A 57,671-nucleotide genomic window follows, 5' to 3' on the forward strand; every position below is an offset into this window, starting at 1 on the left:
GCCTCCGGTGACGTCTCCCCCGTCCATGTCCACACCAGCGTCGCCTCCCAGCCCCGCCCTTGCTCCTTCCCGCTTGGCCGAACCGGTGCGCACGGTTCCGTCGATCGATGCCTCGGGATCCTGTCGCAAGCCGGATTATCCGCCGATTTCCCGTCGCTTGGAGGAAACCGGAACGGTGATTCTGGAATTTCTGATCGATGTCGACGGCACGGTGACCGACAGCCGGATCGCCGGGAGCAGCGGTCATTCCCGTCTGGATGAGGCGGCCCGGCAAGCCCTGACGCTTTGCGCCTTCAAGCCCGGTACCCTGGACGGCCGGCCGGAAAAATCCTGGGCAAGGCTTCGTTATACCTGGTCGCTCAATTGAAAGGCCCGGCTTCAAAATCTTCCGAATAGACCTGTCCCAGGAGCGATATCGATGTCACGGTTTCCCTTTTTTCCGGCCCTTCGCCTGGTATCGACGCTCGCCCTGATAATGGCGGTGGTATCGGCTGTTCCCATCGCCACGGCCGCCGACCCGGTTTCGTTCGTCGCCGGCCCGGCGGCGACCGCGATGGCGACGAATCCTTACGGCTTCGACGCCCTATGGGCGCAAGGCGACATGGTCGCCCGTGGGACGTTGATCATTCTTGCCGTGATGTCGATGTCGACCTGGTACGTCCTGATTCTGAAGCTGGCCGAGCAACGGCGCCTCCAGGCCCGCGCCAGGGCGGCGAACCGGACGTTCTGGACGGCCCGGTCATTGTCGGAGGGGGTAAAGAGCCTGTCTCCCGATAGTCCGTTTCTCTTTTTGGCGTCCAGCGGCCTTGATGCGGTGGAGCGGCGGGACGGATCCCTGTTCGAAAAAGTCGATTCCGCCACCAGGATCGGGATGGCCGTTCAGCGCGCGGTCGAGCAGATCACGGGGGGGCTGCAGAGCGGCTTGGCCGTTCTCGCCACCGTTGGCTCGACGGCCCCCTTCATCGGGTTGTTCGGCACGGTCTGGGGCATCTATCACGCCTTGACCGCCATCGGCATCGCCGGTCAGGCGTCGATCGACAAGGTGGCCGGACCGGTCGGCGAGGCGCTGATCATGACGGCCATCGGTCTGGTGGTCGCCGTGCCAGCGGTTCTCGGCTACAACTGGCTGGTCCGGCGCAACAGGTCTTGCATCGAGGCGGTGCGCAACTTCAGCGCGGATCTCCAGGCGGTTCTCATGGCGGAGGGCAATGCCGCCTCTCTCCCGGCCCGGCGCGCCATGCCCTCGGTCAGGGTCGGGTGAGCGTCATGGCGATGCCGGGCGGTGCCGCGGGGGACGAGGATGATCTGACCGTGACGATCAACACCACGCCGCTGGTCGACGTCATGCTGGTGCTGTTGATCATCTTTCTGATCGCCATTCCCGTCGCCATCCGCAATGTGCCGGTGGCTCTGCCCGAGGAACGGACGGCTCCCACCCAAACCAGGCCCGAGAACATCACGCTTTCGGTCGATCGCCAGGGTGACGTCTTCTGGGGCGAGGCGAGGGTCGAGACCCTCGATGCGCTGATCGCAAGGCTCCGGGGCGAGGCGCTGAGGGAACCCCAGCCGGACATCCTGATCCGGGGCGACCGGGAGGCGCGCTTCGAAATGATCGGGCGTGTCCTGGCGGCCTGCCGGCAGGCCGGCCTCGCCAATGTCGGGTTCATCACCGAACCTCCCGGCGGCGGAAAATGAGGCGGGGAGGGGGCGGCTCATGGCAATGACTTACCGACGGGGCGATGACTCGGGCGAAGCCGAGCCGATGATCGAAATCAACACCACGCCGTTGATCGACGTCATGCTGGTTTTGCTGGTCATGCTGATCATCACCATTCCCATTCAGACTCACGCCGTAAAGCTCGACATGAGTGCGGCCCCGTCCTCCATCTCGCCGCCGCCACCACCGCCGATCTCCATCGAGATCGGGGCCGACGGGACTATCACCTGGGACGGCCGGGCGGTGGGCGACGGCCGGGACCTGGAGGAGCGCATGAAGACTGTCGTGGCGGATCTCCTCTCGCAGCCCGAGTTGCGCATCCGCCCGGACGGGCGGGCCGCCTTCAAGCATGTCATCGCCGTTCTGGCGGCGGCGCAACGGCGGGGTGTCCGCAACATCGGGATCGTCACCGCCGGGCAATTCAGCGCTCCGCCGTGACGGAACCTCTTGCATCCATCGGCATATCCATCTGAAAATCATGGAAGTTCGATGTCTTGCCGGGAGGTTCCTGCCGATGCCCATGAAACGCGCCGTTCTTGCCATGGGCGTCATATTGGCCTTCCTTTCGGTGGGGAGTTCCTCCTACGCCGGCGGAGAGGTCGTGCTTCGGCGGGGCAATGCCGCCGAGCCCGAATCCCTCGATCCGGCCCGTTCCGACACGGTAAACGCCGGTCGCATCCAGGATGATCTGTTCGAAGGCTTGGTCGTCCTCGACCCCGAGGACAGACCCTTGCCGGGGGCCGCCGAAAGCTGGACCGTATCGGCGGATGGCCTGACCTACAGCTTCACGCTGCGCGCCGGCCTCAGCTGGTCGGACGGATCGCCCCTGACGGCGGAGGATTTCGTCTACAGCTTCCGCCGCGTGGTCGACCCGGCCACCGCCTCCTCCTACGCCTATATCTTTTTCGCCTTCCAGAACGCCGAGGAAATCGTCCAGGGCAAGATCAAGGACCCATCCAGGCTGGGGGTCGAGGCGGTTGATCCGCGCACCTTGCGCATCCATCTGAAGCGGCCGACGCCTTATCTGCTGGCCGAACTGGCCCACGCCAAATTCATGCCGGTGAAAAAGGCCAATGTGGAGAAATTCGGCGCCGCCTTCACCCAGCCCGGCAATCTGGTTTCGAACGGCGCCTTCATCCTGGAGGAGTGGACCCCGCAGGCGCGCGTCGTGCTGGCGAAGAACCCGAAATATTGGGATGCGGCCAACGTCCATATCGACAAGGTGATCTTCTATCCGATCACCTCGCCGAACGAGGAACTCAACCGTTATCGCGCCGGCGAACTGGACATCACCTATGCGGTGCCCAACGCCCAGGCCGAATCGCTGCGCAAGACGGCGGGAGAGGAGTTTCGCAGCAATGTGCAGTTCGAGAGCAGTTATCTGGGCTTCAATCTGACCAAGCCGCCGTTTGCCGGCAATCCGAAACTCCGCCAGGCCCTGTCGATGACCATCGACCGCGAGATGCTGGCCGAGAAGCTCTTGAAGGTTGGCTCCATTCCCGCCTATGGCATCGTGCCGCCGGTCGGCGATCCCGCCTACAAGGCGCAGAGGGTGTCCTGGGCGTCGTTGTCGCAGGCCGAGCGCGTCGCCAAGGCCAAGATCCTTTACGCCGAGGCCGGCTACGGGCCGGATCATCCTCTCTCCGTCGAATTGCGACTGACGACCAGCGAGGACGCGCGCAAGGTCGCCATCGCCATCGCTTCGATGTGGCAGACCGCGCTCGGCGTCAAGACGTCGCTGGTCACCGAGGAATTCAAGATGCTGGTGGCGCATCGCCACGAAAAGCAGGTTACCCAGGTGTTTGCCGACGCCTGGGTCGGCGATTATCCCGACGCCACCACCTTCCTCGATCTTTTCACCACCGGTTCCGGCGAGAACGATCCCGGCTATGCCAATCCGAAATTCGACGCCCTGATCGCCGAGGCGGGCAAGACGCTCGACACGGCGCGCCGCGCCGAACTGCTTCAGCAGGCCGAGACGCTTCTGCTGGAGGACGCCGCCATCGCCCCCACCTTCAATCACGTCGAGCTTTTCCTGGCCAAGCCCTATGTGAAGAACTACCGTCCCAATCCGTGCGGATACACCTATTCCAAGGCCGTGACGATCCTGCCGCACTGATGGGCGATAACCGCTGATGCTGTCGATCCTGCTCAAACGCTTCTTCGGGGCCATTCCGACGTTGTTCGTCATCATCACGCTGACTTTTCTGATGATGCGGCTGACGCCGGGGGGACCCTTCGACACCGGCCGGGTCGTCTCGCCAGAGGTGCAGGCCAACCTGATGCGGGCCTATCATCTCGACGAGCCGCTGTTCAGCCAGTATCTGCGTTATCTGGGCGATCTGGCGCGTGGCGATTTCGGGCCGTCTTTCACCAGCAAGGATTTCAGCGTCACCCAGCTGATCCGCCAGGGTTTCCCGGTTTCCCTGCAACTGGGTCTGTCGGCCATGGCCATGGCCCTGGTCGTCGGATTGGGCCTGGGCACCTTCGGCGCCTTGCATCGCAACCGGCCGTCCGATCACGCCGTCATCGTTTTCGCCATGGTCGGCATCATCGTGCCCAGCTTCGTCATGGCGCCCATCCTTACCCTGGTCTTCGGCGTCACCCTGCATTGGCTGCCGGCCGGCGGCTGGGGGGACGGCCATCAACTGTCCTATAAGATCCTGCCGGTGGTGGCTCTCGCCCTGCCGCGCATCTCCTCGATCGCGCGGCTGTCGCGCAGCAGCATGATCGAGGCGCTGGAGCAGCCCTTCATCCGGACCGCCTACGCCAAGGGGTTGCCCCGCCGCCTGGTGCTGTTCCGCCACGCCATGCGGGCGGCCATCCTGCCGGTGGTCTCCTATCTGGGGCCAGCGACGGCGGGGATCATCACCGGTTCCATCGTCGTCGAGCAGGTTTTCTCGATCCCCGGCATTGGTCGCTATTTCGTCGATGCCGCGCTCAACCGCGACTACACCCTGGTCGCCGGCGTGGTGGTCTTCTACGGCTGCATCATCGTGTTGTTCAATCTGATCGTCGATATCCTCTACGGGGTCCTCGATCCCAGGGTTTCCCGGCGATGACGGCCGACAGCGGCTGGCGGCGCCTGCTCCGCAACCCGATGGCGATGGCCGGTCTGACCGTCCTCGGCCTGATCCTGCTGCTGGCGCTGTTCGGACCCTTTTTGGCGGCCCACGAGATCGATGAGGTGTTCTGGGACCGGATCGGCGCGCCGCCCGATTTCGCCGCCGGTTTCTATTTCGGGACCGACGCCAACGGGCGCGACCTGTTCGCCCGCACCCTGGCTGGCGCCCGCGTCTCGCTGCTGGTGGGAACGGCGGCTTCGCTGATCAGTCTGGTGATCGGGGTCACTTACGGCGCCATCGCCGGTTATCTGGGTGGACGGATCGACGCGGTGATGATGCGCATCGTCGATATCCTTTATTCGCTGCCTTTCGTTTTTTTCGTCATTCTGCTCACCGTCTATGTCGGGCGCAGCCTGTCGACCATCTTCATCACCATCGGAGCGGTGATCTGGCTCGACATGGCGCGGATCGTCCGCGGCCAGACGCTGAGCTTGAAGCAACGGGAATTCATCGAGGCGGCGCGCGCTTTCGGCGCCACCGACCGGCGGATCATCCTGCGCCACATCATCCCCAACCTGTGGGGGCCGGTCATCATCAGCATGCTGCTGGTCATCCCCGACGCCATCCTGACCGAATCCTTCCTGTCCTTCCTGGGCCTGGGCGTGCAGGAGCCGAACACCAGCTGGGGCGTCCTGATCGGAGACGGCGCGCAGAATATGATGGAGACCCCCTGGATGCTGCTGTTTCCCGGCGCCTTCCTGGCATTGACCCTGCTGGCGTTCAATTTTCTCGGCGACGGCCTGCGTGACGCAATGGATCCGAAGGAATGATCGATGGAGGCTGAACCGCGCCAGGATCGGATAGTGCTGAACGTCTCCAACCTGACCACCCGTTTCCTGACCCCCCGGGGCACGGTGACGGCGGTCGACGGCGTTTCCTTTTCGCTGGCGGCCGGCGAGACCTTGGGGATCGTCGGCGAATCCGGCTGCGGAAAGAGCCAAACCCTGTTTTCCATCATGGGGCTGCTGCCCTCCAACGCGCGGGTCGGGGGATCGATCGGCTTCGAGGGGCAGGAGCTGATCGGGTTGCCGCCGGGCGAAATGAACCGGCTGCGCGGCATCCGGCTGGCCCTGGTCTTCCAGGATCCGATGACGGCGCTCAACCCCTATCTGACCGTCGAGCGCCAGCTTTGCGAGGTTCTGGAATATCACAAGGGGCTATCCCGGGCGGACGCGCGGGCCGAGGCTCTGGAGGCGCTCCGGCGGGTCCATATGCCCGAGCCCGAGCGCCAATTGCGCCGCTACCCGCATGAACTGTCGGGGGGCATGCGCCAGCGGGTGGTCATCGCCATGGCGATGATCGGAAAGCCAGCCCTGCTGCTGGCCGACGAGCCGACGACGGCGCTCGACGTCACCATTCAGGCCGAAATTCTCGACCTCCTGGCCGAGCAGAGCGATAGCGGCACCGCCATCGTCCTGGTCACCCACGATCTGGGCGTGGTGGCGCGGCTGTGCGACCGCGTCGCCGTGATGTATGCCGGCCGGGTGGTCGAGCAGGGCCCGACCCGCGCCGTCTTCCACGCACCGCGGCATCCCTATACGCAAGGGCTGCTGGCCGCCCTGCCGCGCCTCGACGATTTGGCCTCGGCCGGCCGGAAACCGATCGAGGGGCAGCCTCCCGATCTGCTCGCCCTGCCGCCGGGCTGCGCCTTTTCTCCCCGTTGTCCCCTGGCCGACGGTCCGTGTCGGGAAATGTCGCCTGAACTGCTGTCTCGCGACGGCGGCTGCGCCGTCGCCTGCCATCATGCGGACGGGCGGGGAGGCGTATCGTGACGACGCCCGATGACCTTCTCCGGGTGGAGGGACTGTCGGTCGATTTCCCGGTATCGGGCGGTCTGTGGGGGCGGAAACGCGCGGTCCATGCCGTAAGGGATGTCAGTTTCACCTTATCGGCGGGTGAGACGCTGGGCGTGGTGGGCGAATCGGGGTGCGGCAAGTCGACGCTGGGGCGCGCCGTGCTCAATCTGATCCGTCCGACCGCCGGGCGCATCTGGTGGAATGGCAGCGAACCGGCGGCGGAAAGCCTGGAGAGACAGCGTCTCTTGCGCCGTGAAATGACGGTCATTTTTCAGGATCCGTTGGCGTCTCTGGACCCTCGGATGACCATCGGCGCCCAGGTCGGCGAGCCGCTCGACATTTTCGAGCCCGCCCTGCCCGAAGATGAGAAACGCCGTCGCGTGGCCGCGGTTCTGGAACGCGTCGGACTGTCGGCCGACGCCGTCGGGCGGTATCCCCATCAATTCTCCGGTGGCCAGTGCCAACGCGTCGGCATCGCCCGCGCCCTGATTTCCAATCCCCGGATGATCGTCTGCGACGAAGCGGTTTCGGCCCTCGACGTGTCGATCCAGGCGCAAATTGTCGCCCTTCTGGGCGATCTTTCCCGCGAGATGGGGGTCGCCCTGCTGTTCATCTCCCACAATCTGGCGGTGGTCCGGCAAATCAGCGACCGCGTCATGGTGCTCTATCTGGGCAAGGTGATGGAGATCGCCGGACGCGACAGCCTCTACGGGGCGCCCCGTCATCCTTACACCAGGGCGCTGCTTTCCGCCGTTCCCGTACCCGATCCGGATGTCGAGAGGAACCGCCGGCGGTTTCACCTGATCGGGGATCTGCCGTCCCCCCTCGATCCGCCGAAGGGTTGCGTCTTCCATACCCGCTGCCCCCATGCCGTGGATCGCTGCCGGACCGAGGTGCCGGACCTGTCCGGCCTCGAAGGCCGGCACCATGTCGCCTGCCATCTGTGGCGGGAACTGGAGTTCTCTCCCTCTCCGGCATGACAAGCCCCCTCCGCTTTGCTACCTTCGCAAACCGGAGGGGGCCCTCCAAGGAGACGACGACATGGCGTCATTCATGATCAAGGTTGCCGGCGAAGGTTTGGTCGCGCCCGCCCATCGGCTGGCCGATTCCGGGCCGACGACGGGCTATGCCATCATCTATGAGGTGCAGAACGTGCCCGAAGGCGTGCCCGTCGAAGCGGTGGTGCAGGCGTTCAAGGGGTTTCAGGCGCCGAAGGATCGCTACGAGGTCGATTACGGCGAACTGACGGCCGTCGGCTGAGGCGGGCGGCGCCGGTCCGGAGAGACGGGAAAACAGATGCAGGCGAACGACGCCGACCGTCTCTTTGCGACCGCCATCGAGCGGCATCAGGCGGGCGACCCGGCCGGGGCGATCCCCTTCTATCAGCAAGTCGTCCAGCTTTGTCCGGAGGCGGTGGCGCCGCTGGTCAATCTGGGGTTCGCCTGGCAGGGGCTCGGCCGGAGCGATCTGGCGATCGCCGCCTGCGATCGGGCGCTTCTGCTGGAACCTGATAACGCCGCGGCCTGGTCCGGCCGCGGCGGCGCCTGCATGGAGCTCGGTCGTCCGGACGCCGCGATCGCCTCCTTCGTCCGGGCCATCCTCGCCGATTTCTCCAGCACCGAGGCCTTGAACAATCTCGGTCGCGCGCTGGCGGTGCAGGGCAGGGCGGAGGAGGCGACCCGCATTCTGCGCCGGGCCGTCGTTCTGGGTCCCGACAATCCCCAACCCTACAACAACCTGGGCGCCGTGCTGATCGGGGCCGGCGCCGTCGCCGAGGGGCTCGTCGCCTGCGCCAGAACCCTGACCCTGGATCCCGTCAATCCGGAAGGGGAGAACAATCTGGGCAACGCCCTGATGGAGCTGGACCGGCCCGAGGAGGCGATGGCCGCGTTCGGCCGTGCCCTGGCTTTGCATCCCGCCTTCCCCGAGGCCTGCACCAATCTGAGCGGCGCCTTGATCGATGCCGGGCGCTGTCCGGCAGCCGCTCTCGTCTGTGCCCGCGCCATCGCTCTCTCGCCCGATGACGCCAGGTCCTACAACAATCTGGGCAACGCCCTGTACGGGACCGGCGCGCTCGACGCGGCGGCGCGGGCTTTCGGCCGGGCGCTCCGTCTGGCGCCCGATGACGCCGAAATCCATTACAACGCCTCCGCCGTTCTTTTGAAGCAGGGACGCCTGCGGGAAGGCTGGGTGGAATTCGAATGGCGCAAACGCACCGAGCGCAGCGCTTTCCGCAAAATGCCGCTGCCCGGACCGGAATGGGACGGCGGGCCGCTTGCCGGACGGACCTTGCTGCTTTATGCCGAGCAGGGTTTGGGCGATGTTCTGCAGTTCGCCCGGTATGCCCCCCTGATTGCCGCGCGGGCCGGGGGGGGCGTTTTGCTCAGGGTCTATCCCTCCCTGGTCCGGCTGATGTCCGGTCTTCCCGGCCTTGCCGGCGTGATCTCCACGGACGATCCCCTGCCGCCCTATGACTGCCATCTTCCGCTGATGAGTCCGCCCTACCGCATGGGCACGGTGTTGGACGACATTCCCGCCCCTAATTCCTATCTCGGGGCGGATTCGCGGGCGACGGAGCGCTGGCGGGAAAGACTGGATGCCCAACCCGGCTTGAAGGTGGGCATCGCCTGGGCGGGCGATCCCAGGGAGCACCAGCGGGGGGCCCATCTGATGGACCGGAGACGGAGTTTGCCGCTGTCCGCTTTTGACGAGGTCGTCCGCATCCCCGGCATCCGCTGGGTCAGTTTGCAGAAAGGGGCGGCGGCGGCCCAGGTCAAGGCGGCGCCCTTCGGCTCGGCGTTGTTCGACCCGATGGACGAGATCTCCGATTTCGCCGATACCGCCGCCCTGATCGCCGCGCTCGATCTGGTGATCTCCGTCGATACCTCGGTTGCCCATCTGGCCGGCGCGCTGGGCAGGCCGGTCTGGATCCTGTCGCGGTTCGACGGCTGCTGGCGATGGCTGGAAAGCCGATGCGACTCCCCCTGGTACCCTTCGGCCCGCCTTTATCGGCAGCCGGCCTGGGGGGACTGGCCGTCCGTGCTCGCAACCGTGGCCTCCGACCTGGAGCGGTTGGCCGCACGGTCTTCGCTGGGAATAACCCTGCCGGGGAATAAATATTCAGATGACGCTCTGCGCTGAAGTCTTGGCCTCTTCGGTCGAAAACTGGCGCCTCCCCAAGCGACGGAACATCAACCCGCGCCGAGGCAAGTTCAACGCGGGTTGATATTATTTATCCATTGATTGCCTTGTTTTCCCCTGTGTCATACCAATGTATTCGCGGAAAGAGGTTCGGCTCGGGCTTGTGGGCGGGGGCCGGGTAACCATCAAGATGTTCCCAGGGCAGTCGAAGGGAACCAGCAGAAAAAGCGATGCGGATGGCCCTCGTCAAGGAAGAGAAAGGCGGGGTACGCCTTCAGGCAAGATATCGCAGAATGGGGCGTTTCGACGATTTGAGCGATTTTGGTTGAACGAACTCCCGAAAATGGAGATTGTTCACTTATCTTGAAACCCAAGATTTCTTATTTTTTCATTTGCTTAGTTAATGGTTGTTCAGATTTCGTGTGGGTGTGTTGTCATCGTGGGGTGGGGGCGTGGTGCAGGCGGGGATTGGGCGTAAAAAGCTGCGGTTGCGGCAAGTACTTTTGTCGGGGACGTCTCTGGCCGTAATCGGTACGGCTCTGATTGTCGTCGATCAGGCCGGGGCGGCCGATATAACCATCAGCAGTTCCATCACCACTGGCACCCTGTGGAGCGCGACGGCTTCTCCCGGGAGCAATCTTACCGTCACCTCCTCCGGCACCATCAACACCACCGACGCTTATGGCGTGACGATTACCGGGACCGCCGGTTCGCAGTTGGGCACGCTGTTGAACAATGGTCTGATCGCCGACCCGGCGGCAAACGGCCGAGCCATCTTTATCCAGGCCGGCAGCGTGGCGGCCGTCGTCAACCACGGCACCATCAGCGCCGGCACCTACGCTATTTGGAATGCCGGATCCATCGGGACGATGACCAACAGCGGCCTGATTTCCGGGCGGAGCGTCAACCAGGCGACGATCGGCGTCCTCTCCAATTCCGGCACTTTGACCTACAGCAGCTTCACCTACGACAACGAATCGCAAATAGGCACGCTGATCAACAGCGGGCTGATCTACGGCGATCGCGCCGTCTACAGCCAGGGCACCATCGGTACCCTCGTCAACACCAACATAGGGACCATCTCGGGCACCATCCACGCGATCACCATTACCGGTGTCGGCGGCATCAATTCGATCGCCAATTCCGGACAGATCATCGGCAACATCCTCAATTCCGGCACGATCGCCCTCGCCATTGCCGGTGGCGCCCCCGGCACCGTCGGCACGCTGACCGGTACGCTGGGCAGCATCGGCACCATCACCAGCGCGCAGGCCGGCCTGCTGTTCACCTCGGGCAACGAATATCTGAACGATTCGATCAACGTCGGCACCAACACGGTCAGCAACATCGGCGCTTCGCTGACGGTGGGCAACACGCTGAGCATCACCGGCACCTTGGCCCAAACCGCCGGCACCCTGTCGCTCAACCCCGGCGCGGGGCAGCTCGTGGTCAACAGGCCCGTTCTTCTTACCGGCGGCACCGTCGTCTCCAACGAGGTCGCCACCAGCAATTACATCGCCGGAAACTATACTTTGGTGTCCGGCGCCGCCGGATCCAGCTACTCCGGCGTCACCCTCATCGACAACTCCATCACCGGCCTGTCGGCGGTCACCAGCGTCAGCGGCAACAACATCGTCACCACCGCCAACAACGACTATATCGGCGGCACCCTGGCCAGCCTCGGCAATACGGGCAGCATCGGCGGAGCCACCTACGGCGTCTATGTCGCGGCGACGGGATCCCTGGGCACGTTGACCAACAGCGGCACCATCGGCGGCTCCTCCGAGGCGATCTTCAATTCGGGGACCATCGGCTCCCTGGTCAACAGCGGCGTCATCGCCGGAAAGATCGAGAACGCCACCGCCCTCGACCTGACCATCAGCGGCGGGAACGGCGCCACCATCGGCACGCTGACCGGCTCCACGCTGACCAACCAGGGCAGCATCGTCAATACGCTGTCCAACCTGGTGTTCGCCAGCGGGAACCTGCGGCTCAACGACAATATCAATGCCACCGGCCACACGGTGGTCAACAGCGGCGCCTCGCTCGCGCTCGATTCCATCGTCAGCATCACCGGGGCTTACAGCCAGACGGGGGGTACCCTGCTCATCTCCCCCACCCTGGGCGGTCTGGTGGCCAGCGGCGCCGCCAACCTCTCCGGCGGCACGGTGTTGTCCACCTTCTCGAACACCGGCAACTATCTGCAGGGGACCTATACCCTGGTCAGCGGCTCCAGCCTGAATTTGAGCGGCGCCACCGTATCGATCAACAGCATCGCGGGCTTGTACGACAGCAGCAGCATCGTCGGCAACAGGCTGCTGCTGTCGCTGACCAACGACTATATCGGGGGCACGCTGACGACGCTGAGCAACGCCGCCACCATCACCGGCGCCAGCACCGGTCTTTATGTCGCCACCACTGGCCGCATCGGCACGCTGACCAACAGTGGCACCCTGGGCGGCGGGCAGTTCGGCATCAACAACCGCGGCACCATCGGCACGCTGGTGAATTCCGGCCGGATCACCAACAGTAGTTTCACCGCCCTGTGGAATCAGGGCAGCATCGGCCAACTGGCCAATAGCGGCACCATCGTCAATAGCAGTTGGGCCATTCTGAACAGCGGCACCATCGCCACGCTGACCAACAGCGGCATCATCAGCGGGGCCGGCAACGCCATTCAGAACAATGGCGTCATCACCCTGGTCAACAACAGCGGCACCATGTCCGGCGGCAGCAACGCCATTGCCGGCACCATCGCCACCATCGTCAACAGCGGTCTGATCCTCGGCAACATCAACAAGAATGGCGGCGGCAGCATCTCCACCATCATCGGCGGCAGCGCCGGCACCGTCGGCACCTTCACCGGCTTCAGCGGCGGCAGCCAGGGCACCATCGGGGCCAGCGGCAATCTGGTGTTCGCCTCCGGCGCCTTGTTGCTGAACGACACCATTACCGCCGTGGGCATTGCCGCCAGCAGCCTGACCGTCAGCAATACCGGTGCCGATATCACCCTGTCCAACCCGGTGAGCATCATCGGCAATTACAGCCAAAGCGCCGGCACGTTGTCATTGGGCAGTACCGGCGAACTGGTGGTCAGCCAGGCGGTCAGCATCACCGGCGGAACCGTCGCCGTCCCGTTGTCGGCGACCGGCAATTATTTGGCGGGCTCCACCGGCCGCACGCTGGTGTCCGGCGGGATCGGGTCCCGCTATGGCGGCGCTTTCGTCAGTTCCGGCGTCACCGGCCTTGATCTCGGCGGCGTCGCGACGGGGACCAATCTGCTTCTGAGCTACGCCAACGACTATGTCGGCGGCACGCTGGCGTCACTGAACAACACGGGATCGATCAGCGGGAGCAATTACGGCCTCTATGTGGCCGCGACCGGTGTCCTCGGCACGCTGACCAACAGCGGCACCTTGTCGGGCAACCTTTATGCCGTCGACGCTGTGGGCAGCCTCGGCACCATCGCCAATAGCGGATTGATCGCGGGCAACATCTCTTCCAGCGGCGATCTGATCATCGTCGGTGGGACGGGCAGTACCGTCGGCACCCTGACCGGTGCCGCCGGCGGTCTCGGCACCATAACGGCGACCGGCCTCGCCTTCACCTCGGGCGCCCTGCTGTTGAACGACAATATCACGGTCGGCTCCGGGACCGTGGTCAACAGCGGCGCCTCGGTCCAGCTCAACACCATCGTCAGCATCAGCGGCAATTACGGTCAATCCGCCGGTACGCTGACGGTGCTCAATGCCGGCGAACTGGTGGTCAGCGGCGCGCTCGACATCGGCGGCGGGACGGTGGTTTTGGACCCCTCCAGCGAAATCCTGGTCGGCGGCCTGATCACCATCACCGCCAGCACGGTGGTGGCGGCGCTGTCCAGCACCGGCAATTATCTGGCCAACGGCGCCGGCCAGACCTTGATCAGCGGCGGAGTGGGGTCGTCGTACTCGGGGATCACCCTTTCTTCGAGCATGACCGGCCTCGCGGTGCAAAGCACCAACACCGGCAACAGCCTGGTGGTTCGTTATCTGAACGACTATGTCGGCGGCTCGCTGGCCAGCCTTTCCAATACCGGGTCGATCACGGGAAGCAGCTATGGCGTCTATGTGGCGTCTTCCGGCAGTATCGGGACTCTCACCAACAGCGGCACCATTTCCGGCACCACCTTCGCCATCGAAAATCTGGGCAACATCGGTCTTATCGCCGATAGCGGGCTGATCGCCGGAGACATCCATTCGTCCGGCGCCCTGACCATTGCGGGGGGAACGGGCGGTTCCGTCGGCACTCTGAGCGGAACCTCGGGTAACCGCGGCACCATCAACGCCTCCGGGGTGACCTTCGTCCCCGGAAATCTGCTGCTCGACGACGATATCATCGCCAACGGCGGCAGCGGGCTGGTCACCAACAGCGGCAGCGTGCAGGTCAACCGGCCGGTGAGCATTTCCGGCAACTATGTGCAGACCTCGTCCGGCAGGCTGGTGGTGGGGGTGGCCTCGACCAGCAGTTACGGACAGTTGACGGTTTCCGGCTCGGCCAGCCTGTCGGGGGCGGTGACCATCGTCGCCATCAGCGCGGGGACGATCAGCAAGGGCGATACCTTCAGTATCGTTTCGGCGGGAACGCTGTCGGCCAGCAATCTGGCGGTCGGCGTTTCCGGCGAGGGCAATAGTTACAGCATCGTCGGCAACGAACTGGTGGTCACCGTGGGGGCGACCACCGTTACCTCGTCGTCGGCCTGGACGGACAAGGCGGCGGCGGCGGGGGGCGGCGCGACTCCGGTCGGCCCTGTTCTCGATAGGCTGTCCACGATGACCGCCTTTCAACCACTGCTGACCAGCCTGGCGGCGTTGCCCGTCGCCTCCCAGGGTCATGCCTTGAAGCAGTTGGGGGTGGCGCAGATCGTGCCGCAGGTCGGCGCGACCGCCGTTCTGACGTCGCCCACCACCGCGGTGATCGAACAGCATCAGCTCTTGCTGTCGGACAGCGGGGCCGAGGCCGGCCGGGCGGCGGGTTCGGATGGCGGGCAGAAGGCCTTGTGGGGTCAGGTGCTGGGCGGCACGGCGACGCGGGACGGCGGCTATGCGTCGACGTCCTACGGAGTGCTGCTGGGCGGCGATCTGACGCTGGGCGAAAACGGGACGGGCGGTCTGGCGGCGAGTTGGCTGCGCAGCAATGCCAAGGGCAAGGGTGATGGATCGGGCAACCGGACGACGGCGGACAGCTATCAACTGGCGGCCTACGGCGCGTGGCGGCCGCAAGGGGGGGCGGCGTTCCTGACCGGGCTGGCGGCTGTCGGCCAGAACCAGTTCGACCAGAAGCGTGCCATCGATTTCCTGGGCCAGACGGCGAAAGCCTCCTACGACGGCCAGCACTATCAGGCGAAGCTGGGGGCGGGCTACGACGTCGCCTTGCGGAACGTTCCCTTGGTCGGCCTGGCCACGGCGACGCCCTTGGCCAGCCTGCAATATGTGCGGAGCGAACTCTCGGGCTACAGCGAAAGCGGTGCCGGCGTGGCCGATCTGACGGTGAAGTCGAAGGGATTCGACTCGGTGGAAAGCGAGTTCGGCGGCCGCCTGGCGACCCGTTTTACTCTGCCCTGGGTGATGCTGGCCACCGACATCCAGGCCGGCTGGGTTCATTCCTATACCAACAGCCCGGTGGCGGTCTCGGCGACGATGGGCGGGGTTTCCTTCGTCACGCGGAGCGATCGTCCGGCGGCGGACGGCGCCCGCATCGTGTTGGGGGCGAGCCTGGAGAAGACGGACGATCTGTCGATCCGCGTCGAATATGACGGCGACTACCGCGAGGATTACCGCAGCCACACCGGGCTCTTGCGGATCCGTCAGGCCTTCTGATCTCCGAGCGGGGTGAGTGGGGTGGGACCATCACCCCGTCCCTCTTACAGGTGCCCGAAACCGTGGATCGACGGCGGCGGCCCATTGCATTATCTTGCGCCCTCGTGACCCTTTTCGATTCAGACACCATCCGCGCCTCCTTTTCACGACCGGCCGTCATCCTGTCGATCGTGCTGCATATTCTGCTGGTCTATGTCCTGCTGAACGAGGAGTTGCTGTGGGCCAAGCTCCGGCTTGCGGCCGAGTTGCCGCAGATGGAGGTGGAACTGGTCCCCGAACCGCCGAAGCCCCAGCCGCCCAAACCACCGCCAGCCCCGAAGCCCGAGGAAGCCAAGCCGGAACCGCCGAAGCCACAGGCCGCTGAACCGCCGCCGAAGCCGGCGCCCGAGCCCCCCCCTCAGCCCGCACCGCAGCGGGCGGCGCCCCTGACGCCTCCGCAGTTGGTTCCCGGACGCCTGGCGGAACGTTCCTCCATTCCACATCCCGCCTCCCGCAATGGGGCGGGGGGAACCGAGCATGCCCCGGTCATGTCCACCGGGCCGGGGATCACCCTGGTGCCGAAAGAACAGGCCAAGGAGGGCAAACACGGCTCGATCGGTCCGGAAGGCCCCGAACTGACGCAAAGCGAACAAGACGTCGTCCTTGCACAGATCCTGAAATATTGGCATGTCGACTTCCATTCCCCGGAAGCCCACGGCCTGGTGTTGCAGGGAACTTTCTATATCCAGGCAGACGGCACCCTGATGTCGCCGGTCAACAAGAACGATCCCTGGGATCCGGGTGCGGTGGTCGAGGGCTATCGTAACCTGGGTCCGCCCGGCACGTCCTATCGCCGGGACGCGATCGACGGCTTTCTGCTGGCTCTGCGTCTGTGTCAGCCCCTGCAACTGCCCTCCGGAAAGGGTCCCTGGCCCCGGAGGATCGTCATCCGTTTCGCCTTCGATTCTTTATGAGCCGTCGATTTGACCTGCCGCCTCGCCGATCGGGTGGACAGGGCCGCGCGGCTTGCGGATCGAATCGATGAAGGCCTGCATCTCGCGGCTGGGCGGCGGCGTGGCGAGGCTGACCGAGAGGGTGACGAGGAAGGCCGCCGGAATGCCGAAAAGGCCCGCCGCGATGGTTCTGACACCCAGAACGGGCGAGATCCATCCGGCCTGCACCGCCAGGATATAAGCCAGGCAGACGCTCCAGCCCGCCGCCATGCCGGCGACGGCGCCCCGGGCCGTGGCGCGTTTCCACCAGATGCCCAGGACCAGGGCCGGAAACAGTCCCGAGGCGGCCAGGGAAAAAGCCCAGCCGACAACGGTGACGATGCCTGCCGGGCGCGTGCTGGCCATCCAGGCGGCGAGGATCGCCGCCACGATCATGCCCAGGCGGCAAACGCTCAGACGGCGGCGCGGACTGGAATCCGGGGCCAGCAGGCGATGATAGATGTCGTGCGACAACGCCTTGCCGATCGACAGCAGCAGTCCATCGGCTGAAGACATGGCGGCGGCCAATCCCCCGGCGGCCACCACCGCGCCGACGACGAAAGGCAGTCCGGCGATTTCCGGAATGGCGAGGACCAGGGCGTCGGGATCGATGTGGATCTGCGTCAGCTCCGGGGAGCCCGCGGCGGCGCCGGCGGAGATCAGTCCGACGCGGCTCCATTCGGCCAGCCAGGCGGCATCGCCGGCCAGTCTGCCGTCGGCGAGCCGCTGGAGGATCTCCAGCTTGGCGAAGGCCGCATAGGCCGGGGCCGCGCTATAGAGCAGGAAGATGAACAGCAGGCTCCAGGCGACGCTGATCCGCGCCTCGCGGACCGAGGGTGTCCTGAAGAAACGGGCCAGTACATGGGGCAGCGACGCGGTGCCCAGCATCAGGCAGATCGTCACGCCGAAGAAGTTGATCCCGTCGACGATGCCGGTAGGGCTCAAGATTTCGGACGGAGCGCCGAGTTGCGTGGTCAGTCCGGCGACGCGCTGCAAGGCCTGGCCATACATGATTTGCGGGAAGGGCACGCCGGTGGCCCTTACCGACAGGATGACGACGGGCAGCAGATAGGCGGCGATAACCACCAGATACTGGGCGACCTGGGTCCAGATCAGCGTTCGCATGCCGCCTTGCATCGAGCAAAGAAGAATGCCGGCCAGACCGACGAACACCGCCGCCCGGAAGTCCAGTCCCAGGAAACGGGCGGCGATGATGCCGGTACCGTAAAGCTGGGCCACCACGTAAAGGAAGGAGGCCGACATCAGAACCAGGGTGCCGACCATCCGGGCGGGGGTGCCGCCGTAGCGGGCGCTCAGGAAATCGGGGACGGTGAACTGACCGAACTTTCGCAAGTAAGGCGCCAGCAGGACGGCGACCAGGACATAGCCGCCGCTCCAGCCCAAAAGGAAGGCCAAGCCGTCGTAACCGGCCGCATAGATGGCGCCGGCCAGCCCGATGAAGGAGGCGGCGCTCATCCAGTCGGCCGCCGTCGCCATGCCGGTGTAGAGGGCCGGAACGGATTGGCCGGCCCCGTAATGGTCGGCGTTCCGGGCGCTTCGTCCGAGCGTGCCCATCGACGCGTAGAAGGCCACCGTCAGAAGCACGAAGGCGATGCCGATGGTCCGGTCGGACACTCCGGCGAGGCTCAACAGCGCCAGGACCGCCGCGCACAACAGGCAGCCGCCCGTATAGATGACGAAGACGCGCCCCATGTTCTGCGTGAAGTCGCCCTTCAGCATGAGGGGCCTCAATCCTCAGCCATGTGGAAATCTTCGTCGATGCGGTTCTGCCGTCCGGCATACCAGAAGATCAGGACGACGAAGCCGATCAGCACGCCCTGCGCGCTCAGCAGATAGCCCAGGGGAAAGCCGAAAAGCACCAGATCGTTCAGAATCGGTGCGAAAAGCGGAACGCCGAACCCCAGGCAGGCCCAGAGCAGCAACACGAGACGCATCAACTGCGACGTTTTGTCCCAATATCGCCGGCTGATGTCCGGCCCTTCGGAATCGTTGGCCACGCACCCTCCCGGTCCCATTGCGGGCGATTGTGCTTTTCCCCAGTCTGCGGTTGAAAAGCGAAAAATACAACCACCGGTATTGGGGCTGCGGGACAACGAATCCAGGTGAACAGACGGTTGCCGCCGCCAATTTCACTGGCCACCTCGCTCCAAAGAGACGTCATACCCGCGTTCGTCACACGGCGGTCCAACACGGATTTTGCCCTCAATATATGGGAAAATTCATACACTTTTGTTCAATTATAAATCGTCATGCCCGGACTTGATCCGGGCATCCACGTGCCCGCTTCAAATGATGTCGGCCGATCCATGCAATCATGGATTGCCGGATCAAGTCCGGCAATGACGGTTTTTGGTTGCAGTCACCCCTCAAATGCGGGCGACGCCCAAACTGTGCCGGACAGCCGTGGGTCAAGCCCGGCAATGACGATTTTGGATTGTGACCACCACTCAAGCACGGCCATGACGCCAATGTCGACAAGATCGAAACCTGAGTTCGGAACACCGACCGCCTGTGGCACTTCGATCCCATCTGTGCTCATCTGCGTTCATCGGTGCTGATCTGTGTTCCCTTTGATCGATTCCTGCGGGCTCTCGCGGAGCCAATCGGGCCGCTTCCGAAGGTCCGGTTCGGACCGGGGCCTTGTCCACAGGAGCGCCGATAAACACAGATGAACTCAGATAGGAGCAAATAATCACGGCAACGAGATGATTACCCTTCGCTCTCCCAAACTCCGCCGCCATGGGCGCGATAGAGCAGGCGGCGGCGGTCTTCGGCGGATTCCGTGGCGGCCAGGGCGAAGATTTCCTCGTGGCGGGGCGACAGGGCGCAGGCCGGATCGGTGTTTTCCGCCTCGCCGGTCAGGGCGAAGGCCTGGCAGCGGCAGCCGCCCCGGTCGATCTCGCGGTATTCGCAGTTCCGGCAGGGAGCGCGCATCCAATCGACGCCCCGGTAGCGGTTGAGCGCCGGAGAATGCCGCCAGATCCAGGCGAGCGGGTGGTCCCGGACGGAGTCGAACGAGAGCCCGGTGATGCTTGCCGCCGCATGGCAGGGCAGCACCTTGCCGTCCGGGGAGATATTGAAGAAGCGTTGCCCCCAGCCCCCCATGCATTGCTTCGGGCGCCGGGCGTAGTAGTCCGGGATGACGTAGTCGATGACGAGGATACCCTTGAGGCGCCGAATCGCCTCCTCGACGATTTCGGTGGCCCGTTCAAGCTGGTCGAGGGTGGGGATCAGCGCGGCGCGGTTTTTCAGCGCCCAGCCGTAATATTGGACATGCGCCACCTCAAGGCGCCCGGCGCCCAGGTCCACGGCGAGATCGATCATCTCCGGCAGTTGGTCGAGATTTTGGCGATGCATGACGGCGTTCACGGTGAGCGGCAAGTCCGCCTCGCGGATCTGCCGGGCAGCCTCCAGTTTCCGTAAGTGTGCTCCCGGCATGCCGGCGATGCGGTCGGCCTCCTCCTCCTCCCGGCTGCCCTGAAAGCTGATCTGGACATGGTTGAGCCCCGCCTCGGCGAGGGCCGCGACCTTGGTGGCATCCAGCAGAACGGCCGAGGTGATGAGGTTGGTATAGAGACCCGCCTGGCCGGCGTGGCGCACCAGCTCGACCAGATCCTTGCGGATGAGCGGTTCGCCACCGGAGAAATGCAATTGCAGGACGCCGATTTCCGGAAGCTCGTCGATCACCCGCCGCCAGTCTTCGGTCGATAATTCGTCGCTGGCCCGGCTCAGGGCGAGAGGGTTGGAGCAGTAGGGGCATCGCAATGGGCAGCGATGCGTCATTTCGGCAAGCACCGCCATCGGCATTTCGGGATGAGGCGTCGTTTCCTCGCGGGAGGAGGTGTCGATAAGCTCGCTCATTCACCCTCTCCACCGAGGTCGAGCAGGAAGCCCTGGTCGGCGAGATCCTGCAACAAGGCGATGACGTCGGTGGCGATGACGGCGCGGTCGCCTTGATATTTGAAGGTCAGCCGATCGATGATCGTCTCGACCGTGATCTCGCCGTCGGCCAGTCGCAAAATCTCGATGGCCGTTTCATCGGGCAACAGCACCCGTTCGGGAACCAGGATCACCCAGCGCTGCCGAACCGCGTCGAAGCGCAGGCGCGCGTGGCGGGGCAGCACCGGCCGGCTCGTCAGGGCGATGCCGGTCGGGCGCCGGACGACCGTCGCGGGCATCAGGTCTCCTCCGGCACGAAGGCGCCCGGCGGCACCTGTCCGGTGACGTAAGCATGGTGGAGCCCGTCCAACTGCGCCCAGAGGACGTTGGTCTTGAAAACCAGGGCCTCGCAGACGGCGGCGCGGTCCTCCGGGGTGCGTGCCCGGGCGCGGACGAAACGAAGGGCGAAGTCGGCGTCGCGCGGCGCCTGATGCAGTCTTGTCCGGAAATAGGTCATGATCTCCGGATGGATGAAGTCGTAATGCGCCAGCATGCCGTCGATGCGCTGCCGGTGGATGCCGGGCGCGAACAATTCGGTCAGTGAGGAGGCCACGGCTTCGAGGGGAGAACGTTCGCGGACGAAGGCGACATAGGCATCGACGGCGAAGCGGGTGATGGGCAGAATCCGCGCGGTCGAGGTGACCAGATCGCGGGAGAGGCCCAGGCCGTCGGTCAGTTTGAGCCAACGCTCGATGCCTCCCTCCTGGCCGTCCTCTCCGTCCCGTCCGTCGCTCCCGTCATGGTCGTCCAGCCGGTGGCGCCATTCGCGGCGGATGTCGCGGTCACGGAAACGCGAGATGACGATGGCGTCCTTGATCGGGATGGAGGACTGGTAATAGTAGCGGTTCAGCGCCCAGGCCTGGACTTGGCCCTTCGAGAGTTTTCCCGAGTGCAGCAGGGTGTGGAAGGGGTGCAGGCTGTGGTAGCGGGTGGCGCCGATCTCGCGAAGCCGCTCCTCCATCTCGTCGGCGCTGTTCAACTGGTCGGGGTCCACCGCATCCGCCAGCGCATGCATCATCGTCATAGCGTGATCTCCGTTCCGTCATCGAGGATTTCCCACCCGGATTGCCGCAGCTGGCGCCTTTCCGGCGCGTCGGCGACCCACGCCGGATTGGAGTTGTTGATGTGCAGATAGATCTTGCGGCGCACGTCGAGGGAACGAAGCGCCGCGATCGAGCCCTCCTCGCCGGACATGCTGAGATGGCCCATGCGCAGGCCGGTCTTCTCGCCCAGGCCCAGATGGATCATCTCGTCATCCCGCCACAGGGTGCCGTCGAAGAAGACCAGGGGGGCGCCGGTGATCCGCCGGGCCAGTGCCGGGGTCATTCGGGCGCAGGCGGTCAGGACGAAAAAATGCGCCCCGCTGGTGCGATGGCGAATGTGCAGGCCCAGGGTATCGCCATTTTCCAACCCGCCGGGGCGATGGTTTTCCTCGGTTTCCAGATAGAGCGGCACTTTGCCGGGCACGGTGAATGCCGTGATTTCCAGCGCCGACGGCCGGCCATCGGGATGGCGTGGAATGAAGGGGGCATCGGGTTCGATGGCGTGCCGCGCCACGCGGTCTTCCGCCAGAACATTGAAAATGCTGTTCTCGCGCAGGACGGCCAAAACCCGGTCATGGGCGTAGATGGAAAAGGGCGAGCCTTCCCGCAGGGTCAAGAGGCCGGCGATGGCGTCGATATCACCGTTGGTAAGGATTACGCCGGCCAGGGGACTGTCGCGCAGGCCTCGACGCGGATGGAGCCGCGGATTGTCGATGATCTGCTGGCGCAGGTCGGGAGAGGCATTGATGACGAACCAATTCTCGTCGTCGCCGCTGACCGCCAGTGAAGCCTGGGTGGAAGAGGAGATCATCGGATCCTTGGCGCGAGCCCGCCGGCAGATCTCGCAGTTGCAGTTCCATTGCGGAACGCCACCTCCCGCCGCGACGCCCAGGATCAGAATGTGAAGCATGCCTCAGTCTCCCGAACGTTGCGGCGGAAGGCCTTAATACCGGCTCTCGGTGATCGGACCCGATCACCGAGCCCTCAATCGCCGGGCGGGTTTCTCCGAAACCCTTGGCTTCGCGCCAACGATGGCGCGGGCCCTCAATGGGCCAGACCAAGTCTCGATGAGGCATCCTCATCGAGACTTGGTATTGCGGCTATTTGCGGGCGGCGGAGTAGTACATGTTGATTTCCATGCCGACGCAGACGACGGCGATCTTCGGTGTTTTCCAGGTCATGGTTTCCTCCGGATCTTCAGTGACCGGCGCCGGGAGCGACGCCGGTCAGGAAAACACTATGGATAAACATATGTTTTTAAAATCTATGTGTTCCATTCAATATTTGAATAATAATGATATGCGAAAGTACTATCCGGCGATGCGTTCGTCCCGTCTTGCCGCGGCCTGCCGGATGAAGGGGGGCATGGGAAGGATTTTGGGCAGGCGGACGGTGCCCGCAGTTTCCTGCAGGATGTGCAGGAACGTCTTGTAGGGATCGACCCGGCAATATTGCGCCGGCACCAGCGCCACCATCTGCCGGTCGGGCTGGTCGGTGGCGTAGAGATCGATACCGGACGGTCCGCCGTTGCGGTCGTGGGCGGCCAGGGCCGGAATCAGGCAGACGCCGAGGCCGGCGCGGACCATGCTGAGCGCCACTTCATAGCTGCGGCACTGGGCGATCTGCCGGTGGTGGGGCAGCACCTGTTGATACCACTGCGCCACCGTTTGGGTGTGCTGGGTGCCGAAATTGAACTGGATGGAGCTATTCAGGATCTTGCGATCGGGCGGCGGCAGGTCCCGCCCGGGATCGCCGATCGCCGAGAGTTTGAGATGACTGGGGACGGCGAAAACGTAAGGATCCGACATCACCGGAATCTGGATGAAGGACAGGCTGCTTTGGGCGACCGAGTTGGCGGCGATCAGTCCGATATTGACGGATCGGCCGTAGAGCAGTTCCAACGCCTCGGCGGGGGCCACCTCGTGGATATCGAATTCCATTTCGGCGAATGTCTCGGCGAGGCGCGCGATGGCCTCGGGCATCAGGACGCGGATGATCGAATTCAATCCGGCCAGGCGGATGATGCCCCGGTGACCTGAGGAAAATTCCCGCAAGCCGGCCTCGACCGAATCGAAATCGTTGAGAATCATCTGTGCCTGGCGGGCCAGGAACTGGCCCGCCTCGGTCAGGGTCATCTGCCCTCCTGTCCGATCGAACAGCCTGGTGCCGACGCTTTCCTCGAGTTTCGACAATTGCTGGGACAGGGTCGGTTGGGCCAATCCCAACTGCTTGCCGGCCCGGGTCATGGTCGCGGCCTGGACGACGGCGCAGAAAATCCGCAATTGGTGCAGCGTCATGGTTCCCATCCCGGCGGTCTTATCGTTGATTGCCTTTAGAGGTTGGGCCGTCGCCGTCCGCCATCAAGCGGTACCACCGGTCCACTTTGGTCTAGTTGCAAAGCTGGAGGAAATATTGTCTGCCGCTCGGTCATCGGTCTGGCATGACCTCGATTTCTTGGCATTGCGGACGACAAAGGGAAGCACAGATGGGACGACCGATGAGCACAGATGGACACAGAGGATGAACGGCTGCCCGTATCCAGCGGACGAAGGACGTTGTTTCGCCTGCGCGAACAGGGGGTATCCGTGTTCATCTGTGCGCATCTGCTTAAAATCTGTGATTTTTCGAACTGGTCCCGGATCCTGCCGTAAAGGACCGTGATTCTGGCCCTTAAGCCAGGATCAGGGAACGGGGGCGATGCGGACGGCGCCGTTCGGGCATTGGTCGTTCGGGGCGGGGGCGCAGGGACGGAAATCGAGGGCCTTTCCCATGCAGAAGCGGATTTCCCTCAAATTCGTTCCTCGCGCTTCGCAATGGACGCTCATCATGGCGCTTTGCAGTCCGGGATTGGCTTCCTGGAACCAGCGTTTCAGATGAACCACGTCGGTGACGATGAGCCCGTCCGGATGCTGTAAGCGGTCGGGTATTTGGACCTTGAGGAAGGCCTGGGAGACCCGGTCGAAATAATCATCCGCCGAGAAACCGCTGCAACGGCCGTGGGTCGCCCATTCGTGCTCGATCAATCCGGCGCTCGGCATGATCGGCATCATCCGCTCGACCAGAGGGGGCGGCAGGGATCCGGCGGGCCGGCATGCCGCCTGGGCCGGTTCCTCCTCCGGCCACAGGCCATGGACGATGAAGCCGTAGGCCGTCCGGCCGCGGCATTGGCTGCGGGCCGTCCGTTCGTGGCCATGGTGGGCGCAGTAGTCGGGCGACCATGACAGGGACAGAAGAAAGGCCGGGCCTTCCTGCCGCCTGGCCCCCTGCTGGGCGTGGGCGCCGCTTAAGGAGAGCAGGCAAAACAGGACGAGCAGGATCAGGCGTCTGGGCATTGCCATATTTCCGGATGACGGAGGGATAACGGGCCAGGGTGTCGCAATCGGGGCGAAATGTCGAGGATGCGGGTTGCTCCCGGACCGCCCCATGGGCTACACCTCCCTCAAGCCTTTGCGATATGTTCGCGCCCGTCCTTATAAGGAGACCTCATGGCCGCCTATCAATATATCTACGTTATGAAGAACCTGACCAAGACCTATCCCGGCGGCCGGGAGATCTTGAAAGGGTTGTATCTGTCCTTCCTGCCGGGGGCGAAGATCGGCGTGCTGGGCGGAAATGGCGCCGGCAAGTCGACCCTTTTGAAGATCATGGCCGGGATCGACAAGGAATATGGCGGTGAAGCCTGGGCGGCCGAGGGGGTCAAGGTCGGCTATCTGCCGCAGGAACCGCAGCTCGATCCCGCCAAGGACGTGCTGGGCAATGTGATGGAAGGCGTGGGCGAGACCAAGGCGCTGCTCGACCGCTACGACGCCATCGCCGCCCGTTTCGCCGAGGAGCTTTCCGACGACGAGATGAACTCCCTGATCGCCGAACAGGGCGAACTGCAGGAAAAGATCGACCATCTCAACGCCTGGGACCTGCAGCGCAATGTCGAAATCGCCATGGATGCGCTGCGCTGTCCGGCGGCGGATGCCGACGTCAGCAAGCTGTCGGGCGGCGAGAAGCGTCGCGTGGCGCTGTGCCGTCTGCTGCTCAGCCATCCCGATATGCTGCTTCTCGACGAACCGACCAACCATCTGGACGCCGAATCGGTCGCCTGGCTCGAGAAATTCCTTGAGGACTATACCGGCACCGTGGTGATCGTCACCCATGACCGCTATTTCCTCGACAATGTGACCGGCTGGATCCTTGAGCTGGAGCGCGGCCAGGGCATTCCCTACGAGGGCAATTACACCGGATGGCTGGAGCAGAAGGGCCAGCGTCTGGCCCAGGAGGAAAAAGAGGAAAGCGCCCGGCAGCGTGAAATCAAGGAAGAGCTGGAATGGGTCCGCGCCAGCCCCAAGGCGCGCCAGGCGAAGAACAAGGCGCGTATCACCGCCTTTGAAAATCTGGTTGCCGAAGCCGCCGAAAAACAGGCCGGTTCCGCGCAGATCGTGATTCCGCCCGGGCCGCGCCTCGGCGGCTTGGTCTTCGAAGCCGAGCATCTCACCAAAGGTTTCGGCGATCAGTTGCTGATCGACGATTTCAGTTTCCGTCTGCCGCCGGGGGGTATCGTCGGCATCATCGGCCCCAACGGTGCCGGCAAGACCACCTTGTTTCGCATGGTCACCGGGCAGGAGGCGCCCGATTCGGGAAGCTTCAGGGTCGGCGAGACGGTGAAGCTCGGTTATGTCGACCAGTCGCGTGACAGTTTGGCGCCCAACAAGACGGTGTGGGAGGAAATCTCCGACGGGAACGAAGAAATCGAATTGGGTAAACGCAAGATGGCCAGCCGCGCCTATGTCGCCCAGTTCAATTTCAGGGGATCCGATCAGCAGAAGAAAGTCGGTCAACTGTCGGGCGGCGAACGCAACCGCGTGCATCTGGCCAAGATGTTGAAGCAGGGCGCCAACGTCATCCTTCTCGATGAGCCGACCAACGATCTTGACGTCGATACCCTGCGGGCTCTCGAGGAATCGCTGGTCGAATTCCCCGGCTGCGCCGTGGTCATCTCCCATGATCGCTGGTTCCTCGACCGTATCGCCACCCACATCATCGCTTTCGAGGGCGAGAGCCAGGTGGTCTTCTTCGAAGGAAATTACGCCGATTACGAGGCCGACAAGAAACGCCGTCTGGGCGTCGATGCCGACCAGCCGCATCGCATCAAATACAAGCCTCTGCGGCGTTGAGACGTTTCCGCTCATCTCCCCCGGGGCAAGCCCCGGGGGAGATGCGACGAAAAATAAGGGAAGGGCATTTTATCTTGATGGGGGCGCCGGCGTTCCCGCCGGTGTTCCGGTCAAAGCCGGAGTTCAGTGGGACAGGCCGGGTGCTTGTCCCACTTCACCGCTTCCTCTCCGCTCAGCCGGCGGCCTTCAACTGGTCGAGCTTGGTTCGCATGATGGACAGCAGCCCATCGATCTTGCCGCCGTTGGTCTGCATCGCGGATGCGTAATCCGAACGGTAGGTGATGGCCATGCTGACGCCTTCGACGATGATATCGACGATGCGGAAAGATCCGTTGTCGCCCTCCTTGAGGCGCCATTGGACGGGGATCGGCGGACCCTGGTTGCGCAGAATGTGCGAATCAACGCTCCAGTTGCGGTCGCCGTCCTTGGTGGCGCTCAGCGTCTCCAGGCTCTCGCCGTTGTAATCCTGGAAACGTTTGGCCCAGGTCAGAACGGTGATGTCTTCGAACAGCGAGAGGAATTCCTGCTGCTGGTCGGGGGTCGCCACGCGCCAATAACGGGCCAGCACGAAGCGTCCGATTTCCGGAATATCGAAGGAGGAGACGAACAGCTTGCGGAACTGTTCGTCGCGGTCGATTTGCGTGAGCTGATGGTCGGCTACCGTGGAGATGGCTCGTTGGGCCAGCGCGCCGATGAACTTCCTGGCGTTTTCGTCGGTCTGGGCATGACCGTCGGCCGTACCCAGGGTGAGGGCCACCAGAAAGGCGAAGACGCTTCTGAGAAACATGGAACGGGAAATCATCTGTCGATCACTGCTGCGTATCGTCGGTTAACACTGCGGCGGGCAGGGCGCTCATGGCTCCCGGGGCACCGCTCTGTTGGGGATTCCTGGCATTGCCGATGAGGGCTTCCCGCCGCTGCCGGTAAAGGCTGCGAAGGGTCGAATAGTAATCGAGCGACGTCCGTTTGACGTCGTCGAGACTGTCGAGATAAGCCTCGCGCTGCGAAATGGCGGTCAGGCCGAGACGGGTCCAGTAGGCCCAGTGGCGCCCACCGGTCTGCAGATAATAGTCGAGAGGATCAGTGTAGGAATCCGCCACCATGCCGACGGTGTCGCGCGGATTGGAGGGACCGAAGAGGGGAAGGACCAGATAGGGGCCTTCGCCGATTCCCCAGACACCCAGTGTTTCACCGAAATCGGCCGAGTGCCCGGGCAGGCCCATCGGTTCGGCCACGTCCATGATTCCGAGAACGCCGAAGCTTGAGTTCAGCGCGAAGCGGCCGACGGTGCTGCCGGCCATCGTGAAGTTGCCTTGCAGCAGATCGTTCACCAGATAGACCGGCGACTTCAGATTATCGAGGAAGTCGCTGATCCGGTCGCGGCCGAAGGACGGAACGACGGCGCGATAGCCCACGGCGACGGGGCGCAGGAAATAGTCATCGATGCCTTCATTGACCGAAAAGATCACACGATTGGCTGGTTCCAGCGGATCGTTGATCTGGTCGAATTCCGCCTGCGCTTCAGGGTCGTCGGCGGGCGGCGGGGTCGCGCATCCGATCAGCAGGGCGGCGATTGCCGTCACTCCCGCCCGCAACGCGATCTTCTCTAGAATGCTCGACGCCATGTTTTCTTCCGCCAAGTGTCTCTGATGAATTATCCAAGCCGGCCGGTCAAAACGGCCAACCTGTCCTGCGTAGCACAGGCTCGTCCAAAAGACCAGATGCCTCGGTCGGGAATCTCCGGGCGCCGCCACGAAAGTGGTCCGTTAAAGGAGCGATTGCATAAAGACATAAATATATGTTTATATCATCATATGAGCGAAAATGATGGGAGCGGGATGGAGGATGTGTTGGCGGCGATGCGGGCCGCCGCCGAGCCGTCGCGTCTGCGCCTTCTGTCCTTGTGTGCGCAAGGCGCTCTGGCGGTCAGCGAATTGGTCGAAATTCTCGGCCAGAGCCAGCCCGGCGTGTCGCGCCATCTGAAGCTTCTTTGCGATGCCGGCCTTCTGGAGCGTTTCCGCGAGGGGGCCTGGGTCTTTTATCGGCTGGCGTCGCGCGGGGCGGGGGGTGCCCTGGTGCGCCATATCCTCGCCCAGCTATCCGCCTCCGACACCGTGCTGGCGCGCGACAACGCCAGATTGGCCGGCATTCGAGAGGTCAGGGGGCAGGCGGCGGAGGCCTATTTCCGAACCAACGCGGCGCGCTGGGCCGAGTTGCGGTCGTTGCACATCGACGAGCGGGAGGTGGAATGCGCCCTGTTGGCGCTGCTGGGCGACGGGCCCGTCGGCGATCTGCTGGACGTCGGCACCGGAACCGGCCGCATTGTCGAAATGCTGGGGCCGCGGGCGCGGTCGGCGGAAGGGCTCGATGCATCGCGCGAGATGCTTTCGGTGGCCCGCAGCCGGATCGAGGCGGCGGGATTGTCGAATTGCCTCGTCCGTCAGGGCGATATGTATCATCTTCCCTATGATCAGGGTGCCTTCGATCTGGTGACCATTCATCAGGTGCTGCATTTTTCCGAGGATCCCGGCCGGGCGATCGCCGAGGCGGCCCGCGTCCTGCGTCCCGGAGGGCGGGTGGCGATCGTCGATTTCGCGCCCCATTCCCTGGAAAGCCTGCGCAACGAGCACAATCACCGCCGTCTCGGGTTCACCGAGGACGAGGTGGCCGGCTGGTGCCTGGCTGCGGGATTGACCGCGCCCTCGACCCGGAGCTTGCCGGGCAAGCCCCTGACCGTCACACTTTGGCTGGCGGAACGATCTTCCGTCGAGCCCCTTACGTCTCCGACTCTCCCAATTCCCATTCCCGTTCGAAAAGGTGACGCGTGAGCATGGCCGTTTCTTCCGCCTCGGATCCCTCCGATACCCAGATTCCGGTCGCCCAGCCGGCGCCCCATCTGGCCGTGTCCTTCGAATTCTTTCCGCCCAAGACGGAAAAAATGCAGGACGCCCTGTGGGAATGCGTGACCCGGTTGGCGCCGCTTTCCCCCAGCTTCGTTTCGGTGACCTACGGCGCCGGCGGCTCGACGCGGGAGCGCACCCATGACACGGTTACCCGCATCGCCCGTGAGACCGGCCTCAAGCCGGCCGCTCATCTGACCTGCGTGGGGGCGACGCGGGCCGAGGTCGACGAGGTGGCCGGCCGCTATTGGGACGCCGGCATTCGTCACATCGTCGCCCTGCGGGGCGATCCGCCCGAGGGGCAGGGGGAATATCGGCCTCATCCCGATGGTTACGCCTACGCCCTCGATCTGGTCAAAGGCCTGAAGCGGCTGGCCGATTTCGAGATCAGCGTCGCCGCCTACCCCGAGACCCATCCGCAGGCGACGAGCCCCGAGGCCGACCTCGACAATCTGAAACGCAAGGTCGATGCCGGGGCCAGCCGCGCCATCAGCCAGGTCTTCTTCGACGTCGATCTGTTCTTCCGGTTTCGCGACCGGGCGACGGCGGCCGGCATCGCCGTGCCGATCGTTCCCGGTATTTTGCCGGTGACCAATTTCGCCCAGGCGCAGAAATTCTCCGCCGCCTGCGGGGCCAGCATGCCGGCTTGGATGTCCGAACTGTTCGACGGACTGGATGACGATCCCGACACCCGGCGCCTGGTGGCCGCGACGGTGGCGGCCGAACAGTGCCGGGCGCTGGTCGCCGGGGGCATCGACGAACTGCACTTCTACACTTTGAACCGCGCCGACCTTACATATGCGATCTGCCACATCCTGGGGGTCCGGGCGGCAAAGAGCGTTTAATCCGGCGCGACTGATTTTTGACCGGCCGGCCGATGCCGGCGGGACGAACAAAAGAAAAGGTTCAGCATGTCCAATATTCTCGACCATCTGCACGACCGGATCCTGCTTTGCGACGGCGGCATGGGCTCGCAAGTGCAGGGAATGTCCTTGAGCGTCGAGGCGGATTTCCAGGGTCACGAGAACTGCACCGACATCCTGGTGCTGTCCCGCCCCGATCTGGTCCGCGAGATTCACCGGCGCTATTACGCCGTCGGCGCCGACATGGTCGAGACCAACACCTTCGGAGCCAGCCCGCTGACCCTGGGCGAGTTCGGAATTCCCGAGAAGGCGCACGAGATCTGCAAGCGGGCCGGCGAGATCGCCCGCGAGGCGGCGGAGGAATTTTCCGGCGACGGCAGAACCCGTTTCGTCCTGGGCTCGATCGGACCGGGCACCAAGTTGCCGACTTTGGGTCATGTCGACTACGACACCCTGGAACAGTCCCTGCTGGTCCAGGCCGATGGTCTCAACGCCGGTGGCGTCGACGCCTATCTGATCGAAACCTGCCAGGATCCGCTGCAGATCAAGGCGGCGGTCAATGCCGCCAAGCAGGCCAACCGGCGGTCCGGACGCGAGGTCCCGATCTTCGTGCAGGTGACGGTGGAGACCACCGGCACCCTGCTGGTCGGTGCCGATATCGCAGCCGCGGCGACGGTGGTGCAATCCCTCGACGTTCCGTTGCTCGGCCTGAATTGCGCCACCGGTCCGCAGGAGATGAGCGAGCATGTCCGCTGGCTGTCGGCGAACTGGCCGGGATTGATTTCGATCCAGCCCAACGCCGGCCTGCCCGAACTGGTCGACGGCCAGACATCCTATCCCTTGGCGCCGGCCGACCTGGCCCGCTGGCAGGAACGCTTCCTGGACGATGATCGGGTCAATCTGATGGGCGGCTGCTGCGGCACGACGCCGGCCCATATCGCCGCCGTCGACGCCATGCTGCGCCGGCGGGGTGGCGAGGCGCATCGGCCGCGTCCCGTGCGGCGGACGGTGCATTGGGTGCCCTCCGTGGCATCCCTCTACGGCCAGGTTCCCTTGCGCCAGGAAAACGCCTTCCTCTCCATCGGCGAACGCTGCAACGCCAACGGTTCGAAAAAATTCCGCGAATGCCAGGAGCGCGAGGACTGGGACGGCGCCATCGCCATGGGCCGCGAGCAGGTCAAGGAGGGCAGCCACACTCTGGACGTCTGCACCGCCTTCGTCGGACGCGACGAGATCCGCGACATGACCCAGGTGATCAGCCGCATGCGGGGATCCGTCAACGCGCCCCTGGTCATCGATTCCACCGAATTGCCGGTCATTGAGGCGGCGCTGAAGCTTTACGGCGGCAAGGCGATCATCAATTCGATCAATTTCGAGAACGGCGAGGAGGCCGCGGCCCAGCGTCTGGAACTGGCCAGGAAATTCGGCGCGGCGGTGATCGCCCTGACCATCGACGAGGAGGGTATGGCCAAGGATGTCGAGGCCAAGGTGGCCCTGGCCCATCGGCTGCATGACTTCGCGGTGAACCGCCATGGCCTGGCCGCCTCCGACCTGATGTTCGACCCGCTCACCTTCACCATCTGCACCGGCAACGAGGATGACCGCAAGCTGGCCCTGCACACGCTGGACGCCATCGAGCGGATCGCCCGTGAGCTGCCGGAATGCCAGATCATCCTGGGACTATCCAACGTCTCCTTCGGCCTGAAGCCGGCGGCGCGGCACGTTCTCAATTCGGTGTTCCTGGACCATGCCTGCAAGCGGGGCATGACCGGGGCCATCGTTCACGTCAGCAAGATCCTGCCGCTGCACAAGCTGAATGCCGACGAGGTGCGCATTGCCGAGGATCTGATCTTCGACCGCCGGAGCGAGGGCTATGATCCCCTGCAGGCCTTCATCGCCCTGTTCGAGGGCCGCGACGGGCAGGTGGCGGTGAAGAAGGTCCGCGCCGAAGCGGTTGAGGATCGGCTGAAGCAGCGCATCGTCGATGGCGAGCGGACCGGTCTGGAGGCCGACCTGGAGGAGGCCCTGACCCGCTGGAAGCCCCTCGATATCATCAATCAGTTGCTGCTCGACGGCATGAAGGTGGTCGGCGAACTGTTCGGCTCCGGCCAGATGCAGTTGCCCTTCGTCCTGCAATCGGCCGAGACCATGAAGGCGGCGGTGGCCTATCTGGAACCCCTCATGGAAAAGGCCGACGGGCAGCAGAAGGCGACCATCGTTCTGGCCACGGTGAAGGGCGACGTCCACGACATCGGCAAGAATCTGGTCGACATCATTCTGACCAACAACGGCTACCGCGTGGTCAACTTGGGTATCAAGCAGCCGGTCGGCGCCATCATCGCCGCCGCACGCGAGCAAAAGGCCGACGCCATCGGCATGTCGGGCCTGCTGGTCAAGAGCACCGTGGTGATGCGCGAGAACCTGGAGGAGATCACCCGCGAGGGGCTGGAGTTGCCGGTCATCCTGGGCGGCGCCGCGCTCACCCGCAAATATGTCGAGGAGGATTGCGTCGCCGCCTATGGCGCGGGCCGGGTCGCCTATGCTCGCGACGCCTTCGACGGCCTCGACCTGATGGCCAAGGTGGCGGACCGTCGTTTCGACGAGCATCTGTCCGAGGTCAAGGCGCGGCGGCTGCATCGTCCGACCAACGAACGCCGCACGTTGGGGCTGGCGGCGACGCCGACGCGGCCCGTCGATTACGAGGAGATCCATCTGCGCCGCGCTGAACTGGCGCGTCAGGCCGAGGTGCCGACTCCCCCTTTCTGGGGCAGCCGGATCATCGATTCCGTGCCTTTGCAGACACTGGTGACCTATCTCAACGACACCATGCTCTACCAGTTCCAGTGGGGTTACAAAAAGGCCGGGCGATCGCTCGATGATTGGCGGGCCTGGGCCGCCAAGGAGTTGAAGCCGATGGCGGTAGGGCTTCTGAAGCAGTGCGAGAAGGAGGGGATCCTTCGTCCCAAGGCCGCCTACGGTTATTGGAAATGCGCTTCCGAGGGCGATTCCGTCGTGCTCTTCGATCAGGACGGCAAGACCGAGCTCACCCGCTTCTCCTTTCCCCGCCAGTCGGGCGAGGGAGGCTTGTGCATCGCCGATTTCGTCCGCGAAACCGGCGCTGGCGAGCGTGACGTGATCGGACTTCAGGTGGTGACCATGGGGGGCGAGGCCAGCGAGACGGCCCGCCGGTGGTTCGCCGAGAACCGCTACAAGGACTATCTGCATCTGCACGGCCTGTCGGTGGAGATGGCGGAAGCCTTGGCCGAATACGTCCACCGCAGGATTCGGGCCGAACTGGGCTATGGGGCCGAGGACGACCGCGACGTCGATAAGATGCTGCGCCAGAACTATCGCGGCTCGCGCTATTCCTTCGGCTATCCCGCCTGCCCGAATCTCGAGGACCAGAAACAGCTTCTGGCCCTGCTGGGCGCCGATCGCATCGGCATCACCTTGAGCGAGGAATGGCAGTTGGAGCCCGAGCAAAGCACATCGGCCATCGTGCTGCTGCATCCGCAGGCTAAATATTTCTCGGTGTGAGGGAAAATTCCGATGGATCCGGGACTGAAGGGGCGGAAGGCATTGGTCTGCGCGGCGTGTCGCGGGCCGAGCAAGTCGGTGCGCCGGAGTTTTAGGGGGACTATGCCATCGCTTTGATGGGACGGGGCGGCATCACGGCTGTCCGGCAGAGTTTGTGCGTTGCTCGCATTTGAGTGATAGCCGCAACCAAAAACCGTCATTGCCGGACTTGATCTGGCAATCCATGATTGCATAGATCGGCCGACGTCATTTGAAGCGGGCACGTGGATGCCCGTGTCAAGCACACGGCTGACGACCTTTGGTAGATAAACCGGGCGTAATTTTTCCTGAATATCAAGGGCGAAATCCGTGCCGGACAGCCGTGGGGCGGCATGGGCTTCACGGACCGGGAAACGCATCCCAATGGGTGGGAGGACGGTGTTTTTGCGCAGGTTGACTTATGGTCTCATCGGTCTCGCCGGGGGCATCATGGCGTTCGTAACGCTGTCCTTCATGCTGCTCGACCGCTTCGAGCTTGGTCCGCTTCTGGCATGGAGCGCCAGCGCGGTGTTCGGGCGGACGGTGACGGTCGCCGGGCTGCATGTCATCCCGGGAAAGTGGTTGATCGTTGGCGTGGAAGGCGTGCGAGTGGCGAACATTCCCGGCGGTTCTCGGCCGGTGATGGCGGAATTGCGGCAACTGACGGCCGAGGTCGAGACTTTGTCTCTCCTGTGGGGACCTGCCAATGTGCGGCGTCTGGAGATTGACGGCTTCTCTCTTCTGCTCGAATACGCGAAGGACGGCACGCGAAATTGGCGCCGCGGCAAAGCGCCCCCCCGCTCCGCCGAACCAGGGGATCGCAGCTGGGTTCCCTCGTTGCCCGACGTTCGGGTTCGTGCCAGCGAGATCACTTTTCTCACCTCCAGCGGCGCCACGTTGCGGACCCGGCTCGACGATGCGACATTGCTCACGACGGGTCCGGATGCGCCTATGCGGTTGAGCGCCGTCGGGGCCTATCACGAAACGCCGCTCCGACTGGATGCCGACCTGCAATCCATCGCCGTGCTGCGCGACGCGTCAGTTCCTTATGGCGCCGACGTCCGTTTTACCTCCGGCGACACCACGTTAAGATTCACCGGGACGTTGACGCGGCCGCTCGATGTCGATGGAGCCAAAGGCTCGTTGTTCCTGCACGCGCCCACCTTGGGAGCGATTCTGGCGATGGGTGGAGCGAAGAGCGGGGGCAAGACGTCGCTAGAGCTTTCCGGAGCGCTGACCCGAACCGGCGATCTTTGGGTTTTGGCTGAGACCACCGGAAAACTGAACGACAGTGTGCTGATGCCATCTACCATACGGCTGGCGGAAGGCGGTCGTGCCCAGGCTGATGATGTGACGTTCGATCTGGCTTTCGACCGCCTGAACCTGGATCCCCTGCTGGTCGTCGCCATCGCCGAGGGTGACGCAGGCTCTTCGCTCGTGGTCGAACGTCGACCGGATACGCTGCTCGGTGGCCGGGTGAGCGCCCGTACGCTCTCCTTCCGGCGGTACGGGGCGAAGAACATGACATTTTCGGGTTCCATCACTCCAGGACAAATCAAGTTCGATGAACTGGCGATGACGGTTTTCGATGGCCGTTTTCAGGCATCCGGTCAGGCGGAATCGGCCGACCGGGGGGGAGGTCTCAAGGTTCGGGCATCTATGGTCGGTTTGGATCTGCGGCAGCTTCACCGCGCCGGTATTGCCGTGCCGATGCTGGGGCGCTTGGATTGGCAGATCGAGGCCGAGGCGACGGGAGAGACCCTGGCGTCCGCGGCGCGGACAGCGCATGTTTCCGCCGTAATGTGGATGACGGGGGGCGGTCTGTCTCGTGATCTGCTTGAGAAGGCATCGATCGACATCCGCCGGCTGTTCCGGGCACCCAAAGGCATGGTTCCGATCTCTTGTCTGCTCGGCGTGATCGATATGCACGGGGGCATCGGAACCATCTCGCCACTGCGGATCCGCACGAACGATGGAACGATTGCCGGCCAGGGGCGGTTCGATCTTCCCGGAGACCGGATCGATTTGGTGATCGCTAGCCAATCGGCGACGACCAGTGATTTCGCGCTGGATATCCCGTTGCGTATCAGCGGATCGATCATGGAACCGGATGTGGGGTTGGCCTCGGGGGACGGGCTCGCGCCAGCCGACGCCGATCCGCACGATCTTTTGCCCGCGCTCCGTGACGTGGCGCGACGAAACGCCTGTAACGCCCCTCAGTAGACCGCCGCAATTGGTGCCCACCGTCCGGATGAATATACGTGAACTCCGCCGAACTTGTTGCCTGTAATACCGGATCTCGGTGATCGGAACCGATCACCGAGCCCTCAATCGCCGGGCGGGTTTCTCCGAAACCGTTGCTTGGCTTCGCCTCAATTGGCGAGGCTTTGCAGCGACATCTGGAATTCCTCCAGCGGCAGCGGTCGTCCGAAAAGAAATCCTTGGTAGGCATGACAGCCCAAGCCAGAGAGAAAGCCTCGCTGCGCTTCTGTTTCCACGCCCTCGGCGATGACCGACAGGCCCATGGTCTGTCCCAAAGCGACGATAGTCTTGGCAATGGCCGCGTCATTGGCATCCGTGAGCACATCTTTGACGAACGATCTGTCGATCTTCAATTGATCCAAGGGGAGGCGTTTCAGATAGGAAAGCGATGAATAGCCGGTACCGAAATCGTCGAGCGAGAACCTTACGCCACGAGATCGCAGCGCTGTCATCTTGGCGATAACGTCCTCGATATTGTCCACCAATAAGCTTTCGGTCAGTTCCAGTTTGAGCTTTTGCGGATTGGCTCCGGTTTTTTCCAGCGTTGAAAGCGTTTGTTCGATAAAATTCGGTTGCCGGAACTGGAGGGCGCTGACATTGACGGCGAGAACGATATGAGCGGTGTCTTTCCGCGTATCCCAAGTCGCTATCTGGCGACAGGCGGTTTCCAATACCCACTGTCCCAAAGGCAGGATCAGTCCGGTTTCCTCAGCCAGGGGAATGAACTGGCCAGGGGCCACCACGCCGCGCTCGGGATGGTTCCAGCGGATCAAAGCCTCGGCTCCGACAAGATGGCCATGCTCGACCTGTGGCTGATAGTGGAGTGAGAACTGCGCTTTCCCGACCGCTCGGTGAAGATCGTCTTCCATCGCCACGCGGGTATTGATTGCCGCCTGCAGATCTGGAGAAAAAAAACGCAGCGTGTTCCGGCCCGCCACTTTGGCCTGGTACATCGCAATATCGGCCTGCGTCAGCAAGTCATCCGAGTTTTCGTAACGTTTTCCGAACAGAATGACGCCGATGCTGGTCGTACTTCTGTATTCCCGGCCGGAGAGAAGATAGGGTTGGGCGATGGCGTCGAGGATTTTTTTTCCGATATCTTCCGCCTGGGTAGCGGATTCCTCCAGGTTCTCGCTTAAGTCTTCGATCAGTACGATGAATTCGTCTCCTCCCAGTCGCGCGACAGTGTCGGATTCGCGGACATTGCCCATGAGACGCGTGGCGACCTCCTGCAACATCAGATCGCCTATGGCGTGACCGCTGCTATCGTTCAGCGTCTTGAAGTTGTCGAGATCGACGAACAGCAAGGCGCATGTCCGCTTATTGCGGGCGGCGACGGCCAGGGCATGGCCCAATCGGTCGGTCAGAAGCCGCCGGTTGGGCAGATGAGTCAACGGATCGTAGAACGCGAGAGTCTTGATCTCCTCCTCGGCCTTTTTGATATCCGAGATATCCCTTGTGACCGAAAGAATGCAGAGCTCGTCGTCGAGTTCGATCAGCGATGCCGAGATCAATCCCCAAAGCAATTCGCCGTTCTTCTTTCTGAACTGGGCTTCCACGTTTTGGCAGAACAAGGCTTGCCTTAGCGTTTCAATCAAATTCCGCCGATCTTCCGGATTCACCCAGATACTGATGTCCGGCGGCTTGCGCCCGATGACGTCATCGTGGTCAAAACCCATGATATTGACGAAACCGTCATTGACATCGACATAGGTTCCGTCGCTCATCCGATTGATGGCAATGGCGTCCAGGCTGGTCTGGAATACCAGACGATAGCGCGTTTCGCTCGCCTGCAGCGCCGTGACCGACTGCCGGCGCTCGGTCTCGCGGGCGAAATTGTCGAGCGCGAAGCTGATATCCACTGCCATTTCGATCAGCAGCTCGCGCGCCCCTTCGTCGAAGGCGTCCGTCGTATCGGAGTAGATGACAAGGCATCCTGCCGGGATACCGTTCCTATGCAAAGGCAGGGATGCCAGGCCGTGAAAGCCGGCGTTTTTGGCCCGCTCATGCCAGGACTGTGTTGCCGGCCCAACCATAAAATCGCGGACGAGATCCTGATACCATATTGCCTGGTTGTCGCGAATCGACGTCGCGGATGGGGCTCGGGAAAGCGGCTCGGCGAGATCCAATGGAACCGTCAGACCGTCCATATACCCTGTGGTGTCGCCATAAGAGACGATCGGATCAACCCGCTTGCGATCCTTATCCAAAAGGCCGATCCAGGCCATCTTTGCGAACCCATATTCCACCACGCAGCGACAAATCTTCGGAAAGAGATCCGCCTCGTTCGCGCTGTGTACGATCGCCTGGTTGCACTGACTCAATGCCGCATAGAGATTGGCCAGCCGGCGGGATTTGGCCTCGGCCGCCCGAACCCTGACCGACTCCCGATGGATCTTGCCGTTCTCTCGCAGGACCAGCAACGCCTCCTGCATCTGGCCGACTTCATCCCCATAGGTCTTGGGAGGGATTTCGACGGTGAAATCCTGTCTTGCCAGCCGGGTGATCAAGCCGGTCAGCGTCTGGATCGGCCGGCTCACCCGCCGGGTCACCACCAGAAAACCACCCACGGAAAGTGCCAGCGCGGCCAGGAGGACGGCGCCATCCGCCACCAAAATACGGTTGGCGCGCGTGGCATGCTCCCCGGCGCGAGACACCATCTGGTCGAGCGCCACAATGCTCACCGCTGCGACAGCGGCGTTGTTTTCGTTGTAGATCTTCCGCAACCCTTCGGCATCGACGCGTGCCGGCCGCCTTGCGGCGAGCGCGTCGATGAGGGCTTTCATGTCGTCGGCGTAGTGTTCCGTGAAGCTCGTGCCGGCCTTTTCGACGGCCTCGACCAGAGCACGCGGCGCGTCATCGCGGGCGGCCGCTTCCGTGACCTGACGCCAGGCGCCGTCGGCGCGACCCATGTTCTGGTGCCAGACGACCGCTTCGGCATCTGTCATCGCCTGCCCCGCCGAAACAAGCTCCTGTCCTTTGAGTGCGGCAAGCCCGAGATTGAGGCGGGCCGTCCAGGCGGCGTGCTTGACCTCCAGATAGTGATCGATCAGCGGATCGGTCAGTTTGATCGCCGCTTCAAGCGGATCGCTGATAGCCAGATTGGCGTCAAGCATGGATTGGGTCACTTGCGACCAGGTCTGGACGAGAGTGGGGTCGCGTGCGGATTTCGCTTGATGGACGGCGGCGTCGACTTGGGACTGCAAGGTGCCGACGGCCTGGTGGGCGGCTTTCAGCCGTTCCAGTCCCGGGGCTCGTTCGAGCGAGCCGAGGCCCTTGAGCGCCTCGGCATAGCCGGCCTCGTATTCGGCCCGGGCTGCGGCGGCGATCGCATCCGCGTCGCGGCCGATCGGCTCATCTCCCAGCAGGGCGAAGATTTTCGGGCCTCGCTCGTTGCGCAGCCCGGTCAGCGAGCGGAACAACTGTTTGCTGATGACGGTCGAGGTGGCGATTCGCCGTGCGTTCGCGGCCTCGTCATAAGCATTGAGGAGTGCATTGGCGCTCAACCCGGTGACAAGCAATCCCAAGGCGCCAATGACCGAGACAAGAGTGGCACGGATTGTAATGTCGGGAAAATGGAACACTGTCGCACCCTCTGCTGTCGTGTCTCCGGCATCGAATAATCATGCAAAATAATAGGGTGATGATTTTCATAGTATGCACGGTCGCAGAGGATCTCCGTAGTTGATTTTTTTTCGTTACCGATGGCGCCGTCGCCATTCTTGAAGATCCGCTCAGGAGATGGCGAGCCGCCTGAACAGCAAGATTTTCACCGCATCCAAGCAGAAGGCCAGGACGATTGCCGCACCGAATACACATGTCACGATGACTGCCGGCAAAGGCGCCATCAGGACGCCTTGAGTGGCGAGCGTGCCGAACAGGGTGATGTCGAGGATGGACGACGCGATCAGCCAGGAACCGGGCCGGGAACTCCACAAATGCCGGCGCTCGCGCGAGACATAGAAAATTGCCTGACCGCTGTACACCAGGGTGATGACCGTCAGCGTGCGCAACCTGTCGCTATCGAGGCCGAGGACGAAGCGACCGACCGCGAGACTGGCGGTACAGAAAATGAGATCGCAAAATCCCAGGATGATGCCGGCGATGGTGAGGTTGCCGATTCGCCAGACATTGGGGGTCGGCGACGGCCGGACATTGTCCGTTGCCGACGATAGTGCGAAGAAGTCGCCGGCCACCATCATCAGGACCATCAGTAACGGCGTCAGCACGGCGGTTCCGGAGATGACAAGTCCGGCCAGTAGCAAGAGCACCTGAACGACCTTGTGGATGATGGAGCGGAACGTGTAGGTCAGGATTCGCTGGAAGGTCGTGCGTCCCTCCTGCACGGCGGCGACGACGCCACCGAGGCCCTGTTCGGTGAGTACGATGCCGGCTGCCGATTTTGCCACATCGGTTGCCGTAAGGACGGCGATACCCATTTGTGCCTGGCGTAGCGCCGGTGCGTCATTGGCGCCGTCCCCGCACATGCCGACCACATGGCCACCGCGCTGAAACGCCTGGACGAGCGCATATTTGTCCGCAGGCAACACGCCGGCGAAGACGCCGAAGTCTTTGGCACCGATATCGTGGGGTAAGGGCACGGTCGCGCAGATCGGTCCGGTGATTCCGACCGCGTCCGCCACAACTCGGGCCGTCACCGACGAGTCGCCCGTTACCATCACCGTACGCACGCCGAGGTCGTGCAACTGGGTGATGAGTGCCGCCGAGTCCTCGCGTGGCGGATCGCTCAGAGCGATCACGCCGGCAATGCGCAACGGTTCGGCCGGTCCCACCGCGACGACCAGAACGCGGAATCCCTTGGCCTGAAGGTCTTCGACCATCGCCGTCGCGGGTATGGATGGTTCGGTGATCGTCGCGACGGCCGCCAGGGCGCCTTTGACGATCCTCATGGGCCTGCCCTCGGCATCGATGGCCGCGGCCTCCGACATCTTTCGCGCGGGATCGAAAGGCGTGAAGGCGACGAGCTTCCAATGCGCCATGCCGGCCGGCTGGGAGGCTGCTCGGATGGCGCCATCCAAAGGATCTGACCCGCCATCGGAACTTGCCATCGCCGCCATCGCCATGATTTGCGATGCGTCGAAACCCGGCAGAGCGTTACAGGCGGTGACCGCGAGTTCGTTACGCGTCAGCGTCCCTGTCTTGTCGGCGCAGAGAACATCCATTCCAGCAGCCTCGTCGAGTGCCGAAAGGCGGGTCGGTAGAACGCCGCGCCGCGCCACGGCCCGTGCTCCGACCGTCGCCGCGAGGGTGAACATCGACGGAAGCGCCACCGGAATCGAGGCCAGGACAGCAACCAGCACCAACGGCGCGATCTGCGCAAACGGCATCGACAAATACACGGCGTAGGCGATCAACAGGACTGTTACGCCGCCATTGAACAGAGCGAGGTAACTTACCACGCGAAACACCGCCTTCTGCTCGGTGCTCTCGACATGGGCGGCGCGGATGAGCTCGGCGCTGCGACCGAATTTTGTCCGGCTGCCCGTCACGAGGATCTCGGCCGCCGCTTCGCCCCGGCGAATAAGGGCGCCTGCATAAGTCTCGAAGCCGGGGCCGGCTTCGACCGGTGCGGACTCGCCTGTCAATGTCGATTGATCGATGAGGACGGCCCCGGTAAGCAACCGGACATCGGCGGGGACGACGGCGCCGAGCGACAGCTTGACCACATCGCCCCGGACCAGTTCGACTGCCGGGATCGTTTTCCAAATGCCGTCGCGTCGCACCGATGCGGTTATGGCCAGACGGGATTTCAAGGCTTTGAGCGTCGCCTGGGCGCGACCCTCCTGAAAGAATCCCAAGCCCGCATTGAATATCAGGAGGAATGCGATGGCCGACGCCTCGACATATTCGCCGAGCACCAATTGAAGAAAGACCGCCACCTCGAGCATCCATGGAACCGGCGCCCACAACTTCTGCAAGGCCCGATTGATTGGATGCTGGGCCACATCCGGAACGGCATTTGTTCCATCGGTCGCGAGGCGGCGTCCGGCCTCGTCGCCGGTCAATCCCGTCAAGGAATCGGAAGTCGTCGTATTCATTGGTTCATGGTGAACATCGTTCCGCTTCCTCGCCCGTTAATCTCTGCCGTCTTTGCTTTGGACTGGCAGGACCATGAATTGGTTGGCTCCGTGCCGATTGACCAGAATCAGCACATCGCCTTCTCCGGTAGCCGCGCGGAGCTTCTGCATGGCGGCGGCCGGCTGCGCCGTCGGTTGCTTGTCGATGGAAATCACCACATCTCCCGGGAGCAAACCGATGGCGGCGGCGGCGCTATGGACGTCCATGCCGCCGATGACGACACCCTCGACCGATGTCGCCAGATGGAGCTCCCGGCGAAGGTCCGCCGTCAGATCCGCGAACCAAATCCCCATGACTGTCGGCCCCTCGGCCGGATCACCGTTCTGCCTTCCCACGACGGTGTCAAGTTGCTTTGGAGTAGGCGTCTGGGCAACGATCACCTCCAAATTCCGTGTCTTTCCGTCCCGATCGAGCGTTACGAGAAGCTTGTCTCCGATCTTGGCCGTGATGACGAATTTGGAGATGTCATATGGCACCATGACGGTGTGGCCATTGGCCTTTTTGATCACGTCGCCCGTCTGGATGCCTGCCTTGGCGGCCGGACTGTCCGGTGACACCGTATTGACCAGGAGCCCCATCGGCCGCTCGGGATCTATACGTAACGTCCGTGCGATTTCGGGAGAGATCGATTGAAGGCCGATTCCCAGGTATCCATGGTCGGCACGACCGGAATCCCGCAATTTTTGCACAATAACCTTGGCAATGCTGGACGGAATGGCAAAGCCGATACCGATGCTGCCGCCGGTCGGTGAATAGATCGCGGCATTGATACCCACCACGCGGCCGTTGGTATCGAAGGTCGGCCCACCCGAACTGCCACGGTTAATCGGAGCGTCGATCTGCAGAAAGTCGTCGAATGGGCCTTGCTGGAGGTTGCGCCCCAGGGCGGAGACAACTCCGGCGGTTACGGTGCCGCCAAGGCCAAACGGATTGCCGACCGTCATAACCCAGTCGCCTACTTCGACCTTGTCGCTGTCGCCCCATTGCAAGAAAGGCAGATTGCGGTTAACCGAGATCTTCAGAAGGGCAATATCGGTTTTGGGATCACTGCCGACGATTGTGGCCAAGTGTTGGGAGTTATCCGGGAAGATGACTGTGATCTTTGCCGCCCGCGCCACCACGTGGCTGTTCGTCACGATATAGCCCGTCGGATCGATGACGAAGGCCGAGCCGACCGAAATCATCTTTCCCCCCATCGTCGTTTTAACTCCTGGCGACAAAGGCGTTCCGGACGGCGCCCCGCGCTGCTCGAAATAACGCCGCAGGAAGTCGTAAAAATCCGCCGGGTTCCCTTGCTCTACGCCGTCTTCGCCTTGCCGCTCACCATCGGTAGTGGCCGTTTCGGGTGAAATCTCGGCCGAAATATTAACCACGGCAGGCAAAACGCGCTTGACCAGCGGCGACCAGCTCGGCATGGAGCCCATCGGCTTGGCCGGCGCGGACGAAGCGTCTGGCGCATTTTCCGCTTGGACCGGAGCCGACAGCGCGAAACAGGCAACGAAGACAATTGCCGTTCTTCGCAACGTCCGATTCATCGTGATCCCGAGGGCCATTTGATCTCCTCTTGCCACGGATGCCCGCCGATCATGTGGACGTTCACGACATGGCCGCAGGCTCCAACCGGTCTGAATCCGACGGTGACGTCTTCTGAGGGAGGGCGGCGTTGGAAGCTGGTGCAGTCGGATCCGGGGGAAGAAACAGAAGCGGAATGTGTCATTTCAGCGACCGGATTTCGTCGCTCCCAACGAATTCATGGTATGGACGGTGGAGGGCAATTGCCGCAGCCACCAACCCACAGCATATTTCACGGCGATGCGGCGGGGCAGGGCCGGAAACTACTTAGGCTCTGGGACGAAACAATCGCTCCAGAGCCTAAGGGTTTATATGATGCCTGCGCCTCCGGCTTCGGCCAAGCTCATGCGCCGCTCGGGCTTTAGGGCCTGTCGTCAATTACCGGGCCATGGTGCTGATGGCGACGTCATTTAATGCTGAACCTCGTCCGAATGCGTCGCGGTGGCGGACAGAAGGCGATCGATATAGTAATCGATGAAAACCCGCACTTTCGGCTGCAAATTCTGGCGGCTGGCGTAAAGGGCGAACAGGCTCGGCTGCTGTAGCTGGTAATCGTTCAAAATTGGGCGGAGGCTGCCGGATTTCAGTTCCTCGATCACCGTGAATGCCGGAACGATCGTTATCCCTTCGCCCGCGATGGCCGAGGCCATGGCGACGATCGGGGTGTTCACCCGAATGGCGGCGTTGACGCGCGCGGCAGAGGGCACGTCCTCCCGCGAGAACAGAATTTGATCTCTCAGCGCTGCCGACAAAAAAGGCCAGTATATGAATTTGTGGTCGGCCAGTTCGTCCGGTGTCGTGGGTTCCCCCGATTGCCGAAGGTAGCTGGGGGAGGCGACCAGAATATGATCGATTGTCCCGATACGGCGTGCGATCAGCGATGCGGGCGGATCGAGTGTCACCTGAAGAGCCAGATCGAACCCCTCTTCCACGATATTGATGGTCCTGTCGGTAAAATTGATATCGACCTGCACATCGGGAAAGATCCGCCGGAAGTTCACGATCGTGCCGGAAAAGCAAGGGCCGGCAAACCACGCCGGCGCCGTGAAACGCAAAGTGCCCCGTGGCGTTTCCGATAGCATGGCCAATTCGTTGGAGGCATTCCGAACCTCTCTCATGATGCCCGTGCAGCGTTCATAATAGAGACGGCCGGCTTCGGTCAGGCTGATCTGACGGGTCGTCCGGTTGAGCAGGCGCACCCGCAGATGGCTTTCCAACTGCATCAAATGGCGGCTGGCCATCGCGGCCGAAATGTTCTCCCGCTCTGCCGCCGCGGCGAAAGTTCCCGCATCGACCACTTGGCAAAACACCCGCATGCTGGTGAGGAGGTCCATATTCACACCAAAATATTGTGTATAATTATTAAATATACTATTATCTACTAGAATATTGATCAATGCCCTCTATTGCCGAACGATGGCCCCCCACGAAGTTCATCCAGCAAGGGGGCACGATGATTTTTAAGGTCCTTCCGCCGCAGCGACCGCGCCTTGGGGCACGCCCGGTGCTTAGCGGTTTTGTCCTGGCAGCCGCGCTATTGTCCACTCCGGCGGTGGCGCAGACCGCCGCCACCACCGCGCCATCCAGTGAAACGGCCGGCGACGCAGAGAATAAGGACGCGGTCGAAGAGGTGGTGGTCACGGCCCGCCATCGGACCGAAAAGGCCCAGGATGTGCCCATTCCGATGACGGTGCTTAGCGGGGCAAGCCTGGAGGCGGAGGGAATCCACAGTGTCCAGGAGCTTCAGCAGAAGCTGCCCAGCACGAACATTATCGTCAATTCACCGCGCATGAGCAGCTATGCGATCCGCGGCATCGGTGCCAGCACCATCGCCAACGAAGGATTGGAATCCGCGACCGGTCTTTACGTGGATGGCGTCTACCTGGGCAAGACCGGCATGGCCATCTCCGACCTGAACGACATTGACCAGGTGGAAGTCCTGCGTGGACCCCAGGGGACGCTGTTCGGCAAGAACACGACGACCGGCGCCTTCAATTTCACCACCCGCAAGCCGACCTTTACACCGGAAGCAAGTGCCGAGATAACCGGCGGCAGCTACGGCGATGCCGAATTTCGGGGAGCGGCATCTGGTCCCATTTCCGAGGACGTCCTGGCCGGGCGTCTCTCCGTTTACCGCACCGAGCATGAGGGCTATCTGGACGATCCGGCGACCGGAAAGCATCCCAACAGGCGTCTGCGGGAGGGGGTGCGCACTCAGTTGCTGGGAGAGCCCAACGACGATCTGACGTTACGGCTGATAGCCGAATATCATCGGGACAACTATCCGCTGGGCTATGCTCCCACGCTCTATTCGTTGCCGCCGAACGCCACTCTCTACTCCAAGCTGGCCGCCATGCGGGCGGCGGGATACAACGCCCTTCCCATCTCCTCCGATCCCTACAGTTTCAGCACCACGGCCACGCACGCCGGACAGGATACCAATCAGCGGGCGATTTCGCTGCAGGCGGACTGGCAGTTGGGGAAGGGCTACCAGCTCACCTCCATCAGCGCCTACCGCTACTGGGACTTCTCACCGCACAACGATTCCGATTTCATGAACCTGAACGTCATCACATGCTGCGGCATGGGGGACCGCGACGAACAGGTCACCCAGGAAATCCGCCTGGCCTCTCCCAAGGGGGAAGTCGTCGAATCCACTTACGGCCTCTATTATTTCCGACAGACCCAACGCGCCTACATCGACAGCGTTTACGGCAACGATCCGACGCTGATCAGCATTTGGCTCGGCGTTTCCCAATCCGTGGCCGCGAGATATTACGCCGGCAGGGAAACCAGGATCGACAGCAATCTCTCCACAGACAGCTACGCCGGATTTACCCAGCATGACTGGCACGCCACGGATCGACTGACCCTTACGGCCGGCGTCAGGGAAACATTCGAAGCCAAATCGATCGACCTGACACGCAATCTGGGTGGGACCTCGGCCACTCTGCTCGACGTGCAAAGCGTCAGCAAGGATCTCTCGGCGTGGAGTTTGGGCACCAATTTGGCCGCCAATTACAAGCTCTACGACAATTTCAATCTCTATTCGTCCTACGCCAGGGGGGAGAAGTCCGGAACGCTGAGCAATTCGCCAGCCTCCGGAGTCGCGCTGAATGCCGATCAGCTGGTGGTCAAGCCCGAAAAGGCCAACGACGTCGAAGTCGGCTTCAAGAGCCAGTTGCTGGATCGTCAGGTGCAGTTCAACGGCAACCTTTTCTATGCCCTGATCCACGATTACCAGACCAACGTCACCAGCATCGATCCGACAACGGGCGTCGCCGGCTGGCGCCTGGCCAACGCACCCTGGCTTCGTTCGCAAGGCGCCGAACTCGAGGCCAATGCCCAGGTCACCAAGAAACTGAAGATCGCTTTGACCGGCGCCTACAACGATGCCGAATTCCGGTCCTTCCACAGCGCTCCCTGCCCGACCGAAGTATCCAACGCCTCCACCAAGGTCTGCGACTACACGGGTAAATCGCCGATGGGAGTCTCTCGCTGGAACGGAAACGTTTCCGGCTATTACACGGAACATCTCCGAGACGATGTCGATGGCTATATCAACGCCAGCTACACCTATCGTTCCGGATATGCCGGCTCGATCGATTTGTCCCAATACGGTCACATCAGTGGTTACGGGATCACCAACCTGACCGTCGGAACAAAACTGAACGATGGCAAGGTCGACCTCTCCCTTTGGGCGCGCAACCTGTTCAACACGCATTATTACTCGGCAATGGGGCTGACCGTCGCGGGCGCATGGTTCGGTTATGTCGGGGATCCGCTGACTGTCGGCGCCACCGCCAGGATCCATTTCTAGTCCCGTTCATCCTCATGCAAGGAATGAAGTCATGACGTTTCCCAAATTTACGCGCGGCCCGGATCGGCAATCACTTTCCCGGCGCCGCCTGCTCGGCATGCTGGGCGGATCGGCCGGGGCCGCCGCCATAGGAGGATTGGGCTTTTCTGATCTTGCCGGGGCCTTCAGCCCTCCCCATCCCGCATTGCCGGTCATCGGCCCGTCCGATATTTGCAGGGCTTCCGCCGAGGTGCGCCCCGCCGACCAGGACGTTCCGCATTTCGGACCGTTTCCGGACAAACTGACCCCCATCAAGTTTGCCTGGAACGGCAATGCCATATGCCACGCGCCTATCCCATTGGCGTTGAACTCGGGCATTTTTCGCAAATACAACCTGGATGTGGAGTTGATCAGTTACGCCGGATCGACCGACCAGCTTCTGGAATCAATCTCAAGCGGCAAGGCCGACGCGGCCCAAGGCATGGTTCGCCGCTGGCTGAAACCCCTGGAGCAGGGCTTCGACGTGAAGCTGATCGCGGGTATTCATGGCGGTTGCGTCCGCATGCTTGCGTCGAGAGCCGCCGGCATTCAACAGCCGGAGGATCTGCGCGGCAAGACCGTCGGAGTTGCCGAGATCGGCGGCGTGGGCCAGACCATGTTCTCGACCTTGCTCGCCCGAAACGGCGTCGATCCCGACAAGGATGTCCAGTGGCGTGTTTTTCCGCCCAATCTGATGGGGGTGGCCGTCAAGAAAGGAGAAATCCAGGCGATCGCCGATGTCGATCCCAATCTGTGGCTGCTGCAGAAGGCCGACTCGGATCTGGTGGAAATCCTCAACAGCCACAGCGGCCATTACCAGGGACGGGTCTGCTGCGTTCTGGGCGTTGGCACGAAGCTGCTGAAGGAACGCCGGCCGGTCGCCGCCGCCTTGGCCCAGTCGCTCGTCGAAGCGGCGGAATTGACAGCCCGGGACCCGGACGCGGCGGGCGCCGCGTTCGCGCCCTATTCCCCCAACGCGACGGCGGAGGATCTGGCGGGAATTCTGAAGACCATGACCTACCATACGCATCCGGTGAGAGCGGCCCTCACGGAAGACATCATTTTCTATGCCGAGGAAATGAAGGAGCTTTCAATTCTGAAAAACTCGACCGATCCAAAGACATTCGGGGCCCGCATAACCGCCGATATTTCAATCTGAGCATTCGAGGACGTCACGGAAATGAATCTCGTTAGAACGCTGATAGGATTTTTACCTCTCATCCTATTGTCCATGCCGGCAACCTCTTCGCAAGCCGAAGACCTTACGGCGCAGGAATCAAAAAACAAAAATATCGTCATCGATTTCTATAAGAAGGCGATTATCGAAAAGGATTTCGAGGCCGCCAAAAAATATTTCGGCGATCATTATACCCAACATAACCCGCTGGCGCCCGACGGGCCGGACGGCCTGAAGGGACTGGTCCAGATTCTGCGGGAAAAATACCCGAATTCAAAAACCGAGATAAAACGGGTCTTCGTCGACGGCGACTACGTGATTTTGCATGTGCACTCCACTCGGGAACCCGGCGACCGGGGCACTGCCATCGTCGATATTTTCCGGCTTGAAAACGACAAGGTGGTCGAACACTGGGATGTGATCCAGCCTGTCCCGGAAACGGCCGCCAACAAGAACAGCATGTTTTGAGGCGAGGGCTTCACAATGGCTAAAATCGCTTTGATTGGCGCCTCTGGCAATGTCGGCAAGCGCATCCTGGCCGAGTTGACCCGCCGCGGCCATCTCGTCACGGCAATCGCTCGCCACGGAAACGGAATCTCTGCTTCGGGCTCCGTTGCGATCGTTACGGCGGATGTTACCGCCCCGGACCTGGAGCGGACGCTCGTCGGCCATGACGCGGTCATCAGCTCGCTGCGTTTCTCGACAGCCGGCATAAGCCGATTCGTCCCGCCCATCAAAAAGGCGGGTGTCGATCGCTATTTGGTGGTCGGCGGTGCCGGCTCGCTGGAAATCTCGCCTGGTGTCAGGTTGCTGGACGCTCCGAACTTTCCCGGCGAATACCGGGCCGAGGCCTCGGCCGCAGCCGATTTCCTGGAAGCGCTCCGCGGGGAGGCCGACCTTCGATGGTCGTACCTGTCTCCGTCCCTCGAAATTTGTCCCGGCGAGCGGACCTCGCGGTTTCGGTTGGGCGAAGACCGGCTTCTTTCCGATGCCTCCGGACGAAGCTGGATTACCTACGAAGATTTCGCCGTCGCTCTGGTCGACGAACTGGAAACGCCCAAGCACGAGCGTCGTCGTTTTACCGTGGGATACTGAGGTCGCGTAAGGTCTCCCGTCAGCTTTCCTCCCCGTGTTGTCCAATGTTTCGTACAGGTGCGGATACGGCAGTCCGGGGAGGGGCGCCGACGTTCCCGTCCATAAGCGTCCAATACAAATTCCCGGTGATCACACCCGATTACCGGGAATTTGTATTGGGGCGCGTTTTCTTCAGGTTGAATCAGGCTCGTTAGCCTGAACGGGTAATTGGGGCAAAAGGGCGGGCAAAAGCCCTTCTCCCCTCGTGGGAGAAGGGTTGGGATGAGGGGGCATCCCGCTGACAGGCGAAAGAAAACTCTCAGGCGTCGTGCGACTCCCCCCTTCCCCCTCCCGCGAGAGCGGGCCCTGCCATCGATTGCCGACGAATCCCTACCGGCGCGTTCGCGCCGGACGTCCAGTGACGTCCGGACGGCACCAATCCCACGAGGGGCGCTCGGATAAGAAAAATCATGATTGTATCGGAGCTATCGGGATGGAATTGCATGGGGTAGACGCTATTAAAAACGAACATTAACAAAATTAATCATTATAATTATTGTAAAATAAATAATTATTCTATTTTTATTTATATTTTTATTATAAAATTCTTGTTTTATTGTTTAATTTTTTGCTATAAGTATTTCTGTTTGAATATTTACTGCAAGTATATGTTTTTTGAGAGGTTGCGTATGTTGGATGCCAAATCTGGTGTTGAGTATGTCCTGACGGACTATCCGAAACCCGGTCAAACCATAGAGATCGCTCAGGGCATCCACTGGCTGAGCACCCCATTGCCGTTCCGCCTGAGGGCGGTGAACCTTTATTTGCTGGAGGACGACGCGGGATGGGTCATTGTCGATTTCGGCTATTCCAACGATGAGGTGAAAGCCCAATGGGAACAGGTCTGGGCCTCGACGCTGAAGGGAAAGCCGGTGACGCGTCTGATCGCGACCCATTTCCATCCCGATCACATAGGCAACGCCGGCTGGCTGTCCGGGCGATGGAATCTGCCGGTGATGGCGAGCCGGGCCGAGTGGCTGACGGCCAATCGTCTGCTCGGTGGGCCCGGCGTCGAAGACAAGGAGCGAAGCAGGCGGTTCTATCTCGCCAACGGCCTGTCCGAGGATGTCGTCAGGGGCATGGAGCAGGGATATGTCCCCTATTCCCGAGGGGTTTCCCTGGCCGGGGCCTATGAAGGGTTGTCCGACGGGGACCGCCTGCGTATCGGGGGAGACGGATGGAGGGCGATCGCCGGCGGAGGGCATTCTCCGGAACATCTGTCGCTCTATTGCGAGGAGCGGGGCATCCTGATCGCCGGAGACCAGCTTCTGCCGGAGATCACGCCGAACGTCAGCGTCTGGCCGGACGAGCCGGAGGCGGACGCGCTGGGGCTGTTCCTGCGGAGCCTCGATCGGTTCCGCGCCGAATTGCGTCCCGACACGCTGGTTCTGCCGTCCCATCGCCGACCGTTCCGCGGGGCGCTCGCCAGGATCGACGAAATCCGCGACCACCATCGCGACCGCCTGGACGTCATTCTGGAGAAGGCGGCCGAGGGACCCGTCACGGCGGGCGGTATTCTGCCTTTCCTTTTCCCGCAGCATCTCGACGCCTTGCAGACGATGTTCGCGCTGGGCGAGGCCCTGGCCCACCTCAACCGCCTGGCGGCCATGGGGCGCCTTCGCAGGGAGGCCGGGGATGACGGGATCGTACGTTTTCATGCCGGCGTTTCGTCGCGGGGACATTGAGGCGTTACCCCAGATGGCAGGCCGTTCGGTGCCCGCCGCCGATGTCGCGCAAGACCGGTGTCTCTTCCGCGCACAGTCCGAAGGCAAAGGGGCATCGGTGGCGGAATCGGCACCCCGTCGACGGCGGCGGCGGCGAGCCGGGGCGGTCCGGCGTCGATTCGCCGAGAGACGCGGCCAGCAGCAGGCGGGTATAGGGGTGGCGCGGATCGCGCCATAGGTCCTGGTAATCGGCGGTTTCTATGATCCGTCCGGCGAATATCACGAAGATGCGGTCCGCGATGAACCTGACCACTCCCAGATCATGGGAGATGAAGAGGTAGGACAGTCCCTGTTCCCGCCGCAGATCCGACAGCAGATTGAGGATCTGCGCCTGGATGGAGACGTCGAGGGCGGAAACGGGCTCGTCGCAAATGACCAGTTGCGGGTTGAGGATCAGTGCCCGCCCGATCCCCACCCGTTGCCGCTGTCCTCCGGAAAGCTCGTGGGGGCGGCGCTGGAGCATGGCGTTCGGCAAGCCGACGCGGTCGGCGATGTCCTCGATCCGTCTTCGCCGCGAGCGGCGGTCGCGTTCACCGTGGACGATGAGGGGCGTCTCCAGTGTCTGGAAAACGGTTTTCCGCGGATTGAGCGAGGCCAGGCTGTTCTGAAAAACCATCTGGACGCGCCGGCCGTACTCCTTCAGTGACGGGCCGCTCAGCGTCCTTACGTCCGTTCCCCGGTAGCAGACGCTTCCTCCGCCGATTTTCGCAAGGCCGACAATCGTTTTGGCCAAGGTCGACTTTCCGCAGCCGGATTCGCCGATGACGCCGACCGTCTCCCCTTCGTCCACGGTCAGGGACACACCGTCCAGGACGCTTCGCCGCTTCGATCCCAGTCCGTAGGCGACGTGGAGGTCTTCGATCTCAAGGAGGGTATTCATGCGCTTTCCTCCGGATTGGGGTGGAGACATGCCGAGAAATGGTCCCGGGAATCCGTCGTCCCGGGCCATGACAACGTCTTGCCGCATGCGGCTTCCGCTTGATCGCAGCGTGGCGCGAAAGGACAGCCGCTTTGTCCCGCTGCCGAGGCGATGGAACCCGTAATTTCCGGCAACCTGTCGAATCGGTGATGCAGGGGGGTCCCCGCGCCGAGCGAGGAGTGGAGCAATCCCTTTGAATAGGGATGCCGCGGATGAGCGAAAAAGTCGTCGACACCGGCTCTTTCGACGACCCTGCCCGCATACATCACGCAGACCTTGTCGGCGCGTCTGGCGACGATGGAGAGGTCATGGGTGATGAGAAGAAGCGCCATCGACAACTCTCGGCGCAGCCGATCCAGAAGATCGAGGACCTGGACTTGCGTGGTCACGTCGAGCGCCGTCGTCGGTTCGTCGGCGATGAGGAGCCGGGGGGTGCAGGAGATGGCCGTGGCGATGCTTACCCTTTGCCGTAATCCACCGGACAACTGGTGCGGATACTGCCCGTAGCGGCGCAGTGGTTCCGGGACGCCCGCCAGATCGAGCAGTTCCAGGGCCCGCCCCCGGGCCTGGCGTGCCGACAGCGGCAGATGGGTGCGAATCGCCTCTTCCATCTGCGCCCCGATCTGCAGAACCGGGTCGAGTGACGACATGGGGTCCTGCATGACGAGGCCGATGCTCTTTCCTCGGATCTGCCGCAGCCGCCGGGGCGAGGCCCGCGCCAGATCCTCGTCCTCGAACAGGATTTCACCCCTTGCGTGCCGGACTCCTTCCGGCAGCAGGCCCAGGATGGCGAGGGCGCTCAAGGATTTTCCGCACCCCGATTCCCCGACTAGGCTCAGCGTTTCCCCCTTGCCGATCGAAAGCGCCACGCTATCCAGGAGCCGGACACCCGGCCGCTCGACGACCAGGTCCCGGATGACGAGCAGTTCACCTGAGGCCGCCGTCATGGCGCGGCCCTCCGCCTGGGGCTGAGGACTTCGGTCAATCCATCGCTGACGAGGTTGAGGGACAGAACGGTCAGGGCGATGGCGAGCCCGGGAAGAACCGCGAGATACCAGTCGATTCGCAGCGTGTCGCGGGCGGCGCCGATCATGCTGCCCCAACTCACGATATTAGGGTCGCCCATGTCGAGAAACGACAGTCCTGCCTCCATCAGGATGGCATTCGCGACAAGAACGGAAACCGTGGCGATGACCGGGGGCAGGGCATTCGGCAGGATTTCGCCCAGGACGATGCGCGTCGTGCCGTATCCCTGGCAGCGGGCGGCCAGGACGAACTCGGCCTGCCGCAGACTACGCACCTGGGCGCGGACCAGCCTGGCCACCGTTGGCCATCCGGCCAGTCCGATGGCGAGTGAAATGGTCCTGAGCGTCGGTTCGTCGATCGCCACGATGACGACGACCAGCAGGAACGGCGGCATGGTCTGGAACAAGGCGATGACCCGGACCAGCACGGCGTCGATCCAGCCACCGCAATATCCGGCGAGGGTTCCCGCCACCAGGCCGAGCAGCAAACCCACCGCAGCGGCCAGGATGCCGACCTGTAGCGATGCTCGGGCGCCCCAGACCAATCCCGCCGCCACATCCTGGCCCAGCGAGGTGGTGCCCAGCGGAAAGAGACCGCTTTGCCCCGGCCACAGGAGGGGCGTGGTCACCATGTCGGTGGGATCTCCCGGGAACAGCAGCCGCGCGGCGGCGGCCGTGACGACGATGGCTGCGAAAACGGCGCCGCCGACGGTCAGGGAGAGATATCCGGATTCCTTGAAGAAGGCGATCCCGTCCTTGACGGGGGAGCCGAGTTTCCTTGACGCGATCATCGGTCTTTCCATGTCCGCCTATTCGGTAAGAATGCGTGGGTCGAGCCAGCCCAGAAGCACGTCCGCCAGGGCGTTGACGGCGACCACCAGGATGGAGGACAGCAGCAGCACGCCGAGAAGGACGGGAAAGTCCCTCGACAGCAGTGCGTCGAAGGCCAGGCGCCCCATACCTGGCCAGCCGAAGACCGTCTCCACCACAACCGCTCCACCCAGGAGATTGCCCAGATGGATGCCGGCGACTGTCACCACGGGGATCAAGGCGTTTCTGATCGCGTGGCGGCGGATCAGGGTCACCGGATGCAGCCCTTTCGCCCGCGCCGCCAATATGAAGTCCTGCCGCAGGACGTCGATCATGGTGGCGCGCACCAGCCGGGCGTAGACGGCCGTGTAGAATAGGGAGAGCGCCGTCATCGGCATGATCAGGTGGGCCGCCTTGTCGTAAAGGGCGGCCAGTCCGGACAGGCGTGTTCCGATGGTCGCGCTGCCGGCGCTGGGGAACAGCCCCAGCTTGACCGAAAACAGGAGAATCATCATCAGGCCGATCCAGAATCCGGGCGTCGAATAGATCAGCATCAGCAGGCCGGACAACATGCGATCGATCCACCTGCCGGCCAGCGAGGCCATGACGGACCCCAGGAGCAGGCCAAGGACGACCGCAAGGCCAAGGGCTCCGCCCACCAGGAGAAGGGTATCGGGCAGGCGGGCGGCGATGATGTCCGCCACCGGCAGATGATACTGGGTCGAAACGCCCAGGTCGAAATGCGCCAGACGAGACAGGTATGCCGCCAACTGGCCGGACAGCGGCTGGTCGAGGCCGGTTTGCACGCGCAGGGCGGAGATGCTTTCCACCGTCGCCGAGCCCGAGCGCATCGCCAGGACGTCCACCGCGTCACCCGGCAGCAACTGCAGGAACAGGAAATTCAGAATGACGATGCCGAGGATGGTGGGCAGCGCGAAACTTGCGCTGCCGGCGACGACGCGGAGCCACGGGCCGGCTCTTTTCATGACGTGGTCTTTGATCATTTTTCCACCAGATAGGCGTGGGCCAGATTGCCTTCCAGGCCGTCGGCGGTATCGGAATGTCCCTTGAGGCGCCGGTTGGCGATGGTGTACCAGCGCGGCATGACCAGGTTGAGGTCCGGCACCTCATGCAAGATGATGCGTTGAATCTCTCGCCACTGCGCGACCCGGCGGGCCGGATCCGTCTCCACGGCCTGATCCTCCAGCAATTTGTCGACCAGGGGGTTGCCGTAATGGGTCGCGTTGGAGAACGGGACGCCCTTCACATAGTTTTTCGACCAGAACAGCCGCTGGACGCCGATCGCGGGGTCGAAAAGGTTGGAGAGCGAGGCCAGTTGCATGTCGAAGGCCCGATCCGTGTAGACCCGTCTGGCCTGGCTTCCGATATCCTGGCCCCGGGTTTTGACCCAGATCCCCGCGCGGCCCAGCATCACCCGGAGGAAAGCCGCCAGATGATGGAACGTCTCATCGGCCGGATAGTCGAGCGTCAGGCTGAACCGCATTCCGTCGCGATTCCTGGGATATCCGGCATCGTCCAGCAGTTTGGCGGCGGCATCCGGATCGAAGGGATAGGGGCTGGGGGAGGAATCATGGAAGGCGGCCAGTTCGGGCACGATGGGCGAGGGGCAGGCAACCGCCTGACCGAAATAGACGACCTCGGCGATCTTGTCGCGGTCGATCATGTGGGCGATGGCTTGACGAATCTCGATGCGGCCGAGATGGGGATTGTCCAGATTGAATTCGATGCAGGTGATGTTGGGCGGCGAATATGTATATCCGGCGGTCTCGAACTCGAGCGTCGGCAGTTGCCGCAGGCGCTCCACGTCGCGCAAGGGAACCGGCGTCCGATAACCGACGTCGGCCGTGCCCGTCTCGAAGGCCACCGAGCGCTGCTGCGGATCCGATATGACGCGGGCGACGATGCGGTCCAGATAGGGGCGGGGCGGGTCCCAATAGTCCGGGTTACGTTCCAGGATGACGTAGTTTCCGCGCGACCATTCGCCGAATTTGAAAGGACCGGTCCCGATCGGAGAGAGGGCGTTGGGATTGGCCAGGGGATCGCCATCGCGATAGACGTGGTATGGAACGATCGGCGACTCCTCGGCCGAGAGGGCCGGCAGCAGGAATGGCGTCGGCCGGGTCAGGCGCAGGACGACGCTATGGTCGTTGGGTGTGGCGATCTCCGCCAGATTGGCGAAGGTGAGGCGGCCGCGGGGATGGACCTTTTTCAGTGTCCGCAGCGAGAAGGCCACGTCCGCCGAGGTGAAGTCGCGTCCATCATGCCATCTCACTCCGCGGCGCAGGGCGAAGCGATAGGTCAGGCCGTCGGGCGAGACCGTCCAGTCAGTGGCCAATTGTCCCCGCGGTGTCATGCTCCGGTCGAACTCCAGCAGTCCTTCCGTCATTTTCGCGCTGAGGACGAGGCTGGCCGGGTTGAACAGCGACAGCAGGAAGGGGGGCTCGTAGGGCAGAAGAAAGGTCATGGTGCCGCCCCGCCTCGGTTCCCCGTCCGGGATGGAGCCTTGTTCCCCGGCCCGGCCCGCGGATAGGCCGATGGGCAGGGCCGCGGCCGACAGGCCGACGACGAAACGACGCCGGGAGATGTTCGTGCCGAAGGCCATGGCGGTCAATCCATCAATCCGTAGATGTCTTTCGCCGCATCGGGCGAGATGAGCCCCTCGCGCAGATCCTCGCGGACGGCGTCGCGGTTCCTTTCCTTTGGTTCGCCCAGTCCTCCGCCTCCGGGCGAGCGGATCAGGAGACGGTCGCCCGCTGGTATGACATGCAGACCCTTGCCCGCCAGTTTCTCGCCGGAACGCAGCGTCAGGCGGCCGGCCGCGCCGTCCCGGCCGCCGGCGAATCCTTTCGCCGGGAAACGCACGCGTTCGACCGAGGCGTTGAAGAGAAACGGCTGGTCGATGCCGTTCTCCAACTCGATGGTCTGGCCGAGCCCTCCGCGCGTGCGTCCGGCACCGCCGCTGTCTCTGCGGAATTCCTTGCGCCAGACGATGACGGGCG

General features: G+C 62.9%; 45 protein-coding genes (1 of these 45 running past the window's edge). 23 read left to right on the forward strand and 22 right to left on the reverse strand.

From position 1 onward, the window contains the following. Window positions 1-25: 25 nt before the first annotated feature. The 13 genes from CWS72_RS28670 to CWS72_RS21305 all read left to right on the forward strand — a co-directional run bounded on the left by CWS72_RS28670 (window position 26) and on the right by CWS72_RS21305 (window position 16,587). A complete protein-coding gene (locus CWS72_RS28670; RefSeq protein WP_101252656.1) occupies window positions 26-367 on the forward strand; it encodes an energy transducer TonB in 342 nt (113 codons plus the stop codon). Between the two features lie 51 nt (window positions 368-418). Continuing rightward, complete coding sequence (locus tag CWS72_RS21250; protein WP_101252657.1) at window positions 419-1,261, forward strand: MotA/TolQ/ExbB proton channel family protein; 843 nt, start codon at window positions 419-421, stop codon at window positions 1,259-1,261. 5 nt (window positions 1,262-1,266) lie between these two features. Further along, a complete protein-coding gene (locus CWS72_RS21255) occupies window positions 1,267-1,695 on the forward strand; it encodes an ExbD/TolR family protein (protein ID WP_101252658.1) in 429 nt (142 codons plus the stop codon). Window positions 1,696-1,714: 19 nt separating this feature from the next. Next, on the forward strand, window positions 1,715-2,155 hold the full coding sequence (locus CWS72_RS21260; protein WP_101252659.1) for an ExbD/TolR family protein: 441 nt from the start codon (window positions 1,715-1,717) through the stop codon (window positions 2,153-2,155). Between the two features lie 76 nt (window positions 2,156-2,231). Continuing rightward, window positions 2,232-3,836, forward strand: coding sequence for a peptide ABC transporter substrate-binding protein (locus CWS72_RS21265; RefSeq protein WP_158240755.1), 1,605 nt, complete (start codon window positions 2,232-2,234; stop codon window positions 3,834-3,836). A 16-nt stretch (window positions 3,837-3,852) separates the two neighbouring features. Beyond that, on the forward strand, window positions 3,853-4,779 hold the full coding sequence (oppB, locus tag CWS72_RS21270; RefSeq protein ID WP_101252661.1) for an oligopeptide ABC transporter permease OppB: 927 nt from the start codon (window positions 3,853-3,855) through the stop codon (window positions 4,777-4,779). Next, window positions 4,776-5,612 (forward strand): ABC transporter permease, encoded by an 837-nt coding sequence (locus CWS72_RS21275; protein ID WP_101252662.1) that lies wholly within the window; start codon window positions 4,776-4,778, stop codon window positions 5,610-5,612. The genes oppB and CWS72_RS21275 overlap by 4 nt, the downstream gene beginning before the upstream one ends. A 3-nt stretch (window positions 5,613-5,615) precedes the next feature. Continuing rightward, the gene (locus CWS72_RS21280) at window positions 5,616-6,614 is read left to right on the forward strand and encodes an ABC transporter ATP-binding protein (RefSeq protein ID WP_101252663.1); all 999 of its coding nucleotides are present in this window, start codon (window positions 5,616-5,618) and stop codon (window positions 6,612-6,614) included. Beyond that, window positions 6,611-7,618 carry an ABC transporter ATP-binding protein gene (locus CWS72_RS21285; RefSeq protein WP_101252664.1) on the forward strand — a complete coding sequence of 336 codons (1,008 nt, stop codon included), beginning with the start codon at window positions 6,611-6,613 and terminating at the stop codon, window positions 7,616-7,618. Before CWS72_RS21280 ends, CWS72_RS21285 begins: the two co-directional genes overlap by 4 nt. Window positions 7,619-7,679: 61 nt before the next feature. Further along, the gene (locus CWS72_RS21290) at window positions 7,680-7,898 is read left to right on the forward strand and encodes a hypothetical protein (protein ID WP_101252665.1); all 219 of its coding nucleotides are present in this window, start codon (window positions 7,680-7,682) and stop codon (window positions 7,896-7,898) included. A gap of 36 nt (window positions 7,899-7,934) precedes the next feature. Next, a complete protein-coding gene (locus CWS72_RS21295; protein ID WP_101252666.1) occupies window positions 7,935-9,779 on the forward strand; it encodes a tetratricopeptide repeat protein in 1,845 nt (614 codons plus the stop codon). 488 nt (window positions 9,780-10,267) lie between these two features. Further along, on the forward strand, window positions 10,268-15,634 hold the full coding sequence (locus tag CWS72_RS21300) for an autotransporter domain-containing protein (protein WP_146002832.1): 5,367 nt from the start codon (window positions 10,268-10,270) through the stop codon (window positions 15,632-15,634). A 104-nt stretch (window positions 15,635-15,738) separates the two neighbouring features. Then, the gene (locus tag CWS72_RS21305; RefSeq protein ID WP_101252668.1) at window positions 15,739-16,587 is read left to right on the forward strand and encodes a hypothetical protein; all 849 of its coding nucleotides are present in this window, start codon (window positions 15,739-15,741) and stop codon (window positions 16,585-16,587) included. On the opposite strand, the gene CWS72_RS21310 is transcribed toward CWS72_RS21305, so the two are convergent. The 10 genes from CWS72_RS21310 to CWS72_RS21350 all read right to left on the reverse strand — a co-directional run bounded on the left by CWS72_RS21310 (window position 16,582) and on the right by CWS72_RS21350 (window position 24,940). Beyond that, window positions 16,582-18,345: a VC_2705 family sodium/solute symporter gene (locus CWS72_RS21310; RefSeq protein WP_241911838.1), complete on the reverse strand. Its 1,764-nt coding sequence runs from the start codon at window positions 18,343-18,345 to the stop codon at window positions 16,582-16,584. The genes CWS72_RS21305 and CWS72_RS21310 overlap by 6 nt on opposite strands. Window positions 18,346-18,353: 8 nt before the next feature. Beyond that, the gene (locus tag CWS72_RS21315; RefSeq protein ID WP_241911839.1) at window positions 18,354-18,623 is read right to left on the reverse strand and encodes a DUF4212 domain-containing protein; all 270 of its coding nucleotides are present in this window, start codon (window positions 18,621-18,623) and stop codon (window positions 18,354-18,356) included. Between the two features lie 362 nt (window positions 18,624-18,985). Further along, window positions 18,986-19,165, reverse strand: a complete 180-nt coding sequence (locus CWS72_RS27520; protein WP_146002833.1) for a hypothetical protein — start codon at window positions 19,163-19,165, stop codon at window positions 18,986-18,988. A gap of 170 nt (window positions 19,166-19,335) precedes the next feature. Further along, on the reverse strand, window positions 19,336-20,487 hold the full coding sequence (gene pqqE, locus CWS72_RS21320; protein ID WP_101252670.1) for a pyrroloquinoline quinone biosynthesis protein PqqE: 1,152 nt from the start codon (window positions 20,485-20,487) through the stop codon (window positions 19,336-19,338). Beyond that, on the reverse strand, window positions 20,484-20,804 hold the full coding sequence (pqqD, locus tag CWS72_RS21325; protein WP_101252671.1) for a pyrroloquinoline quinone biosynthesis peptide chaperone PqqD: 321 nt from the start codon (window positions 20,802-20,804) through the stop codon (window positions 20,484-20,486). Before pqqD ends, pqqE begins: the two co-directional genes overlap by 4 nt. Further along, on the reverse strand, window positions 20,804-21,589 hold the full coding sequence (gene pqqC / locus CWS72_RS21330) for a pyrroloquinoline-quinone synthase PqqC (RefSeq protein WP_420824080.1): 786 nt from the start codon (window positions 21,587-21,589) through the stop codon (window positions 20,804-20,806). The genes pqqD and pqqC overlap by 1 nt, the downstream gene beginning before the upstream one ends. Then, complete coding sequence (gene pqqB, locus CWS72_RS21335; protein ID WP_101252673.1) at window positions 21,586-22,518, reverse strand: pyrroloquinoline quinone biosynthesis protein PqqB; 933 nt, start codon at window positions 22,516-22,518, stop codon at window positions 21,586-21,588. Before pqqB ends, pqqC begins: the two co-directional genes overlap by 4 nt. Before the next feature lie 190 nt (window positions 22,519-22,708). Further along, on the reverse strand, window positions 22,709-22,789 hold the full coding sequence (gene pqqA / locus CWS72_RS28845) for a pyrroloquinoline quinone precursor peptide PqqA (RefSeq protein ID WP_101252674.1): 81 nt from the start codon (window positions 22,787-22,789) through the stop codon (window positions 22,709-22,711). A 129-nt stretch (window positions 22,790-22,918) separates the two neighbouring features. Next, the gene (locus tag CWS72_RS21345; protein ID WP_158240756.1) at window positions 22,919-23,905 is read right to left on the reverse strand and encodes a LysR family transcriptional regulator; all 987 of its coding nucleotides are present in this window, start codon (window positions 23,903-23,905) and stop codon (window positions 22,919-22,921) included. Between the two features lie 384 nt (window positions 23,906-24,289). After that, entirely contained in the window at window positions 24,290-24,940 is a 651-nt protein-coding gene (locus CWS72_RS21350; RefSeq protein WP_158240757.1) for a ribonuclease T2 family protein, read from the reverse strand. A gap of 153 nt (window positions 24,941-25,093) precedes the next feature. Here CWS72_RS21350 and ettA point away from each other — a divergent pair, with 153 nt between their 5' ends. Continuing rightward, window positions 25,094-26,773 (forward strand): energy-dependent translational throttle protein EttA, encoded by a 1,680-nt coding sequence (gene ettA, locus CWS72_RS21355; RefSeq protein ID WP_101252677.1) that lies wholly within the window; start codon window positions 25,094-25,096, stop codon window positions 26,771-26,773. A gap of 172 nt (window positions 26,774-26,945) precedes the next feature. Here the strand turns inward: ettA and CWS72_RS21360 are convergent, their stop codons facing one another. Further along, window positions 26,946-27,575, reverse strand: coding sequence for an MlaC/ttg2D family ABC transporter substrate-binding protein (locus tag CWS72_RS21360; protein WP_101252678.1), 630 nt, complete (start codon window positions 27,573-27,575; stop codon window positions 26,946-26,948). Between the two features lie 7 nt (window positions 27,576-27,582). Next, complete coding sequence (locus CWS72_RS21365; protein ID WP_101252714.1) at window positions 27,583-28,398, reverse strand: MlaA family lipoprotein; 816 nt, start codon at window positions 28,396-28,398, stop codon at window positions 27,583-27,585. 213 nt (window positions 28,399-28,611) lie between these two features. Between CWS72_RS21365 and CWS72_RS21370 the strand changes: the two genes are divergently transcribed. The 4 genes from CWS72_RS21370 (at window position 28,612) to CWS72_RS21385 (ending at window position 36,314) form a co-directional block, all read left to right on the forward strand. Further along, complete coding sequence (locus CWS72_RS21370) at window positions 28,612-29,601, forward strand: ArsR/SmtB family transcription factor (RefSeq protein ID WP_101252715.1); 990 nt, start codon at window positions 28,612-28,614, stop codon at window positions 29,599-29,601. A gap of 2 nt (window positions 29,602-29,603) precedes the next feature. Further along, window positions 29,604-30,518 (forward strand): methylenetetrahydrofolate reductase, encoded by a 915-nt coding sequence (metF, locus tag CWS72_RS21375; protein WP_101252679.1) that lies wholly within the window; start codon window positions 29,604-29,606, stop codon window positions 30,516-30,518. A gap of 66 nt (window positions 30,519-30,584) precedes the next feature. Next, entirely contained in the window at window positions 30,585-34,073 is a 3,489-nt protein-coding gene (gene metH, locus CWS72_RS21380; protein WP_101252680.1) for a methionine synthase, read from the forward strand. A gap of 423 nt (window positions 34,074-34,496) precedes the next feature. Next, window positions 34,497-36,314, forward strand: coding sequence for an AsmA family protein (locus tag CWS72_RS21385; RefSeq protein ID WP_158240758.1), 1,818 nt, complete (start codon window positions 34,497-34,499; stop codon window positions 36,312-36,314). A gap of 149 nt (window positions 36,315-36,463) precedes the next feature. Here CWS72_RS21385 and CWS72_RS21390 read toward each other — a convergent pair whose 3' ends face one another. From CWS72_RS21390 to CWS72_RS21405, 4 genes are all read right to left on the reverse strand, one after another. Continuing rightward, the gene (locus CWS72_RS21390) at window positions 36,464-39,937 is read right to left on the reverse strand and encodes an EAL domain-containing protein (RefSeq protein WP_101252682.1); all 3,474 of its coding nucleotides are present in this window, start codon (window positions 39,935-39,937) and stop codon (window positions 36,464-36,466) included. Between the two features lie 150 nt (window positions 39,938-40,087). Then, window positions 40,088-42,412 carry an HAD-IC family P-type ATPase gene (locus tag CWS72_RS21395; RefSeq protein WP_101252683.1) on the reverse strand — a complete coding sequence of 775 codons (2,325 nt, stop codon included), beginning with the start codon at window positions 42,410-42,412 and terminating at the stop codon, window positions 40,088-40,090. Between the two features lie 36 nt (window positions 42,413-42,448). After that, window positions 42,449-44,005: a trypsin-like peptidase domain-containing protein gene (locus CWS72_RS21400; RefSeq protein WP_101252684.1), complete on the reverse strand. Its 1,557-nt coding sequence runs from the start codon at window positions 44,003-44,005 to the stop codon at window positions 42,449-42,451. A 429-nt stretch (window positions 44,006-44,434) separates the two neighbouring features. After that, window positions 44,435-45,358, reverse strand: coding sequence for a LysR family transcriptional regulator (locus tag CWS72_RS21405; protein ID WP_101252685.1), 924 nt, complete (start codon window positions 45,356-45,358; stop codon window positions 44,435-44,437). A gap of 119 nt (window positions 45,359-45,477) precedes the next feature. Between CWS72_RS21405 and CWS72_RS21410 the strand changes: the two genes are divergently transcribed. The 5 genes from CWS72_RS21410 (at window position 45,478) to CWS72_RS21435 (ending at window position 51,858) form a co-directional block, all read left to right on the forward strand. After that, window positions 45,478-47,844: a TonB-dependent receptor gene (locus CWS72_RS21410; RefSeq protein ID WP_158240759.1), complete on the forward strand. Its 2,367-nt coding sequence runs from the start codon at window positions 45,478-45,480 to the stop codon at window positions 47,842-47,844. Between the two features lie 31 nt (window positions 47,845-47,875). Then, window positions 47,876-49,021 (forward strand): ABC transporter substrate-binding protein, encoded by a 1,146-nt coding sequence (locus CWS72_RS21415; RefSeq protein WP_101252687.1) that lies wholly within the window; start codon window positions 47,876-47,878, stop codon window positions 49,019-49,021. 21 nt (window positions 49,022-49,042) lie between these two features. Beyond that, on the forward strand, window positions 49,043-49,507 hold the full coding sequence (locus tag CWS72_RS21420) for a nuclear transport factor 2 family protein (RefSeq protein ID WP_101252688.1): 465 nt from the start codon (window positions 49,043-49,045) through the stop codon (window positions 49,505-49,507). A gap of 15 nt (window positions 49,508-49,522) precedes the next feature. Continuing rightward, window positions 49,523-50,134 (forward strand): NAD(P)-dependent oxidoreductase, encoded by a 612-nt coding sequence (locus tag CWS72_RS21425; protein ID WP_101252689.1) that lies wholly within the window; start codon window positions 49,523-49,525, stop codon window positions 50,132-50,134. Between the two features lie 668 nt (window positions 50,135-50,802). Next, window positions 50,803-51,858: an MBL fold metallo-hydrolase gene (locus tag CWS72_RS21435; protein WP_158240760.1), complete on the forward strand. Its 1,056-nt coding sequence runs from the start codon at window positions 50,803-50,805 to the stop codon at window positions 51,856-51,858. A 4-nt stretch (window positions 51,859-51,862) separates the two neighbouring features. Here the strand turns inward: CWS72_RS21435 and CWS72_RS21440 are convergent, their stop codons facing one another. The 6 genes in view from CWS72_RS21440 to CWS72_RS21465 are tightly spaced (at most 18 nt apart) and all read right to left on the reverse strand, a layout consistent with a single transcriptional unit that may run on beyond the window. Then, complete coding sequence (locus tag CWS72_RS21440) at window positions 51,863-52,777, reverse strand: oligopeptide/dipeptide ABC transporter ATP-binding protein (protein ID WP_158240761.1); 915 nt, start codon at window positions 52,775-52,777, stop codon at window positions 51,863-51,865. Further along, window positions 52,774-53,763: an ABC transporter ATP-binding protein gene (locus tag CWS72_RS21445; protein WP_101252693.1), complete on the reverse strand. Its 990-nt coding sequence runs from the start codon at window positions 53,761-53,763 to the stop codon at window positions 52,774-52,776. The genes CWS72_RS21440 and CWS72_RS21445 overlap by 4 nt, the downstream gene beginning before the upstream one ends. Then, window positions 53,760-54,632, reverse strand: a complete 873-nt coding sequence (locus CWS72_RS21450; RefSeq protein WP_199175856.1) for an ABC transporter permease — start codon at window positions 54,630-54,632, stop codon at window positions 53,760-53,762. Before CWS72_RS21450 ends, CWS72_RS21445 begins: the two co-directional genes overlap by 4 nt. An 18-nt stretch (window positions 54,633-54,650) precedes the next feature. Next, window positions 54,651-55,637, reverse strand: coding sequence for an ABC transporter permease (locus CWS72_RS21455; protein ID WP_101252716.1), 987 nt, complete (start codon window positions 55,635-55,637; stop codon window positions 54,651-54,653). A 14-nt stretch (window positions 55,638-55,651) separates the two neighbouring features. Beyond that, window positions 55,652-57,274: an ABC transporter substrate-binding protein gene (locus CWS72_RS21460; RefSeq protein WP_101252717.1), complete on the reverse strand. Its 1,623-nt coding sequence runs from the start codon at window positions 57,272-57,274 to the stop codon at window positions 55,652-55,654. 5 nt (window positions 57,275-57,279) lie between these two features. Then, on the reverse strand, window positions 57,280-57,671 hold the final stretch of the coding sequence (locus CWS72_RS21465; RefSeq protein WP_101252695.1) for a hydantoinase B/oxoprolinase family protein. 1,270 nt of this gene lie beyond the right edge of the window; 392 of the gene's 1,662 nt are visible here — the last part of the coding sequence; its start codon lies off the right edge, out of view; it ends in the stop codon at window positions 57,280-57,282.

This window comes from Telmatospirillum siberiense (assembly GCF_002845745.1).
GTDB lineage: Bacteria > Pseudomonadota > Alphaproteobacteria > Rhodospirillales > Magnetospirillaceae > Telmatospirillum > Telmatospirillum siberiense.

What these genes read in the sequence shown, in the direction of transcription:
- CWS72_RS28670 (WP_101252656.1), top strand. Translation starts at nt 26, where the DNA reads ATGTCCACACCAGCGTCGCCTCCCAGCCCCGCCCTTGCTCCTTCCCGC.
- CWS72_RS21250 (WP_101252657.1), top strand. Translation starts at nt 419, where the DNA reads ATGTCACGGTTTCCCTTTTTTCCGGCCCTTCGCCTGGTATCGACGCTC.
- CWS72_RS21255 (WP_101252658.1), top strand. Translation starts at nt 1,267, where the DNA reads ATGGCGATGCCGGGCGGTGCCGCGGGGGACGAGGATGATCTGACCGTG.
- CWS72_RS21260 (WP_101252659.1), top strand. Translation starts at nt 1,715, where the DNA reads ATGGCAATGACTTACCGACGGGGCGATGACTCGGGCGAAGCCGAGCCG.
- CWS72_RS21265 (WP_158240755.1), top strand. Translation starts at nt 2,232, where the DNA reads ATGCCCATGAAACGCGCCGTTCTTGCCATGGGCGTCATATTGGCCTTC.
- oppB (WP_101252661.1), top strand. Translation starts at nt 3,853, where the DNA reads ATGCTGTCGATCCTGCTCAAACGCTTCTTCGGGGCCATTCCGACGTTG.
- CWS72_RS21275 (WP_101252662.1), top strand. Translation starts at nt 4,776, where the DNA reads ATGACGGCCGACAGCGGCTGGCGGCGCCTGCTCCGCAACCCGATGGCG.
- CWS72_RS21280 (WP_101252663.1), top strand. Translation starts at nt 5,616, where the DNA reads ATGGAGGCTGAACCGCGCCAGGATCGGATAGTGCTGAACGTCTCCAAC.
- CWS72_RS21290 (WP_101252665.1), top strand. Translation starts at nt 7,680, where the DNA reads ATGGCGTCATTCATGATCAAGGTTGCCGGCGAAGGTTTGGTCGCGCCC.
- CWS72_RS21295 (WP_101252666.1), top strand. Translation starts at nt 7,935, where the DNA reads ATGCAGGCGAACGACGCCGACCGTCTCTTTGCGACCGCCATCGAGCGG.
- CWS72_RS21310 (WP_241911838.1), bottom strand. Translation starts at nt 18,345, where the DNA reads ATGCTGAAGGGCGACTTCACGCAGAACATGGGGCGCGTCTTCGTCATC.
- CWS72_RS27520 (WP_146002833.1), bottom strand. Translation starts at nt 19,165, where the DNA reads ATGAGCACAGATGGGATCGAAGTGCCACAGGCGGTCGGTGTTCCGAAC.
- pqqE (WP_101252670.1), bottom strand. Translation starts at nt 20,487, where the DNA reads ATGAGCGAGCTTATCGACACCTCCTCCCGCGAGGAAACGACGCCTCAT.
- pqqD (WP_101252671.1), bottom strand. Translation starts at nt 20,804, where the DNA reads ATGCCCGCGACGGTCGTCCGGCGCCCGACCGGCATCGCCCTGACGAGC.
- pqqC (WP_420824080.1), bottom strand. Translation starts at nt 21,589, where the DNA reads ATGACGATGATGCATGCGCTGGCGGATGCGGTGGACCCCGACCAGTTG.
- pqqB (WP_101252673.1), bottom strand. Translation starts at nt 22,518, where the DNA reads ATGCTTCACATTCTGATCCTGGGCGTCGCGGCGGGAGGTGGCGTTCCG.
- pqqA (WP_101252674.1), bottom strand. Translation starts at nt 22,789, where the DNA reads ATGACCTGGAAAACACCGAAGATCGCCGTCGTCTGCGTCGGCATGGAA.
- CWS72_RS21345 (WP_158240756.1), bottom strand. Translation starts at nt 23,905, where the DNA reads ATGACGCTGCACCAATTGCGGATTTTCTGCGCCGTCGTCCAGGCCGCG.
- CWS72_RS21350 (WP_158240757.1), bottom strand. Translation starts at nt 24,940, where the DNA reads ATGCCCAGACGCCTGATCCTGCTCGTCCTGTTTTGCCTGCTCTCCTTA.
- ettA (WP_101252677.1), top strand. Translation starts at nt 25,094, where the DNA reads ATGGCCGCCTATCAATATATCTACGTTATGAAGAACCTGACCAAGACC.
- CWS72_RS21360 (WP_101252678.1), bottom strand. Translation starts at nt 27,575, where the DNA reads ATGATTTCCCGTTCCATGTTTCTCAGAAGCGTCTTCGCCTTTCTGGTG.
- CWS72_RS21365 (WP_101252714.1), bottom strand. Translation starts at nt 28,398, where the DNA reads ATGGCGTCGAGCATTCTAGAGAAGATCGCGTTGCGGGCGGGAGTGACG.
- CWS72_RS21370 (WP_101252715.1), top strand. Translation starts at nt 28,612, where the DNA reads ATGGAGGATGTGTTGGCGGCGATGCGGGCCGCCGCCGAGCCGTCGCGT.
- metF (WP_101252679.1), top strand. Translation starts at nt 29,604, where the DNA reads ATGGCCGTTTCTTCCGCCTCGGATCCCTCCGATACCCAGATTCCGGTC.
- metH (WP_101252680.1), top strand. Translation starts at nt 30,585, where the DNA reads ATGTCCAATATTCTCGACCATCTGCACGACCGGATCCTGCTTTGCGAC.
- CWS72_RS21395 (WP_101252683.1), bottom strand. Translation starts at nt 42,412, where the DNA reads ATGAATACGACGACTTCCGATTCCTTGACGGGATTGACCGGCGACGAG.
- CWS72_RS21400 (WP_101252684.1), bottom strand. Translation starts at nt 44,005, where the DNA reads ATGGCCCTCGGGATCACGATGAATCGGACGTTGCGAAGAACGGCAATT.
- CWS72_RS21405 (WP_101252685.1), bottom strand. Translation starts at nt 45,358, where the DNA reads ATGGACCTCCTCACCAGCATGCGGGTGTTTTGCCAAGTGGTCGATGCG.
- CWS72_RS21410 (WP_158240759.1), top strand. Translation starts at nt 45,478, where the DNA reads ATGATTTTTAAGGTCCTTCCGCCGCAGCGACCGCGCCTTGGGGCACGC.
- CWS72_RS21415 (WP_101252687.1), top strand. Translation starts at nt 47,876, where the DNA reads ATGACGTTTCCCAAATTTACGCGCGGCCCGGATCGGCAATCACTTTCC.
- CWS72_RS21420 (WP_101252688.1), top strand. Translation starts at nt 49,043, where the DNA reads ATGAATCTCGTTAGAACGCTGATAGGATTTTTACCTCTCATCCTATTG.
- CWS72_RS21425 (WP_101252689.1), top strand. Translation starts at nt 49,523, where the DNA reads ATGGCTAAAATCGCTTTGATTGGCGCCTCTGGCAATGTCGGCAAGCGC.
- CWS72_RS21435 (WP_158240760.1), top strand. Translation starts at nt 50,803, where the DNA reads ATGTTGGATGCCAAATCTGGTGTTGAGTATGTCCTGACGGACTATCCG.
- CWS72_RS21440 (WP_158240761.1), bottom strand. Translation starts at nt 52,777, where the DNA reads ATGAATACCCTCCTTGAGATCGAAGACCTCCACGTCGCCTACGGACTG.
- CWS72_RS21445 (WP_101252693.1), bottom strand. Translation starts at nt 53,763, where the DNA reads ATGACGGCGGCCTCAGGTGAACTGCTCGTCATCCGGGACCTGGTCGTC.
- CWS72_RS21450 (WP_199175856.1), bottom strand. Translation starts at nt 54,632, where the DNA reads ATGATCGCGTCAAGGAAACTCGGCTCCCCCGTCAAGGACGGGATCGCC.
- CWS72_RS21455 (WP_101252716.1), bottom strand. Translation starts at nt 55,637, where the DNA reads ATGAAAAGAGCCGGCCCGTGGCTCCGCGTCGTCGCCGGCAGCGCAAGT.
- CWS72_RS21460 (WP_101252717.1), bottom strand. Translation starts at nt 57,274, where the DNA reads ATGGCCTTCGGCACGAACATCTCCCGGCGTCGTTTCGTCGTCGGCCTG.